Origin of the sequence: Micromonospora sp. NPDC005413, assembly GCF_040606435.1 — a bacterium.
Classification (GTDB): Bacteria; Actinomycetota; Actinomycetes; order Mycobacteriales; family Micromonosporaceae; genus Micromonospora.
This window is the reverse complement of record NZ_JBEXEV010000034.1, coordinates 1-56337: the sequence shown is the minus strand read 5'-3', so window position 1 is coordinate 56337 and position 56337 is coordinate 1. Positions and strand designations below refer to the sequence as shown.

The 56337-nt window shown below is 71.0% G+C and carries 53 protein-coding genes, 1 tRNA gene and 1 pseudogene (1 of these 55 only partly in view); 22 read left to right on the top strand and 33 right to left on the bottom strand.

Annotation, left to right across the window (positions count from 1 at the left end; translation table 11 throughout):
- Together ABZS37_RS27105 and ABZS37_RS27100 are read right to left on the bottom strand one after the other, a co-directional pair.
- A protein-coding gene (locus ABZS37_RS27105) for an ABC transporter permease subunit (protein ID WP_355173455.1) crosses the window boundary here: on the bottom strand, positions 1–25 show its 5' end (the start). Its footprint begins 1616 nt before the window's first position; only the first 25 of its 1641 coding nucleotides appear in the window; the start codon lies at positions 23–25; the stop codon falls past the left edge of the window.
- A complete protein-coding gene (locus tag ABZS37_RS27100) occupies positions 25–1275 on the bottom strand; it encodes a maltose ABC transporter substrate-binding protein (protein ID WP_355173453.1) in 1251 nt (416 codons plus the stop codon). Before ABZS37_RS27100 ends, ABZS37_RS27105 begins: the two co-directional genes overlap by 1 nt.
- 199 nt (positions 1276–1474) lie before the next feature.
- Between ABZS37_RS27100 and ABZS37_RS27095 the strand changes: the two genes are divergently transcribed.
- Positions 1475–2521 (top strand): LacI family DNA-binding transcriptional regulator, encoded by a 1047-nt coding sequence (locus ABZS37_RS27095; protein ID WP_355173451.1) that lies wholly within the window; start codon positions 1475–1477, stop codon positions 2519–2521.
- A 32-nt stretch (positions 2522–2553) separates the two neighbouring features.
- Positions 2554–4188 (top strand): glycoside hydrolase family 13 protein, encoded by a 1635-nt coding sequence (locus tag ABZS37_RS27090; protein WP_355173449.1) that lies wholly within the window; start codon positions 2554–2556, stop codon positions 4186–4188.
- A 145-nt stretch (positions 4189–4333) separates the two neighbouring features.
- Here ABZS37_RS27090 and ABZS37_RS27085 read toward each other — a convergent pair whose 3' ends face one another.
- From ABZS37_RS27085 to ABZS37_RS27060, 6 genes are all read right to left on the bottom strand, one after another.
- Positions 4334–4771 carry a hypothetical protein gene (locus ABZS37_RS27085; protein WP_355173447.1) on the bottom strand — a complete coding sequence of 146 codons (438 nt, stop codon included), beginning with the start codon at positions 4769–4771 and terminating at the stop codon, positions 4334–4336.
- Positions 4772–4852: 81 nt separating this feature from the next.
- Entirely contained in the window at positions 4853–5239 is a 387-nt protein-coding gene (locus tag ABZS37_RS27080) for a GntR family transcriptional regulator (protein ID WP_355173445.1), read from the bottom strand.
- On the bottom strand, positions 5239–6165 hold the full coding sequence (locus tag ABZS37_RS27075) for a YhjD/YihY/BrkB family envelope integrity protein (RefSeq protein ID WP_355173443.1): 927 nt from the start codon (positions 6163–6165) through the stop codon (positions 5239–5241). The genes ABZS37_RS27080 and ABZS37_RS27075 overlap by 1 nt, the downstream gene beginning before the upstream one ends.
- 76 nt (positions 6166–6241) lie before the next feature.
- A complete protein-coding gene (locus ABZS37_RS27070) occupies positions 6242–6811 on the bottom strand; it encodes a 2'-5' RNA ligase family protein (protein ID WP_355173441.1) in 570 nt (189 codons plus the stop codon).
- 25 nt (positions 6812–6836) lie between these two features.
- On the bottom strand, positions 6837–7862 hold the full coding sequence (gene trpS / locus ABZS37_RS27065) for a tryptophan--tRNA ligase (protein WP_355173439.1): 1026 nt from the start codon (positions 7860–7862) through the stop codon (positions 6837–6839).
- A 33-nt stretch (positions 7863–7895) separates the two neighbouring features.
- Positions 7896–8993 (bottom strand): hemolysin family protein, encoded by a 1098-nt coding sequence (locus tag ABZS37_RS27060; protein WP_355173437.1) that lies wholly within the window; start codon positions 8991–8993, stop codon positions 7896–7898.
- 194 nt (positions 8994–9187) lie between these two features.
- On the opposite strand from ABZS37_RS27060, the gene galE reads away from it, so the two are divergent.
- The gene (gene galE / locus ABZS37_RS27055; RefSeq protein WP_355173435.1) at positions 9188–10174 is read left to right on the top strand and encodes a UDP-glucose 4-epimerase GalE; all 987 of its coding nucleotides are present in this window, start codon (positions 9188–9190) and stop codon (positions 10172–10174) included.
- Positions 10171–11340: a galactokinase gene (galK, locus tag ABZS37_RS27050; RefSeq protein ID WP_355173433.1), complete on the top strand. Its 1170-nt coding sequence runs from the start codon at positions 10171–10173 to the stop codon at positions 11338–11340. Before galE ends, galK begins: the two co-directional genes overlap by 4 nt.
- A 279-nt stretch (positions 11341–11619) precedes the next feature.
- Here the strand turns inward: galK and ABZS37_RS27045 are convergent, their stop codons facing one another.
- The 8 genes from ABZS37_RS27045 to ABZS37_RS27010 all read right to left on the bottom strand — a co-directional run bounded on the left by ABZS37_RS27045 (position 11620) and on the right by ABZS37_RS27010 (position 19366).
- Complete coding sequence (locus tag ABZS37_RS27045; RefSeq protein WP_355173481.1) at positions 11620–12873, bottom strand: GTP-binding protein; 1254 nt, start codon at positions 12871–12873, stop codon at positions 11620–11622.
- Positions 12874–12947: 74 nt separating this feature from the next.
- Positions 12948–13859: a sulfate adenylyltransferase subunit CysD gene (gene cysD, locus ABZS37_RS27040; RefSeq protein ID WP_355173431.1), complete on the bottom strand. Its 912-nt coding sequence runs from the start codon at positions 13857–13859 to the stop codon at positions 12948–12950.
- A gap of 75 nt (positions 13860–13934) precedes the next feature.
- Entirely contained in the window at positions 13935–14765 is an 831-nt protein-coding gene (locus ABZS37_RS27035) for an inositol monophosphatase family protein (protein WP_355173429.1), read from the bottom strand.
- A 135-nt stretch (positions 14766–14900) separates the two neighbouring features.
- Positions 14901–15491, bottom strand: coding sequence for an aminoacyl-tRNA hydrolase (gene pth / locus ABZS37_RS27030; protein WP_355173427.1), 591 nt, complete (start codon positions 15489–15491; stop codon positions 14901–14903).
- Positions 15492–15585: 94 nt separating this feature from the next.
- A complete protein-coding gene (locus tag ABZS37_RS27025; RefSeq protein WP_355173425.1) occupies positions 15586–16275 on the bottom strand; it encodes a 50S ribosomal protein L25/general stress protein Ctc in 690 nt (229 codons plus the stop codon).
- A 337-nt stretch (positions 16276–16612) separates the two neighbouring features.
- Positions 16613–17593, bottom strand: a complete 981-nt coding sequence (locus tag ABZS37_RS27020) for a ribose-phosphate diphosphokinase (protein ID WP_354995502.1) — start codon at positions 17591–17593, stop codon at positions 16613–16615.
- Between the two features lie 58 nt (positions 17594–17651).
- Positions 17652–19184, bottom strand: a complete 1533-nt coding sequence (gene glmU / locus ABZS37_RS27015) for a bifunctional UDP-N-acetylglucosamine diphosphorylase/glucosamine-1-phosphate N-acetyltransferase GlmU (RefSeq protein ID WP_355173423.1) — start codon at positions 19182–19184, stop codon at positions 17652–17654.
- A gap of 110 nt (positions 19185–19294) precedes the next feature.
- Positions 19295–19366, bottom strand: a tRNA-Gln gene (locus ABZS37_RS27010).
- Between the two features lie 315 nt (positions 19367–19681).
- Between ABZS37_RS27010 and ABZS37_RS27005 the strand changes: the two genes are divergently transcribed.
- Positions 19682–20647: an acyl-CoA desaturase gene (locus tag ABZS37_RS27005; protein ID WP_354995504.1), complete on the top strand. Its 966-nt coding sequence runs from the start codon at positions 19682–19684 to the stop codon at positions 20645–20647.
- Positions 20648–20869: 222 nt separating this feature from the next.
- Positions 20870–21565, top strand: coding sequence for a TetR/AcrR family transcriptional regulator (locus tag ABZS37_RS27000; RefSeq protein ID WP_355173479.1), 696 nt, complete (start codon positions 20870–20872; stop codon positions 21563–21565).
- A 6-nt stretch (positions 21566–21571) separates the two neighbouring features.
- On the opposite strand, the gene ABZS37_RS26995 is transcribed toward ABZS37_RS27000, so the two are convergent.
- The 6 genes from ABZS37_RS26995 to ABZS37_RS26970 form a co-directional block, all read right to left on the bottom strand.
- Positions 21572–22048 carry a DUF4383 domain-containing protein gene (locus tag ABZS37_RS26995; RefSeq protein ID WP_355173421.1) on the bottom strand — a complete coding sequence of 159 codons (477 nt, stop codon included), beginning with the start codon at positions 22046–22048 and terminating at the stop codon, positions 21572–21574.
- Between the two features lie 210 nt (positions 22049–22258).
- Positions 22259–22714: a DUF4383 domain-containing protein gene (locus ABZS37_RS26990; protein WP_355173419.1), complete on the bottom strand. Its 456-nt coding sequence runs from the start codon at positions 22712–22714 to the stop codon at positions 22259–22261.
- A 101-nt stretch (positions 22715–22815) separates the two neighbouring features.
- The gene (locus ABZS37_RS26985) at positions 22816–24621 is read right to left on the bottom strand and encodes an ABC-F family ATP-binding cassette domain-containing protein (protein ID WP_355173417.1); all 1806 of its coding nucleotides are present in this window, start codon (positions 24619–24621) and stop codon (positions 22816–22818) included.
- A 120-nt stretch (positions 24622–24741) separates the two neighbouring features.
- Positions 24742–25692 (bottom strand): 4-(cytidine 5'-diphospho)-2-C-methyl-D-erythritol kinase, encoded by a 951-nt coding sequence (locus ABZS37_RS26980; protein ID WP_355173415.1) that lies wholly within the window; start codon positions 25690–25692, stop codon positions 24742–24744.
- A gap of 86 nt (positions 25693–25778) precedes the next feature.
- Positions 25779–26648, bottom strand: coding sequence for a 16S rRNA (adenine(1518)-N(6)/adenine(1519)-N(6))-dimethyltransferase RsmA (gene rsmA, locus ABZS37_RS26975; RefSeq protein ID WP_355173413.1), 870 nt, complete (start codon positions 26646–26648; stop codon positions 25779–25781).
- A gap of 46 nt (positions 26649–26694) precedes the next feature.
- Entirely contained in the window at positions 26695–27594 is a 900-nt protein-coding gene (locus ABZS37_RS26970; protein ID WP_355173411.1) for a TatD family hydrolase, read from the bottom strand.
- Positions 27595–27737: 143 nt separating this feature from the next.
- Between ABZS37_RS26970 and ABZS37_RS26965 the strand changes: the two genes are divergently transcribed.
- Complete coding sequence (locus ABZS37_RS26965; RefSeq protein ID WP_355173409.1) at positions 27738–28985, top strand: hypothetical protein; 1248 nt, start codon at positions 27738–27740, stop codon at positions 28983–28985.
- 43 nt (positions 28986–29028) lie between these two features.
- Here ABZS37_RS26965 and metG read toward each other — a convergent pair whose 3' ends face one another.
- Positions 29029–30831 carry a methionine--tRNA ligase gene (gene metG / locus ABZS37_RS26960; RefSeq protein ID WP_355173407.1) on the bottom strand — a complete coding sequence of 601 codons (1803 nt, stop codon included), beginning with the start codon at positions 30829–30831 and terminating at the stop codon, positions 29029–29031.
- 281 nt (positions 30832–31112) lie between these two features.
- On the opposite strand from metG, the gene ABZS37_RS26955 reads away from it, so the two are divergent.
- A complete protein-coding gene (locus ABZS37_RS26955; RefSeq protein WP_355173405.1) occupies positions 31113–32123 on the top strand; it encodes a hypothetical protein in 1011 nt (336 codons plus the stop codon).
- A 57-nt stretch (positions 32124–32180) separates the two neighbouring features.
- On the opposite strand, the gene rsmI is transcribed toward ABZS37_RS26955, so the two are convergent.
- Complete coding sequence (rsmI, locus tag ABZS37_RS26950) at positions 32181–33029, bottom strand: 16S rRNA (cytidine(1402)-2'-O)-methyltransferase (protein ID WP_355173403.1); 849 nt, start codon at positions 33027–33029, stop codon at positions 32181–32183.
- A 132-nt stretch (positions 33030–33161) separates the two neighbouring features.
- Here rsmI and ABZS37_RS26945 point away from each other — a divergent pair, with 132 nt between their 5' ends.
- The 3 genes from ABZS37_RS26945 to ABZS37_RS26935 all read left to right on the top strand — a co-directional run bounded on the left by ABZS37_RS26945 (position 33162) and on the right by ABZS37_RS26935 (position 37255).
- The gene (locus tag ABZS37_RS26945; RefSeq protein ID WP_355173401.1) at positions 33162–34823 is read left to right on the top strand and encodes a phospholipid carrier-dependent glycosyltransferase; all 1662 of its coding nucleotides are present in this window, start codon (positions 33162–33164) and stop codon (positions 34821–34823) included.
- Between the two features lie 366 nt (positions 34824–35189).
- Positions 35190–36473, top strand: a complete 1284-nt coding sequence (locus ABZS37_RS26940) for a VWA domain-containing protein (protein WP_355173399.1) — start codon at positions 35190–35192, stop codon at positions 36471–36473.
- Entirely contained in the window at positions 36473–37255 is a 783-nt protein-coding gene (locus ABZS37_RS26935; protein ID WP_355173397.1) for a peptidase, read from the top strand. Before ABZS37_RS26940 ends, ABZS37_RS26935 begins: the two co-directional genes overlap by 1 nt.
- 52 nt (positions 37256–37307) lie before the next feature.
- Here the strand turns inward: ABZS37_RS26935 and ABZS37_RS26930 are convergent, their stop codons facing one another.
- The gene (locus tag ABZS37_RS26930) at positions 37308–37577 is read right to left on the bottom strand and encodes a hypothetical protein (protein WP_355173395.1); all 270 of its coding nucleotides are present in this window, start codon (positions 37575–37577) and stop codon (positions 37308–37310) included.
- Between the two features lie 198 nt (positions 37578–37775).
- Here ABZS37_RS26930 and ABZS37_RS26925 point away from each other — a divergent pair, with 198 nt between their 5' ends.
- Positions 37776–38432 carry a 4'-phosphopantetheinyl transferase superfamily protein gene (locus ABZS37_RS26925; RefSeq protein ID WP_355173393.1) on the top strand — a complete coding sequence of 219 codons (657 nt, stop codon included), beginning with the start codon at positions 37776–37778 and terminating at the stop codon, positions 38430–38432.
- Between the two features lie 145 nt (positions 38433–38577).
- Entirely contained in the window at positions 38578–39537 is a 960-nt protein-coding gene (locus ABZS37_RS26920; protein ID WP_355173391.1) for a hypothetical protein, read from the top strand.
- A gap of 70 nt (positions 39538–39607) precedes the next feature.
- Here the strand turns inward: ABZS37_RS26920 and ABZS37_RS26915 are convergent, their stop codons facing one another.
- Positions 39608–40618 carry a hypothetical protein gene (locus tag ABZS37_RS26915; protein ID WP_355173389.1) on the bottom strand — a complete coding sequence of 337 codons (1011 nt, stop codon included), beginning with the start codon at positions 40616–40618 and terminating at the stop codon, positions 39608–39610.
- Positions 40619–40741: 123 nt separating this feature from the next.
- Positions 40742–43867, bottom strand: coding sequence for a BTAD domain-containing putative transcriptional regulator (locus ABZS37_RS26910; protein WP_355173387.1), 3126 nt, complete (start codon positions 43865–43867; stop codon positions 40742–40744).
- Positions 43868–44052: 185 nt separating this feature from the next.
- Here ABZS37_RS26910 and ABZS37_RS26905 point away from each other — a divergent pair, with 185 nt between their 5' ends.
- From ABZS37_RS26905 to ABZS37_RS26895, 3 genes are read left to right on the top strand one after another with little or no spacing between them, the layout of a single operon-like run.
- The gene (locus tag ABZS37_RS26905) at positions 44053–44763 is read left to right on the top strand and encodes a hypothetical protein (protein WP_355173385.1); all 711 of its coding nucleotides are present in this window, start codon (positions 44053–44055) and stop codon (positions 44761–44763) included.
- On the top strand, positions 44760–45281 hold the full coding sequence (locus ABZS37_RS26900; RefSeq protein WP_355173383.1) for a hypothetical protein: 522 nt from the start codon (positions 44760–44762) through the stop codon (positions 45279–45281). The genes ABZS37_RS26905 and ABZS37_RS26900 overlap by 4 nt, the downstream gene beginning before the upstream one ends.
- Positions 45268–45741, top strand: coding sequence for a hypothetical protein (locus tag ABZS37_RS26895; RefSeq protein WP_355173381.1), 474 nt, complete (start codon positions 45268–45270; stop codon positions 45739–45741). Before ABZS37_RS26900 ends, ABZS37_RS26895 begins: the two co-directional genes overlap by 14 nt.
- A 142-nt stretch (positions 45742–45883) precedes the next feature.
- Here ABZS37_RS26895 and ABZS37_RS26890 read toward each other — a convergent pair whose 3' ends face one another.
- The gene (locus tag ABZS37_RS26890) at positions 45884–46969 is read right to left on the bottom strand and encodes a Gfo/Idh/MocA family oxidoreductase (RefSeq protein ID WP_355173379.1); all 1086 of its coding nucleotides are present in this window, start codon (positions 46967–46969) and stop codon (positions 45884–45886) included.
- A gap of 297 nt (positions 46970–47266) precedes the next feature.
- Here ABZS37_RS26890 and ABZS37_RS26885 point away from each other — a divergent pair, with 297 nt between their 5' ends.
- The 4 genes and pseudogenes from ABZS37_RS26885 (at position 47267) to ABZS37_RS26870 (ending at position 49597) form a co-directional block, all read left to right on the top strand.
- Positions 47267–48001 (top strand): hypothetical protein, encoded by a 735-nt coding sequence (locus tag ABZS37_RS26885; protein WP_355173377.1) that lies wholly within the window; start codon positions 47267–47269, stop codon positions 47999–48001.
- A 38-nt stretch (positions 48002–48039) separates the two neighbouring features.
- The gene (locus tag ABZS37_RS26880) at positions 48040–48591 is read left to right on the top strand and encodes an LLM class flavin-dependent oxidoreductase (protein ID WP_355173375.1); all 552 of its coding nucleotides are present in this window, start codon (positions 48040–48042) and stop codon (positions 48589–48591) included.
- A 158-nt stretch (positions 48592–48749) separates the two neighbouring features.
- Positions 48750–48878: pseudogene (locus tag ABZS37_RS26875) on the top strand (IS5/IS1182 family transposase); the annotation flags it as partial.
- A gap of 182 nt (positions 48879–49060) precedes the next feature.
- On the top strand, positions 49061–49597 hold the full coding sequence (locus ABZS37_RS26870; RefSeq protein ID WP_355173373.1) for an RICIN domain-containing protein: 537 nt from the start codon (positions 49061–49063) through the stop codon (positions 49595–49597).
- Between the two features lie 164 nt (positions 49598–49761).
- Here the strand turns inward: ABZS37_RS26870 and ABZS37_RS26865 are convergent, their stop codons facing one another.
- Positions 49762–51024: an ATP-binding protein gene (locus ABZS37_RS26865; RefSeq protein WP_355173371.1), complete on the bottom strand. Its 1263-nt coding sequence runs from the start codon at positions 51022–51024 to the stop codon at positions 49762–49764.
- Positions 51025–51501: 477 nt separating this feature from the next.
- Entirely contained in the window at positions 51502–52107 is a 606-nt protein-coding gene (locus ABZS37_RS26860) for a TetR/AcrR family transcriptional regulator (protein WP_355173369.1), read from the bottom strand.
- A gap of 71 nt (positions 52108–52178) precedes the next feature.
- Here ABZS37_RS26860 and ABZS37_RS26855 point away from each other — a divergent pair, with 71 nt between their 5' ends.
- Complete coding sequence (locus tag ABZS37_RS26855) at positions 52179–53447, top strand: FAD-binding oxidoreductase (RefSeq protein WP_355173367.1); 1269 nt, start codon at positions 52179–52181, stop codon at positions 53445–53447.
- Positions 53448–53539: 92 nt separating this feature from the next.
- Positions 53540–54271: a MerR family transcriptional regulator gene (locus ABZS37_RS26850; RefSeq protein ID WP_355173365.1), complete on the top strand. Its 732-nt coding sequence runs from the start codon at positions 53540–53542 to the stop codon at positions 54269–54271.
- A gap of 46 nt (positions 54272–54317) precedes the next feature.
- On the opposite strand, the gene ABZS37_RS26845 is transcribed toward ABZS37_RS26850, so the two are convergent.
- The 3 genes from ABZS37_RS26845 to ABZS37_RS26835 all read right to left on the bottom strand — a co-directional run bounded on the left by ABZS37_RS26845 (position 54318) and on the right by ABZS37_RS26835 (position 56260).
- Positions 54318–54647: a hypothetical protein gene (locus tag ABZS37_RS26845; protein ID WP_355173363.1), complete on the bottom strand. Its 330-nt coding sequence runs from the start codon at positions 54645–54647 to the stop codon at positions 54318–54320.
- A 79-nt stretch (positions 54648–54726) separates the two neighbouring features.
- Positions 54727–55407, bottom strand: a complete 681-nt coding sequence (locus ABZS37_RS26840; RefSeq protein WP_355173361.1) for a DUF3159 domain-containing protein — start codon at positions 55405–55407, stop codon at positions 54727–54729.
- Positions 55408–55507: 100 nt separating this feature from the next.
- Complete coding sequence (locus ABZS37_RS26835; RefSeq protein ID WP_355173359.1) at positions 55508–56260, bottom strand: MerR family transcriptional regulator; 753 nt, start codon at positions 56258–56260, stop codon at positions 55508–55510.
- Between the last annotated feature and the right edge of the window lie 77 nt (positions 56261–56337).

Genomic DNA, 56337 nt, shown 5'->3' with positions numbered 1-56337 from the left:
CCGGGCCGGACAGCGGTGTGCTCATTACTTGATCGAGCCGGCGATCGTCTTGCCAGCCGCGGTGACCGTGCTGGTCGGGTCGGCGCCGCCGATGACGGCGGCCTCGGCCTTACCGAACGGGTCCCAGATCGCGGCCATGGCCGGGATGGCCGGGAGCACCTGGCCGTTCTTGCCGGCCTCGATGAACTTGGCCAGATCCGGGTCGCCGCCCTTGACCTGGTCCAGCGCGGCGGTCAGCGCCGGAGGACGCGGGTCGGCCTGGTAGAGCGCCACGGCCAGTTCCGGCTTGGCGACGTAGTTGACGACGAACTCCTGGGCGAGAGCCTTGTTCTTGCCCTTGGCGGCCACGTAGAAGGACTGCACGCCCACGAACGGCGCGGCCGCCTTGCCACCGGCGAAGCCGGGAACAGCGGAGACGTCGTACGTGATGCCGGCCTTCTTCACGTCGGCGGTCGCCCACGGCCCGGAGACCAGGAAGGCGCACTTCTTGCCGGTGAAGGTGGCGGTCGAGTTGGTGTCAGCGATCGAGCGTTTCAGCACGCCCTCGCCCTTCTCGCCGAGTGCGGCGATCTTCTTGAACGCCTCGATGGACTCCGGCTTGCCCACGCCCAGGTCCTTCGGGTCGTAGTCGCCGTTCGCGGTGGTGCCGAAGAGGTAGCCGCCGGCCGAGGCGTACAGCGGGTAGATGTGGTACGCGTCGCCCTTCTGGCCGACCTGGAGGCACAGCGTCTCGGTGACCTTCTTCTGCGCCTTGAGCTGCTTACCGGTGGCGACCAGGTCCTCGATCGTCTTCGGCGCCTCGGGGGCCAGCTCGGTGTTGCGGATCAGCGCCAGGTTCTCCTGCGCGTACGGAACTCCGTAGAGCTGGCCGTTGAAGGTGACGGCCTTGATGGCGGTCTCGTTGAACGCGCTCTTCTGCTCGGCGGCGAGCTGCACGGGATCGATGGCACCGTTCTGGACCAGGTTGCCGATCCAGTCGTGCGCGCCGATCACCACGTCGGGGCCGCCGCCCTGGCTCGACACGGTCACGAAGTTGTTCTGGAGGTCCTCGTTCGGAACGGCCTGCACCTCGACGGTGACGCCGTTCTCCTGACCAAATTTCTCGGCGAACGGCTTGAGTGCGGCGGTGCGCTTGTCGTCCGCCCAGATGACCAGTTTGCCGCCGGCGGCCCTGGGGGTTTCCTTCGCGGCCGGCTCGTCGCTGTCGCCACCACAGCCGGAGGCGGCGAGCGCCAGGGCGAAGAGGGCGACCACACCCGCGGTACGGATGCGCATCGGTACTCCTGTCGTCATGGCGGGTCCGCCGGGGGAAGGGCGGCCCGCCAGTGGGAACCTCTGGAAGTTCTTGCCAACCGGCGCCTCAATACCGCGCCGCTGCTCTCGCATGTTGCGGGGACGTTAGCAAGAAGTTGCAGATCATGGAAGGACTTGCAGAGAGCCCCGCAAGAACTTGCCGGTGGGCTAAAGTGCCGCCATGCGCGCTCGACTGTCCGACATCGCCCAGCAGGCCGAAGTCAGCGAGGCCACGGTGTCGCGGGTGCTCAACGACCGCCCCGGCGTGGCCCCGGAGACCCGGCAGGCCGTCCTCACCGCCCTCGACGTGCTCGGCTACGAGCGTCCCGCCCGGCTGCGCAAGCGCAGCGCCGGGCTGGTCGGCCTGGTCGTGCCGGAGCTGGACAACCCGATCTTCCCCGCCTTCGCCCAGGTCATCGAGTCGACGCTGGCGCAGAGCGGGTTCACGCCGGTGCTCTGCACCCAGACCGCCGGCGGCGTGACCGAGGACGAGTACGTGGAGATGCTGCTGGACCGGCAGGTCTCCGGGATCGCCTTCGTCTCCGGGCTGCACGCCGACACCGCCGCCAACCACGAGCGCTACCGGGCGCTGATCGCCCGGCCGCTGCCGGTCGTGATGGTCAACGGGTACGTGCCCGACATCGGCGCACCCTTCGTCTCCTGCGACGATCGGGAGGCCGCCGAGCTGGCCGTCGCCCATCTGGTCGCGCTCGGGCACCGACGGATCGGGCTGATCACCGGCCCGGACCGGTTCGTGCCGGTGCAGCGCAAGGTGGCCGGCTGGCGTGCCGCGATGACCCGGCTGGCCGGCGTCCCCGAGGCCGATCTGGGCCCACTGGCCGAGTTGTCGCTGTTCGGTGTGGAGGGTGGCGAGGCGGCCGCCGGCCGACTACTGGACCGCGGCGTCACCGGCATGGTGTGCGGCTCCGACCTGATGGCGCTCGGCGCGATCCGGGCGGCACGCCAACGCGGCCTCAGCGTGCCGGGTGACCTCTCCGTGGTCGGCTACGACGACTCACCGCTGATGGCCTTCACCGACCCGCCGCTGACCACCATGCGGCAGCCGGTCATCGCCATGGCGGTGGCTGCTGTCCGAGCCCTGGTGGACGAGATCAACGGGCATGGCGCCCCGCACTCGGAATATCTGTTCCGCCCGGAGCTGGTGGTGCGCGGCTCCACCGCGGTCGCCCCGAGTTCTGCGCGACTCTCTTACGCAAGATCTGCTTGACTCTTGCAGTCGCGGGCCGGCATATTGCTCGGATGATCCGCACTGCCACCCCGCCCCACACCACCGACGACGACTGGTGGCGCTCCGCGGCCGTCTACCAGGTGTACGTGCGCAGCTTCGCCGACAGCGACGGCGACGGCATCGGTGACCTCCGGGGCATTCGGCAGCGCCTGCCGTACCTGCGCGATCTTGGGGTGGACGCGCTCTGGCTGACCCCCTTCTACACCTCCCCCATGGTCGACGGCGGATACGACGTCGCCGACTACCGGGACGTCGACCCGATGTTCGGCACCCTCGCCGACTTCGACGCGATGATCACCGACGCGCACGCTCTCGGCCTGCGGATCATCGTCGACCTGGTGCCCAACCACACCTCCAGCGCACACCGCTGGTTCAGCGCCGCCCTCGCCGCCGGCCCCGGCTCGCCGGAGCGGGCACGCTACCTCTTCGCCGATGGCCAGGGCGCGCACGGCGAGCTGCCCCCCAACGACTGGGAGAGCATCTTCGGCGGCCCGGCGTGGACCCGCATCGCTGACGGCCAGTGGTACCTGCACCTGTTCGACCCGGCCCAGCCGGACCTGAACTGGCGCCAGCCGGAGGTCCGCGCCGAGTTCGAGGACGTGTTGCGGTTCTGGCTGGACCGGGGCGTGGACGGTTTCCGCATCGACGTGGCCCACGGCATGATCAAGGCCGAAGGGCTGCCGGACGTCGGCTTCAGCACGATGACCACCGGCCAGCGCCAGGTCGAACTGCTCGGCAAGGGCCGGCTGCCCTACTTCGACCAGGACGAGGTGCACGAGATCTACCGCGCCTGGCGGCCCATCCTGGACAGCTACCCGGGCGCTCGGATGGCGGTCGCCGAGGCGTGGGCCGAGACCCCGCAGCGCCTGGCCCGCTACATCGGCCCGGACGAGCTGCACCAGGCGTTCAGCTTCGACTTCCTCGACGCCACCTGGTCGGCCGACTCGTTCCGCAAGGTGATCGACACGGCATTGGCCGAGTCGGCCGTGGTCGGCGCGCCCACCACCTGGGTGCTGTCCAACCACGACAAGCAGCGGCACGTCACCCGCTACGGCGACGGTGCCGAAGGGCTGCGCAGGGCCCGCGCCGCCAGCCTGCTGATGCTCGCCCTGCCCGGCTGCGCCTACCTCTACCAGGGTGAGGAGCTGGGCCTGCCCGAGGTGCTCGATCTCCCTGACGAGATGCGCCAGGACCCGGCGTTCCTGCGCACCGGCGAGAGCCGGGACGGCTGCCGGGTGCCCATCCCGTGGAGCGGCGAACTGGCCCCGTACGGCTTCGGGCCGGCTGGTAGCGAGTTGAGCTGGCTACCGGCTCCGGCGACCTGGCGGGCCCTGTCCGTCACCGCGCAGACCGGCGTGGCCGGCTCGACGCTGGAGCTGTACCGGGCTGCGCTGCGGATCCGCCACGAGCACCCGGCGCTGGCCATCGACGCCGACGGGGTCACCTGGCTGGAGAGCGGGCCGGGCGTGTTGGCCTTCTCCCGCACCGCCGGCGAAACCGTGCTGACCTGCGTGGTCAACCTCAGCGGTGCGCCGGTCCTGATCGACGGGTACGGCCAGCCGGTCGTCGCCAGCGACGCGCTCACCGGGCAGGGCTCCGGCCACCTGCTGCCCGTCGACGCGGCTGCCTGGTTGGAACGGCGCTGAGCGGGTAACTCGTTCTCGACCTGGTCGTTCGTTGTGCCCCGCGCCGACGGGCGACTGGGCTACCGGCCCCTTGTGGTGGGGGGTGAGGTGGCGCCGGCGCCTCGTGGAGTCCGCTCCGCGCGGCGCCGGTGTCCGTCTCCGCCAGTCACTTCGCCGTGAGCAGCGCCGCGATCCGGGTGAAGCCCGCGCGCACCTCGGCCTCGTCCGGCGGCTCGGCGGGCTCACCGTGGCCCGCCTCGTCGGCGGCGGCATCCAGGTCCTCGTCGATCACGTCCTCGAAGTCCCCGTACAGGTCGGCCCCCTCGACCTGACGGGCCTCGTCCTCGGCGGCGACCTGCGCGGCGGCGATCTCGCTGCGGATCTCGTCGGCCGACAGCGCCGGCAGCAGCGGCTCCACCACGGCCATCAGCTGCTCCTCGGCCACCACCGCCTCGGCCAGCGCCAACGCGTGCGGCCGCTCGTACGGCCCACAGACCACCGGCTCCCACTCGTCGAGGTCACCGAGCGGACCGAAGGTGATGATCCACGGCAGACCGAGGAGCGGTGAGTCCGCCGGCAGGTCCAGTGTCATGAGTGCGCCCACCGGCTCATCATGGGCCGCGAACGCGAGCGCCGACGCCTTTCGCCTCAGTTGCCGCCCGTCCGGCGTACGGTCGGCGGCCGATCAGCCGGGCCGGACGGCGTCCAGGGCGGCGCGGACCAGGGCGAGCGCGGTGGCCGGCGGGACACCGAGCCGCGCAGCCTCGGCCGCGTAGCCGGCCGCTGCCCGCTGCAGCCGGTCGACGGCGTCGTCCCGGCCGGGAGCGACGAAGGTGCCGTTGCGCCCCCGGGTCTCCAGCAACCCGGCAACCTCCAACTCCCGGTACGCCCGCGCCACCGTGTTGGCGGCCAGCCGCAGGTCCGCGGCGAGCTGCCGGACGGTGGGCAGTCGACTGCCCACCGGCAACCGGCCGTCGCCGATCAGCTCGGCGAGCTGCCCGCGCACCTGCTCGTACGGGGGCACCGACGAGTCCGGGTCGACCGAGATCAGCACCTGCACACCTTCCGTCATCAGCCCGCACCGCCCGGCGTACCGGGATCGGTGCCCTCGTCGACATCCCTCGGCGGGACGGTGGCTGCCGCCAGATCCACCACCCGCCCGTTCGTGCTGGTCGCGAGGAGCGCCGCGCCAAACAGCACCAACTGGTTGAGCAGGTAGAGGTAGAGCAGCAGACCGACGGCGCCTGCCACCACCGTGTACGCCGGGTTCCGCTCGGTACGCACCACGTAGTACCGCCCCACCGTGTTGAGCAGCGTGATGCCGATCGCGACCAGCACCACCACCGGGCGCAACCGGGACCGGCTCATCCGCAACCGGGGCACCGCGACCAGCAGCGCGGCCGCAAGCACCGCGTTGATCAGCACGCTGAGTATCGCGCTGATCGTGGTCAGACCGACCGAGCCGGTGCTGCGCAGCAGGAAACGCAGCAACGACTCCAACGCGTCCACTGCCGCGACCGAGACGCCGAGCAGCACGAAGACACCGATCATCACACCCAGGTCGACCAGCCGGCGCATCACCAGGTTGCCCGGCTGCTGGTTGAGCTGATACATCAACCGCTGCGAGGATCGGATGGCCTCAACCCACCCGATCCCGGTGAAGACCAGGATGACCAGGCCGACCACACCGACCGTGCCGCTGGAGTTGGCGATCTGCTCAGCGTCCAGGAATGGCAGGTTCCCCTCAAGGAAGTTGGCTGCCGCGGCGCTGACCTCGTCGTTGTCCTCAAGGATCGCGCCGAAGATGGCGTACGCGACCAGGGCGAGGGCGAACACCGCGAAGAAGCCGTAGTAGGCGATCGCGGCGGCCAGCCGCCCCGCCAGCACCTCGGCGTACAGCGCGCCGGCCCGCCACACGTGATCGAAGAGCCTCGACCGGTGGCGCGCGGCGCTCACCCAGCGGTCGATGCCCGCCTCGATACGGCCGATCACGTTCACGCGATCATCCTCGCCGATCTCCCACTGCTGTGGTGGCAACCGGCTCCCGATGCTCGCCGGTCGGCGCGTCGCCGGCTCAGTCGCCGAGGCGGAAGTCCCGACGCGGCTGCCACCGGGCCTGCCCGCTGTGCGAGAAGAGGGTGAACGCGTCGACCTCGAACATCGCGGAGAAGTCGGCCAGATCCTCGTACACCTTGTCCAGGGTTTCTGGTGCCACGTCCTGCGCCACGGTGACGTGCGGATGGTACGGGAAGCGGACCTCGCGATGTAGGCCCGGTGCCGCGGCGATCGCGGCGGCCAGCAGCTCACACTCGCTGATCCCGGCGGCCACCGCGACGAACACCACCTGGGTGACCGGGCGGAACGTGCCGGTGCCCCGCAGGTGCAGCGCGAACGGCAGGTGCGCGGCGGCGACGGCGGCCAGGTGCCGCTCGACGGCGGGCAGGTCGGCCGTCCGGATCTCGGTGGGCCCGAGCAATGTCACGTGCGCTGGCACCGCGAGCGGGTCGCCCGCCTCGACCCGCCGCCGGGTGAGCTGCGCACCCCACGGCTCGGGGATGTCCACGGCGATGCCGATCTGGATCGTGTCGCCGGTTGGCGGCACCCCGCCACTGCGATCCACGCTTCGTGCCGCCACTCCGGCCACCGACCCGTCCCCCTGCCCCGCGGCGCTACTCGCCGCGCACGGGCGGGAAGAAACCGACCCGCTCGTACACGGACCGCAGGGTCGTCGCGGCCACCGCGCGGGCCTTCTCCGCGCCGGCGGCGAGCAGCTTGTCCAGCTGCGCCGGATCGTCGAGGTAGGCGCGGGTGCGCTCCTGGATCGGGCGGACGAAGTCCGCCACGACCTCGGCCAGCTCCTTCTTCAGGTCGCCGTAGCCGCGGCCCGCGTATGCGGCCACCAGCTCGTCGATGCTGCGGCCGCTGAGCGCCGAGTGGATGGTCAGCAGGTTGGACACACCCGGCTTGGTCGCGGCGTCGAAGACGATCTCCCGACCGGTGTCGGTCACCGCCGACCGGATCTTCTTCGCGGACCGGGCGGGATCTTCCAGCAGGTCGATGATGCCGGCCGGGGAGGACGACGACTTGGACATCTTCGCGGTCGGGTCCTGCAGGTCGGTGATCTTCGCGGTGTCCTTGACGATGTGCGGCGAGGGCACCGTGAACGTCGGGCCGAACAGCGAGTTGAACCGCTGGGCCAGATCCCGGGAGAGCTCCAGGTGCTGGCGCTGGTCCTCACCGACCGGCACCGCGTTGGCCTGGTAGAGCAGGATGTCGGCGGCCTGCAGGACCGGGTAGGTGAACAACCCGACGCTGGCCCGCTCGTTGCCCTGCTTCTGCGACTTGTCCTTGAACTGGGTCATCCGGCTGGCCTCGCCGAAGCCGGTGATGCAGCCGAGCACCCAGGCCAGCTGCGGGTGCTCGGGCACCTGCGACTGCACGAACAGGGTGCTGCGGTCCGGGTCGAGCCCGACCGCGAAGAGCTGGGCGGCGGCCACACGGGTCCGCTGGCGCAGCAGCGCCGGGTCGTGCCCCGCGGTGATGGCGTGCAGGTCCACCACGCAGTAGAACGCGTCGTGGGTGTCCTGTAGGGCCACCCAGTGCCGCACCGCGCCCAGATAGTTGCCGAGGTGGAACGAGTCGGCCGTCGGCTGGATGCCGGAGAAGACGCGGGGGCGGGCGGGAACGTCGGACATGGCGATAATTCTGTCAGCAAGCAGCCGGGTCCGTCATGACGGGCCGGCGGGTCGGCTGCGGCCCGCCGGTGTCGGGGCGCTGACCTCGCGTGGTTCGCCCGCGCCGAGGCGCGTCGACGGGGCCCCGACCCGACGGAGCTGCCCCGCGTTGTGCTCTCGGCGCTGCTCGGGCACCCGCACGGCGGAGACCGCGAGCCGGGCCACCCGGCGGCCGTCCAACGCCAGCACCCGCAGCAGCCAGCCGTCGCCCGGCAGGTCGGCCGTTTCGGGCGCGTCGGCGTCGACCGGTTCACCGGGCACCGGCACCTCGTCACCGGTCACCGGGAGTCGGCCCAGCTCGGCCATCACGAACCCGCCGACCGTCTCGTACGGCCCGGCGGGCAGTGCCACCCCGGTCCGTTCGGCGAAGTCAGCCAGGTTGAGGCGGCCGTCCACCACGGCGGGCAGGCCGGCGTGCACCGGGTCCGGAGTGGCGTCGTACTCGTCGTGGATCTCGCCGATCAACTCCTCGATCAGGTCCTCCAGGGTGACGATCCCGGCGGTGCCGCCGTACTCGTCGACCACCACCGCCAGGTGCTGGCCCTCTCGGCGCATCTCGGTCAGCGCGGGCAGCACCCGTTTGCTGCCGGGGAGCCGCTTCACCTCCCGGGCCAATTCGCCGACGGTGGCGCACGGATCGGCGTCCGGTCGCAGCAGCACGTCGCGGAGGTGCACGAAGCCGACCACGTCGTCGTGGGTGCCGTCGGTGACCGGGTAACGGGTGTGCGTTTCCGCCCGGACCAGCCGGGCGGCCTCGGCGATGGTCAGCCGTGCCGGGAGGAAGACCACCTCGGTGCGCGGCATCATCACCTCGCGGATCAGGCTGGCACCGGCGACCAGGACCTCGTGGATGATCCGCCGTTCGTCCGGGTCGAGCACCGTGTTCGCCGCGACCAGGTCCCGCAGGTCGGCCTCGGAGATGCGCTCCCGACCGGCTGCCGGACCGGCCCCGAGCAGATCGGTGACGAGTCGGCTGACGCCATCTGCGGCGCGGACCAGCACCCGGGCGACGGCCCGGGCGAGCGGGCCGGGGTCGCGGCGGGGTCGCACCCGCACGCGTCGCCGGAGCCCGGTACGGGCCGCTTCCCGCATGACAGAGATGGTAGACACCGTTCGCCCACCCCACTGGGAACCGCGCGGGGCGGACCGCACATGTTCGGCTCTGTTTAAACGTGAGAGATTATGATGGAATGGGATGACGGTGGCGTCGGCGAGGGTGCCGGACGCCGCCTTAGGGTGATCACCGAAGGGCCACGTCCCGGGCGGGCCAGGCAGGAGGCAACGACATGAAACTGCTCGTCACCGGGGGCGCCGGCTTCATCGGCAGCGTAGTGACCCGAATGCTGCTCGACGCGGGCCACCAGGTGGTCGTCCTGGACGACCTGCGCACCGGCCACCGCGAGGCGCTCGCCCCGGACGCGACCCACGTCGAGGCGTCCATCCACGACGCCGCCCGCATCATCACCCCGGACGCCGGCTTCGACGGGGTGCTGCACTTCGCCGCCCTGATCGCCGCCGGCGAGTCGATGGTCAAGCCGGAGCTCTACTGGCAGACCAACACCGTCGGCACGCTCGCCCTGATCGACGCGGTCCGGGCCGCCGGAGTGCCACGAATGGTCTTCTCCTCCACCGCCGCCGTCTACGGCAACCCCACCGAGCTGCCCATCACGGAGACCGCTGTCAAGGCGCCCACCAACACGTACGGCGCGACCAAGCTCGCCGTCGACATGGCGCTCACCTCCGAGGCGATCGCCCACGGGCTGGCGGCCGTGTCGCTGCGCTACTTCAACGTCGCGGGCGCCCACCTCAACGGCGACGTCGCGCTCGGTGAACGCCACGACCCGGAGACGCACCTGATCCCGATCGCGCTGGAGGTCGCCGCCGGGCGGCGGGAGAAGCTCCAGCTCTTCGGCGACGACTACCCCACCGTGGACGGCACCTGCGTCCGCGACTACATCCACGTCGCCGACCTGGCCCGGGCCCACCTGTTGGCGCTGGACGCGGCCACGGCGGGCCAGCACCGGATCTACAACCTGGGCAACGGCAACGGCTTCACCAACCGCCAGGTCGTCGACGTGGTCCGCGAGGTCACCGGGCACCAACTGCCCGTCGAGGTGGCGCCGCGCCGCGAGGGCGACCCGGCCGAGCTGGTCGCCTCCTCCGCGCTGGCCCGCGACGAGCTGGGCTGGGTGCCGCAGAAGCCGACCCTGCACGACATGGTCGGCGACGCCTGGGCCTTCTACCGCACCCACATCCTGGAGCAGCAAGCATGACCCACCCCACCGGTGACGTCGCCGAACGGGCTGCTGCCGGCTTCACCGCGCAGTTCGGCGGCCAGGCCGCCGGTCGCTGGGCGGCTCCCGGCCGGGTCAACCTGATCGGCGAGCACACCGACTACAACGACGGGTTCGTGCTGCCCTTCGCGCTGCCGATGCGTACCGTCGTCGCGGCTGACCGGCAGGACGGGGAGCACTGGACGGTCTGGTCCGAGCTCTCCGGCGAGACGATCGCCTTCGGCGCGGACGACGTCGCCGAGCCGGGTCGGGTCACCGGCTGGGGCGCGTACGTCGCCGGGGTGGTCTGGGCGCTACGCGAGGCCGGCCATCCGGTGCCGGGCGCCCGGCTGGCGATCGCCTCCGACGTGCCGCTGGGCTCCGGGCTCTCCTCGTCGGCCGCGCTGGAGTCGGCCGTGCTGGCCGCCCTGCTCGACCTCGGTGGGCTTGAGCTGGCCGCCGAGCGGCAGCCTGGGTTGGCGCAGCGGGCGGAGAACGTCTACGTGGGCGCGCCGACCGGCATCATGGACCAGTCCGCGGTGATCCGCTGTCGCGCCGGGCACGCTCTCTTCCTGGATTGCCGCGACGAGTCGGTCGAGCAGATTCCGTTCGACCTGGACGCCGCCGGGCTGGCTGTGCTGGTCATCGACAGCCGGGCGCCGCACCGGCACGCCGACGGTGAGTACGCTGCCCGCCGCCGCTCCTGTGAGGCGGCTGCGGAGGCGCTCGGAGTCCCCGCCCTGCGGGACGTGGGCGTCGATCAGCTCGACGCCGCGCTGGCTCAGCTCGACGACGAGGAGACCCGGCGACGGGTTCGGCACGTGGTCACCGAGGACCAGCGCGTACTGGACACGGTGGCGCTGCTGCGCGCCGCCCGGGTCCGCGACATCGGCCCGCTGCTCACCGCCTCGCACGTCTCGATGCGCGACGACTTCGAGATCACCGTGCCGGAGATCGACACTGCGGTCGAGGCGGCCCTGGCGGCCGGTGCGCTGGGTGCCCGAATGACCGGCGGTGGCTTCGGCGGCTGCGTCCTCGCTCTGGTCGAGGCCGACCGCGCCGACGCGGTCGCCGCCGCCGTCACGGCCGCGTACGCCGAACGCGGTTTCACCGCCCCCGGCACCGTGACTGTTCTCCCGGCCCCCGGTGCCACCCGCCTGAACTGACCCCCACCCCGGCCACTGGGGGGATGGTGCTTGTTCATGCAGGTCAAGGCCGGTGCGTCCGGGCGGCCGTCGGCGAGGCATGGGCCTGAGCACCGGACATCCCCTCCGGCGGTGAGGGGTGTTCGGGTCTTCCTTTGCTCTGCTTCAACGGAGGCAACACCCGGTGTCCGAATATCGGACGCGCGGTGTTGCGTGGGTTGAAGCAGAGCAAAGGAAGCGATGTATAGGTGCCGACCCCCATCCGACATCCGGGTCAGGCACCCGGCGTCCGAACTCCGGTCAGCTGGCTTCGACGATCATGGCGGCGCCCACCGTGCGGTTGGTGGCTTCGTCGATGATGACGAAGCCTCCGGTGGTGCGGTTACGGCGGTACTCGTCGGCCAGCAGCGGCACGGTGGTGCGTAGCCGTACCCGGCCGATCTCGTTGAGCCGCAGCTCGTCGGCCGACTCGTCGCGGTGCAGCGAGTTGACGTCCAACCGGTAGTGCAGCCCGCGCACGATCGCCCGCGCGGACCGGGTGGTGTGCTTGATCGCGTACCGGCCGCCGACCCGCAGCGGGGCCGTCTCGTCCATCCAGCAGACCATCGCCTCGATGTCCTGGGCCACTGCCGGTGCGTTGTTCGGACGGCAGATCAGATCGCCCCGGGAGATGTCGATCTCGTCGGCCAGTCGTACCGTCACCGACATCGGCGGGAACGCCTCCGCGACCGGCCCGTCGGCGGTCTCCACGGCGGCGATTTTGCTGGTGAAGCCCGACGGCAGCACCATCACCTCGTCACCCGGCTTCAAAACACCGGAGGCGACCTGGCCGGCGTAACCGCGGTAGTCGGTGACCGTGGTGGACTGGGGACGAATCACGTACTGCACCGGGAACCGGACGTCGACCAGGTTACGGTCGCTGGCGATGTGCACCCGCTCCAGGTGGTGCAGCAACGACGGGCCCTCGTACCAGGGCATGTTCTCCGACCGGGCGACGATGTTGTCGCCGCGCAACGCGGAGATCGGCACCACGGTCAGGTCCGGCACGTCGAGCTTCGCGGCGAACGCGGTGAACTCGTCGGCGATCCGCTCGTAGACCTCCTGCGACCAGTCCACCAGGTCCATCTTGTTCACGCAGAGGACCAGGTGCGGCACCCGCAGCAGGGAGCACAGGAACGCGTGCCGGCGGGACTGCTCGACCAGACCCTTACGCGCATCCACCAGGATCAGCGCCAGGTCGGCGGTGGACGCTCCGGTGACCATGTTGCGGGTGTACTGGATGTGCCCCGGGGTGTCGGCGATGATGAACTTGCGCCGAGGGGTGGCGAAGTACCGGTACGCCACGTCGATGGTGATGCCCTGCTCCCGCTCGGCACGCAGACCGTCGGTGAGCAACGCCAGGTTGGTGTATTCGTCACCGCGGGCCGCGCTGACCGCCTCCACCGCGGCCAACTGATCGGTGAACAGCGACTTGGTGTCGTAGAGCAGCCGACCGATCAGGGTCGACTTCCCGTCGTCCACGCTGCCGGCGGTGGCGAACCGCAGCAGGTCCATCGCCCGGGCCTCCGGCCCGGCCCCGGCAACAGCCCGGGCCTCCGCATTCGCGGATGCCACGATCTCGGTGCTCATCAGAAGTAGCCCTCCCGCTTACGGTCCTCCATGGCAGCCTCACTGACCCGGTCGTCACCACGAGTCGCGCCACGCTCGGTGATCCGGGTCGCCGCCACCTCCTCGATGACCTTCTCCACGGTGTCCGCATCGGAACGGACCGCCGCGGTGCAGGAGGCGTCGCCCACGGTGCGATAGCGCACCTGGGCCTTGAACCGCTCCTCGCCCGCGCGGGGGCGGAAGAACTCGTTGACCGCGTAGAACATGCCGTCCCGCTCGATCACCTCGCGCTCGTGCGCGTAGTAGATCGAGGGCAGCGGGAGGCGTTCCCGGGCGATGTAGTGCCAGACGTCCAGCTCGGTCCAGTTGGACAGCGGGAAGATCCGGATCGACTCGCCCGGGTGATGCCGGCCGTTGTAGAGCGACCACAGCTCCGGACGCTGGTTCTTCGGGTCCCACTGGCCGAACTCGTCGCGGAAGCTGAACACCCGCTCCTTCGCCCGAGCCTTCTCCTCGTCCCGGCGAGCGCCACCGAACAGGGCGTCGAAGCGGTGCTTCTCCACCGCGTCCAGCAGCACCGGCGTCTGGATCCGGTTGCGCATCCCGTCACCGGACTCCCGGACCATGCCGCTCGCCAGGGCCTCGGGCACGCTCGCCACCACAAGCTGCAACCCCAGCTCGGCGACCCGCTGGTCGCGGTATTCGAGGACCTCGGGAAAGTTGTGCCCGGTGTCGATGTGCATGACGGGGAAGGGGATGTTGGCCGGGGCGAACGCCTTCTGCGCCAGCCGCAGCATGACGATCGAATCCTTGCCGCCGGAGAAGAGCAGCACCGGGCGTTCCATCTCGGCGACGACCTCGCGCATCACGAAGATGCTCTCCGCCTCCAGGGCGTCCAGGTGGGAGACCCGGTATGCCGCGGGGGTGGTCATGACACCGGCTCGATTCGCTCGCTCATCCGATTTCCAGACCTTTCCGGTCGGGCATGTCAAGAAAGTGGGCTCAGGCTACCCGGAATGTCTCTGCAGCGCTGCAAGCAACCGGGTGGCGAGATCCTTGCGACAGACCAACAGGTCGGGCAGGCGCGGATCCGCCTCGTTGTATTTCAGCTCAGAACCGTCGATCCGGGAAGCGTGCAGTCCGGTGGCCGTCGCCACAGCCACCGGGGCCGCCGAGTCCCACTCGTACTGCCCACCGGCGTGGATGTACGCGTCCACCTCACCGGTGACCACGGCGGCGATCTTCGCTCCGGCCGAGCCCATCGGCACCAGGTGTGCCCCGACGTCCTCGGCCAGGTCGGTCAGGAAGACAGGAGGCCGGCTCCGGCTCGCCGCCAGGCGGATCTTCCGCTCGCCGGCCGTCGCCGCCTCCACCGTCATCGGCGGGTACGCCGGCGGGTAGTCCGTGCCCAGCACCCGCTGCTGGGCCGGCAGCCCCACCGCCCCGGCAACCAGCCCGTGCGGGCTCGGCGCGTCACGCGCCCAGAGCGCCACGTGCACCGCCCAGTCCGAGCGGCCCTCCTCGGAGAACTCCCGGGTGCCGTCCAACGGGTCGATGATCCACACCCGGTCCGCGGTCAACCGTGGCACCGCTGCGGTGTTCACCTCCGCGGCCCAGGCCAACCGCGACCCCTCGTCCTCCTCGGAGAGCACCGCGTCGCCCGGCCGCCACTTCGCCAACTCCGTGCGGATCAGGTCGTGCGACACCTTGTCCCCGGCCGACTTCAACGCGCCGGTGTCCGCGAAACCCATCTCCGTGCGCAGGTCGAGCAACGCCTGCCCGGCCCGGGACGCCAACCATCGGGCGAACGCGCCATCGATCATCGGAGGACTGCTCATCTGCCCGCTCCTGTCGCCTCGCCGCGACCCGCGCACGCACGGACCGATTCGCCGCGGCCCGCGTCACCGGTCGTGGCACGCCGAAAGGCGCAGACTACCGGCCCGCCATTTCCGATCCGGTACGCCCCGCCCGGCTCAGGCGCCGTGGTAGAGGTTCTGCGTGGGCTCCACACCCTTGACGATCACCGACTCCACCACGTCGGCGGCCCGGTCCACCAGGAAATCCAGCTCCTTGCGCTCCGCCGCGCCAAAATCCGACAGCACGTAATCCGCCGGATCCTGCCGACCCGGCGGCCGGCCGACGCCGAACCGCACCCGGGCGTAGTCCTTCGTGCCCAACGACTTCGACATCGAACGCAGGCCGTTGTGCCCACCCTCGCCGCCGCCGAACTTCACCCGTACCTGGCCGAACTCGATGTCCAACTCGTCGTGCACCGCAATCACCTGCGCCGCCGGCACCTTGTAGAACTGCGCAAGCGCCGCCACCGGCCCGCCGGAGAGGTTCATGAACGTCAGTGGCTTCACCAGCACCAGCTTCGGCCCACCGAACCCCAGTCGCGCCTCGGCCACCTCGGCCACCGCCCGCTTGTGCCGCCCGAACCGCGCGCTCACCCGCCCGGCCAGCAGATCGGCCACCATGAACCCGACGTTGTGCCGGTTCCCGGCGTACTCCCGACCCGGGTTGCCCAGGCCGACCACCAGCCACGGCCCCGCCTCGTCCGTCACGACCCGTCCCTTCCGACGTCCGTTCCACCGACTCCCGATACGCCGACAGGCGCCCCCGAACCCTCGGGGACGCCTGCCGCACAGTACGAACCGATCAGGCCTCGGTGCGCGCCTCGGTGGTCTCGGTGCCCTCGGCGGCGTCCGCGCCCTCGGAACCCTCGGTGGTCTCGCCGACCTCGGCCTCGGCCTCGTCGGTGGCAGCCTCGACCTCGGGCAGCGTCGCCTCAAGCTGCTCGGCGGTGGGGGCGGCGGTCACCGACGCGACGGTCAGCTCCGAGTCGACAGCCAGCTCGACGCCAGCCGGCAGCTCGACGTCGCCGGCGGTCACCAGGGTGCCCGCCTCCAGGCCCTCGATCGACGCCTCGAGGTGGTCCGGAACCTTGGTGGCGTCCGCGGTCACCGAGAGGGTGTCGTGGTCGTGCACGATCAGGGTGTCCTTCGCGGCCTCGCCGGTCAGCTGCACCGGGACCTCGACGGTGACCTTCTCGCCCCGACGGACCAGGATCAGGTCGACGTGCTCGAAGGAGTCCCGGATCGGGTCACGCTGGATCGCCTTCGGCAGCGCGAGCACCTGGGTGCCGTCGGTGATGTCGATCGCGAAGAGCTGGTTGGCACCGCCCTTGCGGATCGCCGCGGCGAACTCCCGCGACGGCAGCGCGATGTGCTTGGGCGCTTCGCCGTGGCCGTACAGCACGGCGGGCACCTTGCCGGCCCGGCGGGTACGGCGGGCACCACCCTTGCCGAACTCGGTACGGGGCTCGGCGCTGATCTTTACCTCGGACACGGGGAAACTCCTGATGCTTTTCGCTGCGGCGGGCTTGTCGTCTGGCGGTGCTGGGGCGAGGGGCTCGCTTGGGGCTCATGCGTCATGAACGACTGCCCGGAGCACCGCGTCGATGACGGTGCCTCCGTGCGGCGCTTTTCAGCGGCCCGCCGGGCACCCTCGCCGTGGCAACCGCACTAGTCTACCCGAGCTGTTTCCAGGGTTGCCGGCAGTCCCCGCTCACGACTCCAGACCGGCGCGTCGGTGGCGCTCCCACCAGCGTGCCGGCCCCGTTTCCACCAGTTTGGCAGCCCCGCTCCCACTGGCGGCGGAAACGGGGCTCACCGCAGCGCGAGGCTCAGCTCAGGCCACCGAAGAGGGTGGTCACCGAGCCGTCGTCGAAGACCTCCCGGATCGCCCGCGCCAGCAGCGGCGCGATCGACAGCACGGTCAGCTTGTCCAGCTGCTTCTCCGGGGGCAGAGGCAACGTGTTGGTCACCACGATCTCGCTGATCGAGCTGTTCTTCAGCCGCTCGGTCGCCGGGTCCGACAGCAGCGCGTGGGTGGACGCGACCACGATCTCCGCCGCGCCCGACTCCTTGAGGATGTCGGCGGCCTTGCTGATCGTGCCACCGGTGTCGATCATGTCGTCGACGATCAGGCAGACCCGGCCCTCCACCTCGCCGACCACCCGGTTCGCCACGACCTGGTTCGGCTTCATCGGGTCGCGGGTCTTGTGGATGAACGCCAACGGGCAGCCGCCCAGCCGGTCGGTCCACCGCTCGGCCACCCGCACCCGGCCCGAATCTGGTGCCACCACGGTCATCGGTCGGCCGGCGTACTTGCGCTCCACGTACTCGGCCAGGATGTCCATCGCGAAGAGGTGATCCACCGGGCCGTCGAAGAAGCCCTGAATCTGCGCGGTGTGCAGATCGACGGTGAGGATGCGGTTCGCGCCAGCGGTCTTCAACAGGTCCGCCACCAGGCGGGCCGAGATCGGCTCCCGACCCCGGTGCTTCTTGTCCTGCCGCGCGTACGGGTAGAACGGCAGCACCACGGTGATCCGCTTGGCGGACCCCCGCTTCAGCGCGTCCACCATGATCAGGGTCTCCATGACCCAGGTGTTCACCCCATGCGTGACGGACTGCACCACGAAGGCGTCCGAACCACGCACCGAGTCCTTGAACCGTACGAAGATCTCGCCGTTGGCGAACTCGTACGCGTCGGCCGGGGTCGGCGCCACGCCGAGCACCTCACCGATCTCCTTGGCCAACTCCGGAAAGCCACGTCCGGAAAAGAGCATCAGGCTTTTGCGGTTTTCGGCGACGATGCTGCCCATGGGCCCGTCTGCTCCAGTTTTGTCGGCGGTACCCGACCCGGTGGTGGTGAGTCGGGGACTATTCGGTTGCAGTATCTCCCGTGCCGGATGCGCCGCCCACCGTCTCGGTCGCCCCGTGCATTGCCTCACTGTCGCTTGCGGCGCCGGTCACCTCCGACGCACCCTGCGCGTCGCGAGCCCGCTGCGCGGCCTCCGCCGCGGCCGTGCCGGCACGCCGCTTCACCACCCAGCCCTCGATGTTGCGCTGACGCGCCCGAGCGACACCCATCGCGCCCGGCGGGACGTCGTCCACGATCACCGAACCAGCAGCCGTGTACGCGCCATCGCCCACCTCGACCGGCGCCACGAACATGTTGTCCGCACCGGTACGCGCGTGGCTGCCGATCACGGTCCGGTGCTTGTTGACGCCGTCGTAGTTCACGAAGACCGACGCCGCGCCGATGTTGCTCTGCTCACCGATGGTGGCGTCGCCCACGTACGTCAGGTGCGGCACCTTGGAGCCGGCACCGATCTGCGAATTCTTCACCTCGACGAACGTGCCGACCTTCGCCTTCTCGGCCAGCCGCGCGGCTGGCCGCAGGTACGCGTACGGCCCGACGGTGGCGCCCGCGCCCACCTCGGCGCCGACAGCGTGGCTGCGGACCACTGACGCGCCGGGACCGACAACCGTGTCGATCAGCGTGACGTCCGGACCGATCAACGCGCCCGTGCCGACCACCGTGCCACCGCACAGTTGGGTGTTCTGGTCGATTACCGCGTCGCGGTCCAGCGCGACCGTCACGTCGATCCAGGTGGTCGCCGGGTCGAGCAGGCTCACCCCGGTGCGCATCCACGCCTCGTTGACCCGGTCGCGCAGCAGCCGGCGCAGGGTCGCCAGCTCTACCCGGTCGTTGCAGCCCAACGTCTCCACGTGATCGACGGCCACGTGCACCGCGACCGGCTCACCGGCCGAGCGGAGCAGCCCGAAGACGTCGGTCAGGTATTCCTCGCCCTGATCGTTGTCGGTGGAGAGCTTGCCCAGCGCCTCGCGCAGCCGCACGGCGTCGAACGCGTAGATGCCGGCGTTGATCTCGCGGATCGCGCGCTGCGTCGCGTCGGCGTCACGCTCCTCGACGATCTGCTCCAGCCGACCGTCGGCGTCCCGGACGATCCGCCCGAGGCCGGTCGGCTCGGGCACCTCGGCGGCCAGTACGGTGGCCGCCGCGCCGGCCTCCTCGTGTGCGGTCACCAGCGCGCCCACCGTCTCGGGCCGCAGCAGTGGCACGTCTCCGTTGATCACCACGACCGTGCCGGCGCCGTCCGGGACGGCGTCCAGCGCGATCCGCACGGCGTGCCCGGTGCCGAGTTGCTCGGCCTGGAGCACGGGCGTGGCGTCCGGCGCGACCTCGGTCAGGTGCGCCCTGACCTGGTCGGCGCCGTGCCCCACCACGACGACGGTGCGGTCCGCGGCCAGCGGCGCGGCGGCGCTCAGCACGTGACCGAGCAGCGTCCGACCGAGCAGGGGGTGCAGCACCTTGGGCAGTGTCGACTTCATCCGCTTGCCCTCACCGGCGGCGAGCACGACGACGGTACGAAGGTGGGGCTGGGGCACGACGTGGCTCCCGTCGGGGCGGTGGACACTCTCGCGGTCATGCTAACCGCGGGGCCCGGCACGTTCCCCTCTTACCCCCACTGGAACCTAAAACGGACGTAGTTGGGCAGCTCGGCCGCCAGGGTTCGAACCTGAAATACGGGTACCAAAGACCCGGGTGTTGCCAATTACACCACGGCCGATCAGCGACGCGAGCACGTCGCAGCAGGGATGGGGCATCCCGCGGTACACCTTAGCGCCCCGGCCGCCGGACGCCATCGCTCATTCCGCCGCACCCCGCGCGACTCGCGACCCGGGAGCCCTCGTCGAGCAGCCCGCAGGCCCCGCATCCGTCGCCGCGAGTCACCTCACCTGCCCGCCACGAAGGGCACCTGACCTGCGCTTGCGAACAGTTACGCGAGGGTCATTCGAAACTTCCCCGTGCGATCTACGGAGCCGTAAGTTACGGTGACGTAGGCGTAAGTTAGTGATCGTTTCCATCCCCCCTGCGAGGTCCCATGTCCACTGCTGTGGTCGAACCCAACACCGCCGCCTCCGGCCCCAAACCACTCACCGACGGCAGCCAGTCCCCCGGAATCCTGGCCGCCCTCTGGGCTTTCGTCGTGATCCCCTTCGTCGCCCTGCTGGTCGCCGTGCCGGTGGCATGGGGCGGCTGGCTCGGCTGGACCGATGTGATCATCGGCCTGGTCTGGTACGTCGTCTCCGGGCTCGGCATCACCGTCGGCTTCCACCGCTACTTCACGCACGGCTCGTTCAAGGCCAAGCGGTGGCTGCGGGTGACGCTGGCTGTCGCGGGTTCGCTGGCGGTGCAGGGCGAGATCATCCAGTGGGTGGCCGACCACCGACGGCACCACGCGTTCTCCGACCTGGAGGGTGACCCGCACTCGCCGTGGCGCTTCGGCACCAACTTCTGGGCCCTGACCCGCGGGCTGTTCCACGCGCACGTGGGCTGGCTGTTCCGCCGGGAGCTGTCCAACCGGGAGCGTTTCGCACCGGACCTCATCGCCGACCGCGACATCAGCCGGGTCGACCGGCTCTTCCCCGCCCTGGTGGGCATCTCGCTGCTCGGTCCGGCACTGATCGGCGGCCTGGTGACCTTGTCCTGGCAGGGCGCGCTGACCGCGTTCTTCTGGGCCGGGCTGGTCCGGATCGGCCTGTTGCACCACGTCACCTGGGCGATCAACTCGGTCTGCCACGTCTACGGCGAGCGTCCGTTCGCGATGCGCCAGGGCGACCGCGCGTCGAACTTCTGGCCGCTGGCGATCCTGTCGTTCGGCGAGAGCTGGCACAACCTGCACCACGCCGACCCCACCAGCGCCCGGCACGGCGTGCTGCGGGGTCAGGTGGACATCTCCGCCCGGGTGATCTGGCTGTTCGAGAAGTTCGGTGCGGCGACGCAGGTGCGCTGGCCGAAGCCGGAGCGCCTCGCCGCCAAGCTGGTGAAGCCGGTCGCACCCCGGTAAACCGGGCGGTGCACCGGGAGGCCGCCTGGCAGGATGGCCGGGTGGCCGAGCGACGCGGGGGGACCGGACAGCTCGGCGGCCGAGGAGCCGAGCCCGATCCGGGCCGGTCGGGCGGCGCGGCAGGGCGGTCGGACCGCCCGCCAGTGAGGCGACGACGTGAACGGGCACAGCGGAGGCACCATCCCACGGCAGGGCGTCACCGAGCGCCAGCAAGGCGGCGACATGCCCGAGGTCAGTGACGGTGACAGTGTTGGCGGCCGACGGACGACCCCGCCGGCCCCAGCACCCAAACCCAAGCCCGCCTCTCGTGTGCGGATGTCGGCGGCCCAGCGACGGGAGCAGTTGATCGCCACCGGTCGGCAGCTCTTCGCCGAGCGCGGTTTCGACGCCACCTCCATCGAGGAGGTGGCGTCCCGCGCCAAGGTCTCCAAGCCGGTGGTGTACGAGCACTTCGGCGGCAAGGAGGGGCTCTACGCGGTGGTGGTGGACCGGGAGGTCCGGGCCCTGCTGGACCGGATCACCACGGCGCTGACTGCCGGGCATCCGCGGGAGCTGCTGGAGCAGGCGGCGATGGCCCTTCTGGGCTACATCGAGGAGGAGACCAGTGGTTTCCGGGTGCTGGTCCGCGAATCGCCACTGATGTCCGCCACGGGCACCTTCAGCAGCATCATGAACGACGTGGCACACCAGGTCGAGCACATCCTGGGCGCCGAGTTCAAGAGCCGCGGGTACGACCCGAAGCTGGCCGAGCTGTACTCACAGGCGCTGGTGGGCATGGTGGCGCTGACCGGCAGTTGGTGGATGGAGGCGCGCAAGCCGCGCAAGGAGACGGTGGCGGCGCATCTCGTCAACCTCGCCTGGAACGGGTTGTCGCACCTGGAGGCGAAGCCGACTTTGATCACCGCTCGGCGTCGCTGACGCCGGTCAGCGGCGGTGCGCGTCGGCCACCGGGTGTTTGCGGAGCTCCCGCTCCGCCTCGGCGTGTTCCGCAGGCCCGACCTTGTCGTAGAGGCCGGTGCCGAGCAGGATCAGGCCGAACAGCATCGACACGACCACGGTCGACATCGAGAAGTTGAGGAAGTTCGCCCCGGTCTGCAGCACGGACATCATCAGAATGCTGGTGACCAGGAACACCACGCCGGCCGTGAGGTTGATGTAGTGGCCGAGGTTGGTTCGCCGCGAAGCCCCGATGATCAGGACGACTCCGAAGATCACCGAGGCGAGCGAGAAGGCCAGGTTGGTGCGTAGCCCGAGGGCCCAGGTGCTGCTCCGGTCAAAGAGCGGGTTGCCGATCGTCTCGGCGACGCCCCAGACGCCGAAGACCAGGATGTAGACGCCGATCAGACCGGTGAGGACCCGGTAGATCGGCCGTGCCGGATGGTTCACCGGAAAGTGCGGCATACCCCTGACCCCCTGAGTTGACCGTTTCAGGAGGATTGTCGCCCAGGGCAGAGCCGACTGTCCGAAGAACCACGATGCCGGAAGGGTCCGCCGAAAGGCTGGACCAGGTCAGGTTTTCGCCGGAGCCCGAGCTGCGCAGGGATCAAGCCTGACCGCCCGGAGCAGCTCGGGCTCCGGCGAAAACCCACGGCAGCAACCAGAGAAGAAGCGTCAGAGCACCAAGCGAGCCTTCTGGAACGCCTCCGCCTCGTCCTCCGACCCGACCTTGCCGTACATGCCGACCATGAGCAGCACCAGGGCGGCCGTCATCACCACGACCACAGTGGTGATGCTGAAGTTGAAGATGTTGGCGTCGGTCCGGATGAACGCGAGACCGGCCAGGCTGACCACCATCAGGGCGTACGCCATCCACTGGTTGATCGCCACGTCGATGTTGCGGCCGAGCGCGGTGCCGGCCAGCACGATGATCCCGAGCAGCACGCTGAGCAGCGAGAAGCCGAGGTTGGTGCCCTGACCGAGGACCCGGGTGTCGTCCTGGGCGAGGATCTCGTTGCCGGCGCTCGTGATGATGCCGAGCGCACCGAAGACCACCAGGTACAGACCGGTCAGCCCGCCGATCGCCCGGTAGATCGGCCGCGCGGGGTGGTTGACGGGGGTGTGGGCCATGTCTGTGTCTCCAACGCCGTGGGGTGAGGTGTCGCCGACGATTGTCTCGCATGTGGCGGTGTGACGCCGCACACGGCCCCCGGCCGGCGCGCCTGGCCCGGTCAGCTCTCTGGCAGGTCCTCGGCGAGGGTCATCCAGCTCTCCTCGATCCGCTCCCGCTCGGCGCGCAGATCCTTGAGCTGGGTGTCCAACTCGGCGACCCGGGCGTAGTCGGTGGCGTCCGCCGCGAGCTGATCGAGCAGCACAACCTCGCGCTGGTCGAGCTTGGCGAGCTGGCGTTCCAGCCGGGTCAGGTCCTTGCGGGCCTGGCGGACCTCGGCGGCCGACATGCCGCTCGCGGTCGGGCCGGTGGGCGCGGCGGTCGGGTTGGCCCCGACCCGGACGGTGCCGGCCCGCTCCGCGGTCCGGGCAAGGTACTCGTCGACACCACCCGGCAGGTGCACGAGCCGGCCGTCGCCGAACATCCCGTACGCCGTGTCGGTGACCCGCTCGATCAGGTAGCGGTCGTGGCTCGCCACGATGATCGTGCCGGGCCACGAGTCGAGCAGGTCCTCCAGCGCGGCGAGGGTGTCGGTGTCCAGGTCGTTGGTGGGCTCGTCGAAGAGCAGCACGTTGGGCTCGCCGGCGAGCAGCCGCAGCATCTGCAACCGGCGACGCTCACCGCCGGAAAGATCACTGACCGGGGTCCAGAGTCGGCGGTCGTCGAAGCCGAACACCTCGGCGAGCTGCGCGGCGGAGACCTCACGGTCGCCGAGCTGCACCCGGCGGGCGACCTCCTCGACGGCTTCGAGCACCCGCAGGTGCCCGGGCAGCTCGGCGAGCTCCTGTGAGAGGAACGCGGGCCGCACGGTGGAGCCGGTGCCGAGGCGGCCACCGTCGGGGCGGGTGATGCCGGCGAGCATCCGCAGCAGCGTGGTCTTGCCGGCGCCGTTGGCACCGAGGATGGCGATCCGGTCACCGGGGCCGACCAGCCAGGTGACGTCGCGCAGGATCTCCTTGGGGCCGGCGTGCAGCTCGACGTTCTCCAGGTCGTACACCTGCTTGCCGAGGCGGGAGGTGGCCATCCGCTGCAGGGACATGGTGTCGCGCGCCGGCGGCACGTCGGCGATCAACGCGTTCGCGGCGTCGATGCGGAACTGGGGCTTGGAGGTCCGGGCGGGCGGCCCACGGCGCAGCCAGGCGATCTCCTTGCGGAGCAGGTTCTGCCGGCGGGCCTCGGTGGCGGCGGCGACGCGCTCGCGCTCGGCACGGGCGAGGATCCAGGCGGCGAAGCCACCCTCGTAGACGCGGACGGTCTGGTCGGCGACCTCCCAGGTGTCCGTGCAGACCGCGTCCAGGAACCACCGATCGTGGGTGACCACGACCAGGGAACCCTTGCGGCCGACCAGGTGCCGCGCCAGCCAGTCGACACCGCCGACGTCGAGGTGGTTGGTGGGCTCGTCGAGGATGAGCAGGTCGGAGTCGCGGACGAGCAGCGCGGCGAGCGCCACTCGGCGCCGTTCGCCACCGGACATCGGGCCGACCGGCTGGTCGAGGCCGAGGTGCGGCATGCCGAGGCCGTCGAGGATGGCGCGCACCCCGGCGTCGCCGGCCCACTCGTGCTCCGCGCCCATGCCCTCGTCGAGCCAGGCGGTGCCGAGCACGACGTCCCGGACGGTGGCGTCGGGGGCGAGCGTGAGCTGCTGCGGCAGCCAGAGCACGCGCAGGTCGCGGCGGTGGGTCACCCGGCCGTCGTCGGGGTCCTCCTGCTTGGTGAGCAGCCGCAGCAGGGTGGACTTGCCGGCACCGTTGAGGCCGACCACGCCGATCCGGTCGGCGTCGTCCAGGCCGAGCGAGACGTCCGTGAGCAGCCGCCCGGCGGCGCCGTACCCCTTGGACACCCGGTCCAGATTGACGATGTTCGCCACGTTCCACCCTTCATGATCAAGGCGTCCCGGTGCCGGCGGGCACCTGGACGCCTGACCCAAGGGTACGCGGACGCCCCGGCCTCCCGCGCCGCGCGCCCGCAGGCCGGGTGGGAGGTGACGTCAGCCGACGCGGGCGCCGACGACCGGGCCGTGCGCGACCCGCGCCTCCCGGCACACGTCCGCCATGGTCAGGTCGGTGGCGATCCGCTCGGCGTCGGCCGCGTCCGCCGCGAGAAAGACGCAGGTCGGGCCAGAGCCGGAAACGATGCCGGCGAGCGCACCGGCGGCCTCGCCGGCCTTGAGGGTGTCGGCCAGCGCCGGGCGCATGGCCAGCGCGGCGTCCTGAAGATCGTTGCCGAGAGTACGGGCGAGCACCCGGGGGTCGCGCTGGCGCAGGGCCCCGAGCAGCGCGTCGGTGCTGCCCAGCGGGGCACCGGCGGTGCCGGCGTCGCGGAGCCGATCCAACTCGCGGTACGCGGCCGGGGTGGCGAGGCCGACGTCGGCGATCGCCACCACCCAGTGCCAGGAGGTGGAGCGGGCCAGCACGGGGCTGACGGCCTCGCCTCGGCCGGTGCCCAGCGCGGTGCCACCGTAGATCAGGAACGGCACGTCGGAGCCGAGGTCGGCGGCGATCCCGGCCAGTTCGTCGCGGGACAGCCCGGTGCCCCAGAGCGCGTCGCAGGCCACCAACGCGGCGGCCGCGTCGGCGCTGCCGCCGGCCAGCCCACCAGCGAGCGGGATCTGCTTTCGCAGGTGCAGTCGGGCGTGCGGCAGCACGCCCGCGTACCCGGCGAGAGCGTGCGCCGCGCGGATCACCAGGTTGGAGTCGTCCAACGCCAACTCGCCGGTGCCCTCGCCCTCCATGGTCAGGGCGAGGGTGTCGCCCCGGCGGGCGGTCAGCTCGTCGTAGATCGAGATGGCGTGGTAGACGGTGTTCAGCTCGTGGTAGCCGTCACGGCGCAGCGGACCCACCCCGAGGTGCAGATTGACCTTCGCGGGCACCCGGACCTTCACCGGCCCGATGGCCCCGCGTCGCTCGTCCTCGTCGTCCGGTCGCCAGGCCTCGGTCACAGGGTGATGTCCCGCACGCGCAGGCGAATGTCGAACGGCTTGGCCACGATCAGCTCCTCAGCGTCCTCGGCGGGCACGGCGTCAGCCTACTTCGCGGCCGGCGTACCGGCCGGAGCCGACGCGGCGATGGCGGCGAACTGCTCGACGGTGAGCGACTCCCCCCGGGCGCCGGGGTCGACGCCGGCCGCGATGAGCGCGGCGGCGGCCCGGTCCGCGCCACCGGCCCAGCCGGCCAGCGCGGCGCGCAGCGTCTTGCGTCGCTGCGCGAACGCCGCGTCCACCACGGCGAAGACCCGTTGCCGGGGTACGTCGGTACGGGGTGGTTCGTGGCAGGTGAAGGCGACGAGGCCGGAGTCGACGTTGGGCACCGGCCAGAACACGTTCGGCGGCACCCGGCCGGCGCTCCGGGCCTGGGCGTACCAGGCGAGCTTGACCGACGGGATGCCGTACACCTTGGAGCCGGGACCGGCGACGAGCCGGTCGGCGACCTCCTTCTGCACCATCACCAGGCCGTGCCGCAGGGTGGGCAGCTTGGCGAGCAGCTGCAGCACCACGGGCACGGCCACGTTGTAGGGCAGGTTCGCCACCAGCGCGGTCGGCGGGGGTTCGGCCAGTTCGGCGGCGTCGATGCGCAGCGCGTCGGCGCGGTGCACGGTGAGCCGGCCGGCGTCCGCCCCGGCGTGCAGGGCGACGGTCTCCGGCAGCGCGCCGGCGAGCACCGGGTCGATCTCCACGGCATGCACGTGCCCGGCGACCGGCAGCAGCCCCAGAGTCAGCGAGCCGAGTCCGGGGCCGACCTCCAGGACCACGTCGTCCGGGGTCAGGCCGGCGGCCGTGACGATCCGGCGCACGGTGTTCGGGTCGTGCACGAAGTTCTGGCCCAGCTTCTTGGTGGGCGCGACGCCCAGCCGGGCGGCGAGTTCCCGGATCTCCGCCGGGCCGAGGAGACCGGTCATGGCTGGAAGCGTAACGACATCGTCGGGGCCGACCGCCGGGCCGGGCTCACCACGGGCCGAAGACCCGGTCGCCGGTTGCGGAGATGGCCGCGCACAGCTCGTCGAGGTCGGTGCCGGTGGTCGCGGCGAGCGAGCGGACGGTGAGCGGGATCAGGTACGACGCGTTCGGCCGGCCCCGGTGCGGCATCGGGGTCAGATAGGGGGCGTCGGTCTCCACCAGGATCTGGTCCACGGGGGTGAGCGCGGCAGCCTCGCGCAGCGCGGTGGCGCTGCCGAACGTGACGGTGCCGGCGAAGCTGAGCAGGTAGCCGCGGCGGACGCACTCACGGGCGAAGTCGGCGTCACCGGAGAAACAATGCAGCACGACAGTGTCCGGGGAGCCCTCGTCGTCGAGGATCCGCAGCACGTCGGCGTGCGCGTCCCGGTCGTGGATGACCAGCGCCTTGCCGTACCGCTTGGCGATGGCGATGTGCGCCCGGAAGCTCGCCTCCTGCGCGGCACGCCCCTCGTCGCCGGTGCGGAAGAAGTCCATTCCGGTCTCGCCGATCCCCCGGACCCGGTCGCGGGCGGCGAGAGACTCGATCTCCCGCAGCGCCTCGTCGAGGTCGGTCAGCCGGGGCGCCTCGTTGGGGTGCAGCGCCACGGTGGCCAGCACGGCGGGATGCCGGTCGGCGGTGTCCGCGCCCCACCGCGAGGAGGCGACGTCCACCCCCACCTGGACCAGGCGGTCCACACCCACCTTGGTGGCCAGCGCGATCGTCACGGCAACCGGGTCGTCGGCCGACCCGCCGCCGGGCACACCGGCCTCACTGACCGTGATGTCCAGGTGCGTGTGGCTGTCCAGCACCGGCCGGGGCAACGGCTCAGGGGCGGGCGGAAACTCTCCGGCCCGCCGGGCGGCACGCTCTCGACGGGATTCAGTGGGCTCGCTCATCAGCGACAGCATCACACACCGGGCTTGTCCATCCGCCCGCCACCCGACGTTCACCTCGACTACGCCGCGCGACTCTACCGTCGCGGCGTGAGTGGACCGAGTGCGCCACCGGGCCGTGACGGCCCGCATCTCACCGAGCAGAGGGAGGTGACGGCATGAACGTCACCCCCCAGGTCGGCGGCACCGCCGGCGAACGTACCGGGCTGCGTGTGGCGTTCGGGGGCGGCGTCTACCCGGCCGAGGAGATCGCCCGAGGCGCCGCCTACGAACTGTTCAGCACCGACGAGGTGGCCGGCTTCGAGTGGGCGCCCCGACCGGGCAGCGCCCTGCCGTGGCGCCGGTTCGTGCACGTCACCGAGGTGACCGCGGTGCACGGGGCGACGGAGCCGGTCGACGAGCCGGAGACGCCGCTGATGATGCCCGCGCACCGCGAGCGGGGTTGGGCGTACCTGCACCAGCTCAGCCAGCAGCCAGCGGCGGCGAGTGACCCGATGCTGGCCGTGGCGCGTGCGTCGGCGGTGGTCCGGCGGGGCACCCGGATGGTGAAGGTGCTCTCCGCCCAGCAGGTCGCCGGCTACGTACGGGGTTGGTTGCCGCACGGCTTCTGCTACCGCGAGCACGATGTGGCGCATCTGCGTACGCCGGTGACGACGACGGTGCTGCGCTCCGACGGTGAGGTCGGCCGCGACGGCCCGGAGGTGGCGTACGCGCTGCGCTGGCGGGCGTCCGACCCGGGCGACTACGACGTGCCGGTGGGCGAGGCACACCGTGGCCTGACCTCGCTGGCGTCCCGGGATCGGGTCGGTCCACCGGTGCTGGGCACTGGCTTCGTGCCGAGCAACGGTCAGCTCATCCCGGAGTTCATCACCCGGGACTTCGCCGACCTGCCGATGCCGGCGAACGCCGCCCTGATCGCCTACCCGGCGGAGGGGGTGGAGGTGGTGCTCTACACCTACCAGGCCGAGCAGCGCGGGTGGCTGCGGATGGTAGGCCCGCAGTGGCGGCATCTGCTGGCCTCGGTGCCGGGCCTCTCCCCGGACCAGGAGTACGTGCCGAACGGGGACGCGCCGCGCTCCACCCAACTGGTCGGCGTACACGGCGACAACGAGTACGAAGCGGTGGCCGACCTGCCGGGCGGGTTCCGGGTGCTGGCGATGACGCGGGCGGCTCGGTACCCGGTGGATGCGGTGGCCCGCCGGCTCCGGTTCGCCCAGTGGCGGGGCGTGCCGTGCCTGGTGCTGCGGGAGGAGGCCGGTTGGCTGCGGATGCGACTGCGCTACCCGGACCCGGACGCGGTGGTCGCCACCGGCGCGCAGTGCCACGAACGTGGCGTCTACGAGGCCTGGGCTCCGGGCGCCGAGGTGACCGACGACCAGGTGATGGACACCCGGTACGCGATGTGACGACGCGCGGCGGTAGGGCGCCCTGCCGCCGCGCGTCGTGCGCTCATTCGGCCAGCCGGGCCAGTTCCTCGTCGACGATCGACGGGTCGAGCTTGCGGAACACCGGCTTCGGCGTCGCCAGCGGCCGACCCGCCTCGATCGACACCGACTCCCAGCGCGTGCCGACCGTGTAGTCCCCGGTGAGCACCGGGTACGACGGACCGCCGTCCAGGTCGTCGACCTGCTCGATGACCGGCATCGGCGCGTGCACGCCGGTGCCGCCGAGCAACTCGTGCACCTGCTGCGCGGAGTGCGGCAGGAACGGGGTGAGCATCGTGTTGGCGTCGCTGATCACCTGGAGGGCGACGTGCAGGATGGTGCCCATCCGGGGCTTGTCGGCCTCGTCCTTGAGCTTCCACGGCGCCTGCTCGGAGAGGTACTTGTTGGCCTCGGCAACCACCTTCATGGCCTCCCCGATCGCCTGCTTCTGCCGGTGCCGGCCGATCAGGTCACCGACCGTGGTGAAACCGGCCCGGGCCACCGCGAGCAGCGCCTCGTCGGCCTCGGTGAGGCCGGCCGGGTCGACCGGCGGGATCGTCCCGAAGTTCTTCGCCGCCATCGAGACGGACCGGTTGACCAGGTTGCCCCAGCCGGCGACCAGCTCGTCGTTGTTGCGGCGGAGGAATTCGGCCCAGGTGAAGTCGGTGTCGTTGCTCTCCGGGCCGGCGGCGGCGATGAAGTAGCGCAGCGCGTCGGCGTCGTAGCGCTCCAGGAAGTCCCGGACGTAGATGACCACCTTGCGGGACGAGGAGAACTTGCGTCCCTCCATGGTCAGGTACTCGCTGGAGACCACCTCGGTAGGCAGGTTGAGCCGACCCAGCTCGCCCGGCTCACCGTCCCGGGAGCCCTCGCCGGAGTAGCCGGAGAGCAGCGCCGGCCAGATCACCGAGTGGAAGACGATGTTGTCCTTGCCCATGAAGTAGTAGGACCGGGCGTCCTTACCCTCGCCGTCGGCGGACCAGTACTTGCGCCAGGCCTCCGGGTCGCCGGTGCGGCGGGCCCACTCGATCGAGGCGGACAGGTAGCCGATCACCGCGTCGAACCAGACGTAGATCCGCTTGTCGGGCCGGTCGCGCCAGCCGTCCAGCGGGATGGGTACGCCCCACTCCAGGTCGCGGGTGATCGCCCGGGGCTGGAGGTCGTCGAGCAGGTTGCGGGAGAACCGCAGCACGTTGGGCCGCCACCCCTCCCGGGTGTCCAGCCACTGCCGCAGCACGTCGGCCAGGGCGGGCAGGTCCAGGAAGAAGTGCTCGGTCTCGACGAACTTCGGGGTCTCCCCGTTGATCCGTGACTTCGGATCGATCAGGTCGATCGGGTCGAGCTGGTTGCCGCAGTTGTCGCACTGGTCGCCGCGGGCGCTGTCGTACCCGCAGATCGGGCAGGTGCCCTCGATGTAGCGGTCGGGCAGGGTGCGCCCGGTGGACGGGGAGATCGCGCCCATGGTGGTCTTCGGCACGATGTAGCCGTTGCGGTGCATCCCCTCGAACAGCTCCTGCACCACGGCGTAGTGGTTGCGGGTGGTGGTGCGGGTGAACAGGTCGTAGGAGAGGCCGAGGCCGTGCAGGTCCTCGACGATCACCCTGTTGTACCGGTCGGCCAGCTCGCGCGGGGTCACCCCGTCGGCGTCGGCCTGCACCTGGATCGGGGTGCCGTGCTCGTCGGTGCCGGAGACCATGAGCACGTCGTGGCCGGCCATCCGCATGTACCGGGCGAAGACGTCGGAGGGAACGCCGAAACCGGAGACGTGGCCGATATGGCGGGGGCCGTTGGCGTACGGCCAGGCCACTGCCGCGAGAACGTGACTCATGAGCAGCAAGCCTAGTGACCCGTCCGGGGCGTCCGCGAACCAATAGGGGGTGCCGGGCCGGCGGACCGGGCCAACCACCCCGCCCATTGGTCCGATTTGTCGCCGACACGCGGCTCAGCTGCCCGTTCCGCCTCCACGACCGGTGTGCAATGAACGTCGTGACTGGCAGACGAGCGGCACGGGGCCACGAGGACCGTCCCACCGGGCCGGCGGTCGGCGATGACCCCGGGCCCGGATCCGCCGCGCCCCGGAATGCCGGGATCGCACCCCAGCCGCGATTGGTGCCCAACGCCGACCCGGGTTCCGCACGACCGAGTCCCACGCCAGGGCCCGCCGCCGCTCGGCCAGCGGAGCAGCAGTCCGCGCCGCCGGGGCGGGCGGCCACGCCGCGGCGGGACGGCTCCGCGGAACTCGCCGCCACCCCGGCCCGGCCCACGCCAGCCGCGCCGACGCCCACCCCGGCCCGTCCGACCCCGGCGGCACCCGTACCCAGCCCGGCCCGGCCCGGCGCACCGGGCCCGACGGTCGGCTCGGCACCCGCCGCCGCGGAAACCGTCGAGGTGGAGCCGACCACCGGGGCGCCGGTGGACGCGGTGCCGCGTCGAGTGCCGGTCCGGCAGCAGAGTCGCCGGAACCGGGGCCGCCAGCCCGACGGCGACACGCCGGACGACGACGGTGCCTTCTGGGCACCGATCGAGCAGGTGCACTGGGACGGCACCCCGGTCCGGGAGGACCCGGCGCCGGAGCGGGACCGCAACTCCCGCCCGGCGGGGCGTCGGGCACCGAGCCGTACGGCCCGACCGCCTGAACCGCTGCCCGGGCTCGCCGCGCTGGTGGCGCTGAGCCTGGTCGTGGCCTTCTTCGCCTGGGTCAGCGCAGGCCCGTTCTGGCTCGCGGTCGGGCACGCCCGGATCGGCGCGGTGGTGATCGACGACTGCACCGGCGGCGGGCTCAACCAGCGGTGCCGGGGGATCTTCACGGCGGAGGACGGGCGGTTCATGGTGCACGGCGTGCGGGTCAGCGGGGTGCCCGCCGGAGGCGACGCGCCCGGTACGGCGCTACCGGCGCGGATGACCGGTCCGGACGGCGGCACCGCGTACGCCGACACCGGCGTGGGCCGGCACCTGCGCTGGCTGCCCGGCCTGCTGGTGGTGCTGGGCTGCACCGCCGGCATCGTCCGGTGGACCGGGTCGGCCCGGTTGCCCGGCCGCCGGCACCGCCGCTGGGCGGTGGCCGCCGCCATCGCCGGCCCGGTGCTGATCACCGTCGGTTTCCTGGCCGCCGCCTGGTGAGCCCGTTGCCTGGTGAGCCCGTTGCCTGGTGAGCCCCACCACCGCCGGGAGCCTCGGTCAGCTGTGCACGATCGTGTAGACGTCCCGGCGGCGCAGTGCGTACTCCGTGGCGACCTCGGTGATGGCGTCCCGGCGGGACCGGCCGGCGGCCTCCCGCTCGGCGACCGCCGCCCGCAGGGTGTCGTCGTCGGGGCGTTCCAGGGCGGTCACCGGCGCCCCGCCCACCACGAGGGTGATCTCTCCGCGCGGGTTCCCGTCGGCGGCCCACCGGGCCAACTCGCCGAGGGGGCGGCGGAGCACCTCCTCGTAGGTCTTGGTGAGCTCGCGGCAGAGCGCGGCAGGTCGGTCCGCGCCGAACGTGTCGGCCAGGTCGGTGAGCGCCGCACCGATCCGGTGCGGGGCCTCGAAGAAGACCAGGGTGCGTTCCTCGGCGGCGAGCGCGCGCAGCCGGGATCGGCGGGCACCGGGGGTGCGGGGCAGGAAGCCCTCGAAGCAGAACCGGTCGCAGGGCAGCCCGGAGACAGCCAGTGCGGTGGTGACCGCGCTCGGCCCGGGAGCGACGGTGACCGGCGCCCCGACCTCCAATGCGGCCCGGACCAGCCGGTAGCCAGGGTCGGAGACGCTCGGCATCCCTCCGTCGGTGACCAGCGCCACCACGTACCCGCCGAGGATGACCTCGACCAGCTCGGGGGTGCGCCGCTCCTCGTTGCCCTCGAAGTAGGAGACGATGCGACCGCCGACGGTGATGTCGAGATCGCGGGCCAGCCGGGTGAGCCGGCGAGTGTCCTCGGCAGCCACCACGTCGGCACTGCTCAGCACCTCCCGAAATCGGGCCGAGGCGTCGGCGGGGTTGCCGAGCGGGGCACCGAGCAGGATCAGGCGCCCAGCTTCGGACATTTCACCCACGAAATCGTCTCCTTCATCGACAGCGAATACCGGTATCAGAGACGACGGGCGCCACTGGACACGTTGGCAGCCTACGATCGCCGGGTGACGAGTGCGTCGACAGCGCAGAGCCCGAGCGCCGACCCTGCAAAAATGGTCGACGTGACGGGCGAGCCCAGCCCCGACCAGGAGCCGACCGCACCGCGCGCCGGTGGCGGCGGTGTGTCCGCCGTGGTCCGGCGACGGTTCGCCACCGTCGACACCCAACTGGACCGGTTCTCCTGGATAGCCACCGCCGTGGTGGTCGCCATCGCGGCGATTCTGCGCTTCGTCGGGCTGTCCAGCCCGAAGGGCAAGATCTTCGACGAGACGTACTACGCCAAGGACGCCTACGGGCTGATCGCCCGCGGCGTCGAGTGGAACTACAAGGACAACGGCCCGTCGTACGTGGTGCACCCACCACTGGGCAAGTGGCTGATCGGCCTCGGCGAGTGGGCCTTCGGATATCAGGACGCGGATTCGAAGGTCTCCGTCCCCGGGCACCTGATCACCACCGCGCCGGAGTTCGGCTGGCGGTTCTCGGCGGCCGTGATCGGCACCCTGTCGGTGTTGCTGCTGGTCCGCATCGGTCGACGGATGTTCCGCTCGACAGTGCTCGGCTGCGCGGCCGGTCTGCTGCTCGCCCTGGACGGCTTCCACCTGGTGCTGTCCCGCGCGGCGCTGCTCGACATCTTCCTGCTCTTCTTCGTGCTGGCCGCGTTCGGCGCGTTGGTGCTCGATCGGGACGCCCGCCGCCGTCGCTGGGCGCGGGCGCTGGACGACGGGCTCGACCCGAGCCAGCCGGGCCGTGCCGGCCGACCGCCGACCGGGTGGCGCACCTGGCCGTGGTGGCGGTTGGCAGCCGGGGTGCTGCTCGGTTGCGCCTGCGCGGTGAAGTGGAGCGCACTGTACTTCGTACCGGTCTTCGCGCTGCTGGTGCTCTTCTGGGAGGTCGGCGTCCGCCGCTCGGCGGGGGTCCGCCGGCCCTGGCGCGACACCCTGCTCGACGAACTGCCCTGGCTGGTGCTCGCCGGCGTGCTCATGGTCGGCACCTACATCGCCACCTGGTCGGGCTGGCTGCTCACCGACGACGGCTACTACCGGCTCGCGTCGAACTACCCGAGCGCCCCGCTCAGTGACCGCCCGGTGATCGGCCCGCTGATCAACCTTTTCGAGTACCACCGGGCGGCGTACGGCTTCCACTCCACGCTCGACGAGCCGCACAAATACCAGTCGTTTCCGTGGCAGTGGTTGCTGCTCGGTCGCCCGGTGGCGTTCCACTGGTCCGGCGACGGCGCCTGCGGTGCGCCGAGCTGCGCCTCCGAGATCCTGCTGCTCGGCACTCCGCTGCTCTGGTGGTCGTTCCTGCCCGCCCTGGTGGCGCTGGCCTGGCTGGGTGTGGCCCGCCGGGACTGGCGGGCCGGCGCGATCCTGCTGAGCGTGGCGGCCGGGCTGCTGCCCTGGTTCTGGTTCGCCCTCGACGGTCGGACGATGTTCTCGTTCTACACCGCTCCGGCGCTGCCGTTCCTGGTCCTGGCCGTGGTGTACGTACTGGGCGCGCTGATCGCCCCCACCGGGGGTGACGTGGGTGAGATGGCGCCTCTGGTGCCCGGCGACCCGGGTTACGAACGCCGGCTGGTGGGCAGCATCGCGGCTGGGGCGTACGTGCTGCTGGTGGCGCTCTGCTTCGCGTACTTCTATCCGATCTTCGTCGGCAAGCTGATTCCGTACTCGGACTGGCTGTCCCGAATGTGGCTCGACGGTCGGTGGATATAAGCACCGACAGGCGACGCGCCGCACAGCGCGACGGAAACGGGCCCGCACGCTTGAAGCGTGCGGGCCCGTTTGACAAAGACGCGCGCCCCGATCGCCTGCCACGGGGGAAGCGGGCGATTGGGGCGCGCATGAAGAGCTTAACCACCGCGCACCACCGGCACAACGGGTCGACTTGGGTCAGATTTCCGACGAATGCTGGCCGGACCGACGCCTCCCCTCCAACAGTTGACCGAGGGTGACCCGCCGTGGACCCAGAGCGCGGAAACGGCCGGTCAGAGGCGGTCGCCGACCTGGTTTCAGGCCCCCGGAGTGGAACCCCGGCCACCCAAACGATCATCCAAAGTGGATCTCACTACACTGCGGGCCGTGATCAACTTCAAACGATCGACGGCTGTCCTTCTCGGACTGCTGGCGACCACCGCACTGGCCGGGCCCGCCCCGGCCCAGGCCGACGAGGAGCCGGTGGCCGAGCCGCCCCGGGTCGAGCTGGTGCTCGACGTCAGCGGCTCGATGCGCGCCGCCGACATCGACGGACGCAGCCGAATCGCAGTCGCCCAGCAGGCCTTCAACGAGGTGGTGGACGCACTGCCGGGGGAAACCCAGCTCGGCATCCGGGTGCTCGGCGCGACCTACCGCGGCAAGGACAAGAAGGTCGGCTGCCAGGACACGCAGCAGATCGTGCCGGTCGGTCCGGTGGACCGGTCCGCGGCCAAGGCCGCGGTGGCGACGCTGCGGCCGACCGGGTTCACACCGGTCGGCCTCGCACTGCGCTCCGCCGCACAGGATCTGGGCAGCGGGGCCACCACCCGGCGGATCGTGCTGATCACCGACGGCGAGGACACCTGCGCCCCGCCGGACCCGTGCGAGGTCGCCCGTGAGCTGGCCGCCCAGGGCACCAGCCTGGTCGTCGACACCCTCGGCCTGGCACCCGACGAGAAGGTCCGCCGGCAGCTGCTCTGCATCGCCAGCGCGACCGGCGGCACCTACACCGCCGCGCAGAGCGCCGAGGAGCTGACCGACCGGATCAAACAGCTCGTCGAGCGGGCCGGCGACACGCACACCCGCGCCCCGACCGTCGTCGGCGGCGCGAGCGCCTGTGACTCGGCGCCGCTGCTCGCCCCCGGCGTCTACGCCGACCGGGAGGCGTTCTCCGAGCACCGCTACTACCGGGTGCCGGTACGCCCCGGGCAGGAGCTGCGGGCCTCGGTGAGCATGGCGCTGGACCGACCCATGAACCGCGACTACGGGGTGCTGCTGCGGGCCACCACGGCGGACGGCCGGGAACTGGTGCGAGGCGCGGACGCCGGCAGCGGGCGGGCCGATGTGCTCTCCGCCGGGCTGCGCTGGTCGGCCACCGCCGACGACGAGGATGCCGCGAAAGCTGAGGAAACCTCCGCACCGGTCATCGAACCCACCACCGTCTGCCTGGTGGTGAGCAACTCGTTCGCCCCGCGCCCCGGCACCGCGGCGACCCCGGGAATGCCGGTGGAGTTGACCGTCGACGTGGTCGCCGCCGCGCCCGCACCGGACGGACCGGACCTCGGCCGGGGCTGGGTGCTGCTCGCCCTGCTCACCGTTGCCGGGCTGATCACCGGTCTGCTCGCCGGCCTGCTCACCCGCTGGTGGGTCGCCACCTGGAGGGAGAACTGATGCATACCGCACTGTTCCGGTCGCTGGCCGCGCTACTCGCCGCAGGCGGGGCCGCGCTACTCCCCGCCGCGGCCGTCGCCGCCCCGACCCCCTCCCCGGGTGCCACGCCGGTGAACCGGGCCGGCACGTCGTTCCTCACCGCCACACCGATCACCGCCGGACAACCGGTACGGGTGGACGCCTCGATCGGCGACCACCTCTACTGGTCGTTCCCGGCGACGGCCGGTCAGGTGCACGAGATCAACGCCACCGTCACCTTCCCGAAGGGCCGCAGCGGCGCCTCCACCTGGACGGTCGACGTCTTCGACGGGTTGCGCCGGCGCCAGGCGTGCACCGCGGGGGCGCAGACCCCGACGGTGGACGCGCAGGCGTCGAGCGTGGCGCTGGGCTGCACACTGCGCGAGGTGCGGCCGTGGGCGGAGCCCTGGTCGGCCGATCCACTGCCCGGCGCGTACGTCATCCGGCTCTCCGTGATCGACCTGCCCGAGCCGGATCTGGGTGCGCCGGTCGACGTGGACCTGCTGGTCGGCACCATCGCGGACCGGGGCGCCTCAGCTGACGACGGTGAGTTGGCCGCACCGCTGGTGCCGAACACCAAGGCGGGCACGGTGCTCAACGCCGTACCCCCGGTGGACCCGGAGGCCGCAGACGAGGGTGACTCGCCCGCGGACTGGCTGCCGGATCTCGGCTCGCGCTGGGTCTGGACCGGCATCGGCGGCGTGCTCGCCGCAGTGGCTGGCGTGGTCGGCTTCGCGGTGACCCGGCGGCCTCGGCGTCGCTGAACTCCGCCCGGCCCCGCCGGTGGCCCCGCCCGGCGGCGGGGCCACCGGCGGTTCAGCTACGCCGAGTGCCGCGCGGCAACCAGCCGATGAACCGGTCCTGGAGCGACATCACCGGGGCGGCGCGCAGGTCCTCCGTGGCGGCGGCGAGACAGGAGCCCAGATAGACGCTGAGCATCGCCCGGTCACCCCCGTACTCCGCCAGCAGCCGGCTGCGCTTCGTCGCGCACGGCCACTCGTCACCGCAGGAGCCGCAGCTCCAGCAGGGGGTTTTCGGGACGTGATCGTCAGCCCGCACCCCCGGCCGTTCCGCACCATCGGTCATCGCACGTCCTTCCAGATGTCCAAGGGACTGGCGGCTGCCGTGCCGGCCAGTGTTTGATGGTGGTCCCCCCGGAGCCATCAGAGAGGCGCGACGCGTCCCTCCGGTGTTACATCTTTGCGGTACTTTCTCCGGTCGTGAGAGTCGGAAAGTTGACGCTTGACGAGATGCTCCATTTCTACCGATCGGTAGGACGCACCGATGCGTGACCTGCTGCCGTCTACGGTCGCGGTGGCCGTCGCCGGGCCGGACGACTGGACCGGCGAGCTGCTCCCCGCCGAGCAGGCGTGCCTCGGCGAGCGGGCCGTGCAGACCCGTCGGCGGGACTTCACCGCCGGAAGAGCCTGCGCCCGCAGGGCTTTGACCGATCTCGGTCTGCCACCGACCGCCGTGCCCGCCGCCGCCGACCGTGCGCCAGTCTGGCCGTCCGGGGTGGTCGGCACCATCACCCACACCACCGGCTACTGCGCCGCCGCGGCGGCGCACACCACCGACATCAGGTCCGTCGGGATGGACGCGGAGCAGCACCGCGAGGTCGATCCGGGAGTACGCAGACTCGTGCTGCTGCCCGAGGAGGAGGCGAGCTGCGCCCGGTTGCCCGCTGGCGTCTCCTGGCCGATCGTGCTGTTCAGTGCCAAGGAGACGGTCTACAAGGTCTGGTATCCGGTCGTCGGGAGCTGGTTGGACTTCCACGACGCCCGGCTCGAACTTGATCCGGACGCCGGCACGTTCACGGCCCGGATCGCGCAGGCCCGGGTGGACGCGGCAACGGTCGACGACCCACCAGCATCGGTCAGCGGTCGGTTCGTGGTCGTCGACGGGCTGGTCCGCACCGCCGCCGTGCTCACGCTGCGCTAACCTCGCACGCCGTCCACACTGGCCAATCTGTCGCCTCCCACACGTCAACCGTGGGACGGGTCCGGCGGGGAGATCACCTCGTCGGCGACGCACGGTAGCGTCGGCGGGTTCCCGAACCACGTGTACCGAGGCGTCAAGGAGTACGGTGACCCACCCCCAGCCCCCCTTCGGGCCGCAGGACGCCCAGCAGCCGAGCCCGGAGCCGCCGACCCAACCGTTCCCGGCGACACCGCAGCCGCAGTCCGCCGCTGACCCGACGGTCCCGCAAGCCCCCGTGCCGCCCAACCCGTGGTCGGCACCGGCGAGCCCACAGCCGCCACCGTTCTCTGGCGGCGCGTACCCGCAGCAGCCGCCGTTCTCTGGCGGCGCGTACCCGCAGGCCGACGGCGGCCCGTACCCGCCGGCCGGTGGTGGGTACCCGCCGCCCGGCGGTGAGTACCCGCCGCCGCCCGGCGGGCCGGGCTACCCGCCCATCATGCCGCCGCCCGCGCCAGCGAAGAACTCCAAGAAGACCGTGATCATCGTCGCGGTGACCGCGGCCGTCCTCGCCCTGCTGTGCTGCGCGGGCGGCATCACGGCGGTGGTCATCGGCGCGAACCGTGCCGCGGACGAGGTGTCCGAGGCCCTACCCACCCCGGACGTGACCCGGGGCGTCGGGCGGCCGCCAGTCCCCACCCCATCGTCGGCTCGGCCGTCCACCGACGGCGAAACCCAGAACATGTCGGTCGGGGACACCATGGTCATCGACAACAGCCGCGGCACCATCGAGATCACCGTGACGAAGTTCAGCACATCCACCACAGCCTGCAGGGCGAACGGTTTCAAGCCCAGCAAGGGTCTGTACGTGATCGCCGATGTGAACGTGAGCGTCACCATGGGCACCGCCTCGACGAACCCGCTGTACTTCCGATGGATCGCCGCCGACGGCACCACGACCAGCGCGATCTCCGGAACCCTCTCCGGCTGCGGCACAGCCCTGCCGTCCGGCAGTGGCCTGACCAGCGGCACCACGCGCACCGGCAACCTCGTGTTCAACGTGGCCGACACCAACGGCGTCCTGGAGTACCGGCACGAATTCAGAACAGCCGGTACCTGGAAGCCGTAAACGCCCGGGTGGGGCTGGCCCAACCGTGCCAGCCCCACCCGTGCCCGTCCTCACCATCGCGGGCCGGGGGTCAGCAGCCCGTCCAGCGCACCGGGGTGACACGCTCCGCGTTGCGGAACCCGACGATGGTGCCCCGGTCGGAGACGGACCGGGCGCCGATGCCCACCCCGTCGCCGCCGCCCGGCAGCACCCGTGAGGTGCCACCGCGCACGACCCGGTCGCCACCCACGACCACACCCTTGGCGTTGACGTCCTCCAGCCATTCCAGCCGCTGGTCGAGCGTCGTGTACGAGCCGTCCCGGAGGTCCCACCGCACCTTGAGCGGGTTGGCGCCGCCCAGGTTGACCCGGCCGACCGCCCAGTGGCCTGCGGCCGCGTTGACCACGGTCGACTGAGCGCCCGGAGCGGTGAGTGCGTCGATCCGACCGTTCGGCCGGCGGACCCAACTGGTCCAGCTCCCAAAGTCCCCGGCAGCACCGACGATGGTCCCGTTGGCCGTGATTCCACTCGGCATGGCGTTGGCCGGGGTGTCGAGCACCTCGACCGTGCCCGGCCGGGCGGCCGGCCAGAGCAGCGCGACGTACTCCCCGGTGGCGATGTCCGAGCCGTAGCCGACGATGTCGCCGGCGTTGTTGATGGCGGAGACGAAGATGCCGCTGGACGGCACCACCGGCAACTGCTCGAGCCGGCCGTCGTGGTACCTCCACGGCTGGCCGATGCCGTTGTCCGCCCAGCCGTTGCCGATCACGACGCCGTCGGCGTTGACGTCGACGGCGTCAACCATGCGCGCTGACTCGGTCTCGGTGAGCCGCTGCCCGTCCCAGACCAGCAGCAGGTACTGGTTGCCGCTGTCACCGATCCGCAGGGCGCCACCGGCGACGAAGCGGCCCGTCGGGTCGATGGCGCTCGCATCGGCACGGTAGGTGTCGGCCGGGTACGGCAGCGTGCTGATCCTGCAGGCGCCGTTGCCTGCCCCGCTGGGCGCCGCGGTCGCCGATGCGGAGGCAGCGACGCCGAGAGAGGTGGCCAACAGTCCGGCGGCGGCGCCGGCGAACATCCTGCGTCGAGCGGTGTGAGTCATCTGTGCCCCCCGTGTGGGCCCGGGTGATCCCGGACATCGAGTGATATCGGCTTCACTCGTGAGCAGGCTCCACGGTTGCGCTGTGTCAGGGAGGCGACAGAGGCAGGGGCCAGGCAGGCCGCGTTACCGGGGCGGCTGCGGAGCCGAGCAGCCCGGAAACGCATACCCGGTCTCGGCCGCCAGCCGCGCCGCCCGGTCGTCCCACCGCACTGCCTCGGCCACGTCTGCGGACTCCTCGGCGACACGGGCGAGGATCCGGGACGCCCGGATCTCGACTGGCCGGTATCCCGAGCGGGCCGCCAGGGCCAGTGCCGCCCGCCCGTGCCGCCCGGCGGCCTCCGGGTCACCCCCGGCCAGCTCGGCGGCGGCGAGGCCGGCCAGGGCGGTCGCCTCGCACCAGCAGAACCTGGTACGCCGGGCCAGGTCGAGCGCCCGGCGGTGCTGCTCGGCCGCGTCGCCCGGGTGTCCCAGCGCCAGCAGCACCCGCCCCAGCGCGTCCGCCGCCCACGCCTCGGTTCCCTCGTCGCCGATCTCCCGGGTCAGAGCCACCGCCCGTTCGGCGTCGGCACGGGCCAACTCCGCTCGATCCGTGTCGCACCAGAGCACGGCGCGGCCGGCCAGGGCGGTCGCCTCGCCGTAGCGGTAGCCGAGGTCCTGGTTGGCCACGAGCGCGCGGGCGTAGAGGTCATCCGCGCCGCAACGGTCGCCCCGATCCCGGCGCACATTGGCCAGGTCGACCAGGAGCACGGCCACGTTGTAGTGCGCGCCAGACCGCTCACCGCGTTGCAGCGCGGCTCGGAAGTGGGCGTCCGCCTCCGTGAACGCGCCGAGCTGCCAGTGGGAGAAGCCGAGGTTGGCCAGGGACATCGCCTCACCGCCGTCGTTGCCCGATCGGCGGCTGAGCGCCAATGAGAGGCGGGCACAGTTGATCGCCTCCTGCGGGTCACCGAGTCGCTGGTGCACCGCGCTGAGGTTGTTGAGAATTCCCGTCCGTCCCTCCTCCCAGCTGTCCACGTCGGTGCACCGCAGCCCGTCGAGCAGATGCTCACGAGCCTCCTCGTACCGCCCGCTGTTGACCTGCACGAGCGCGATGCTCTGGTGCATCGCGGCCTGGGCGCGGGCGTCGCCCTCGGCCTGAGCCGCGGCCAGCGCGACCGTCGCCGCGGTCAGCCACTCCTCGCGCCGACCCCGCTGGTGGAAGTAGGCGCGCAGCGCGTCGGTGAGGTGCCAGGCGTACGGGCGGGGGCCACACCGGGCGGCCTGCTCCACCGCCGCCGTGAGGTTCGCCAGCTCGGCGTCCAGCCAGGTCAGGGCCGCGTCGTTGTCGGTGAAGGGATCCACCGCGACCCGCCGCGGTAGCCGCACGAAGTGCGGGATGATCCGGCGGCCCGCGACGTCGGCGGTGTCCAGGTAGTGGTCGAAAAGCCGCCTCCGAGCCCTCTCCTGGGCGGTCTCGTCCTCCTCCCCGGTGAGGCGGTCCACGGCGTAGCTGCGCAGCAGGTCGTGGAAGCGGTAGCGCTCCCCCGGGTGTCGTTCGAGCAGGTGCGCCGCGGCCAGGGCCCGTAGGCGCTGGGTGGCGGTGGTCACCGGCACGCCGGCGACCGCGCCCGCCGGGCCGGCGGTGATGCTCGGCCCGGGTACCAGACCGAGGCGGCGGAACAGCTCCCGCTGGGGTTCCGACAACACTCGGTACGAGAGGGCGAACGCCTTCGTCACCGCACTCTCCTCGGCACCGTCGACGGTCAGCCCCGCCAACCTGTCCCCGTCGGTCAGCTCGCGGACCAGACCGGGGATGTCCGGTTTGCCCGCCGCCGCCTGCACGTTGGCCGCAGCAATGCGGAGTGCCAGCGGCAGGTGGCCGCAGAGCCGGGTCAGCTCGGCGGCCGCAACCGGATCGGTCCGCACGGCCGCCTCACCCAGCAGTGTCGCCAGCAGGCGCATCGAGGCCACCGGGGTGAGCACGTCCAACGGGAGCGGCCGGGCGTCGGCGCGGACCACCAGCTCACCGAGGCGGTGCCGGCTGGTGACGAGCACGGTGCCGGAGGACGGGATCAGCGGCAGCACCTGGTCGGCGTGGCGAGCATTGTCCAGCACCAGCAGCACGTTCCGGCCGGCCATCAGGGAGCGGAACAGCGCCGCTCGGCCGTCCGACCCGTCCGGCACCGCCCTCGGGTCGACCCCGAGCCCCGTCAGCAGGTGCAGGAGCGCCGTTTCCGCCGGCATCGGCTCCCGGTCGGCGTCGAAACCACGCAGGTCCAGGTGGAGCTGCCCGTCCGGAAACGCAGCGCTGACGCGGTGCGCCCAGTGCAGCGCGAGGGCGGTTTTGCCCACCCCGGCGGTGCCGCTGATCACCCAGATCCGGGTACGACCGGCCGGCTCGGTCAACCCGACGTCAAGCTGGGCCAACTCGCCGTCCCGGCCGGTGAGGGTCGTGCTGCTGTGGGGCAGCCCGGCGGGGCGGACCGGTGGGCCGCCGGCTCCTTTGCCCGGTCCGGGGACGTCGGCGGGTGGCCCCAGCGTCGGGTCGGCGCGCAGGATCCGCTCCTCGAGGCGGCGCAGCGCCGGGGGCGGGTCGATGCCGAGCTCGTCGGCGAGCCGATCGCGTACCTGCCGGTAGGTGGTCAGCGCCCGGTCGGCGCGGCCCTCCCGGTACAGGGCGAGCATGAGCTGACCGACCAGCCGCTGGCGGCCGGGTTGCCGGACGACCGCGTCGGTCAACTCGTCGGCGACCTGCCGGGAACGCCCCCGTCGCAGCAACACCTCGGCCCGCTCCTCGACTGCCGTCCAGCGGGCCTCGCGCAGGCCGGCGCACAGCCGGTGCCGCACCTGCTCGTCGGCCACGTCGGCGAGCGGTTCCCCGCGCCAGAGCGCCAGTGCCTGATCGAACAGACCCACGGCGTCGTCGTCGCCGGTCGCCCGGGCCTGGGCGATCAGTGCGGTGAACCGGTGCGCGTCGACCGTCAGTGGGTCGACCCGTAGCAGGTAGCCGGGCTCGCGGCCGATCAGCTCCACCGGCGCCTCCGCACGCCGTAACGCGGTGCGCAGCCGTGAGACCAGCGCCTGCACGGTGCCCCGGGCACTACGGGGCGGTGCCTGATCCCAGACCAGGTCGATCAGCCGGTCCACCGCCACCACTCGGTCCGGCTCCAGCAGCAGCGCTGCGAGGACAAGTCGGGGCTGGCGCCCACCGAGGTCGACCCGGACACCGTGCGTCCACGCCTCGACCGGGCCCAACACGCGGAACTCCATCGACCCACCTCCCCCGCCAGCGAGTATGACGGTCCGCAGTGGACTGCCTGCAAGCCGGCTGCAAGCTGCCTGCATCCACGTCCGTTGATCATCGCTCCCACCCCGACCCGACGGTCCTGCGGCCGTCCGGTCGGGGCACGCGGTCGACACCGACCGCGCGTCACCTCAAAGAGGGAGATCGGCGAGTGGAGAAACTCAGGCGGCCCGGCCTACGCCGGCTGGGCCTGACGGCGGCGGGCGCGGTCGCGGTGGCCGCGCTCGTGGCGGCCGTAGGCGTCGGTCGGGCCGACCCCGGCGTGCGCTACGACACACACCCCGAGGCGCTGGCCTTCGGCAAGGAGATGTACGACTTCCAGACCGTCGAGCAGATGACGGCCACCTCACAACTGGTGGTCTTCGGCACGGTCACGTCGGTGCAGCCCGGCCGGCTGGCCAGCACCGACGAGGACCCGGCCGCGGTTGGTGGCGACATCCGGCTGCGGACGGTGACCATCGCCCGGTCCGACATCCTGCACAACCCGAAGAACCTGATCATCCCGGCGTCCATCACGCTGGAGGAGGAGGGCTGGGACGAGGAAGGTCGCGGCTACGTCTCCAACAACGTGGCGTGGAGCGAGGTGGGCGACACCGGTTACTTCTTCCTGCGTCGCGCCGCCGGTGTCAGCGACCCGTACACCTACCAGCTCGCCAGCTCCGACGGGCGGGCGTTGGTGGTCGACGGCGCACTCCGGCCCAGCAACGTGGAGACCGAGCTCGCCACGTCGATCACCACGATGGGGTCCTCGTTCCTGAACAACACGGTCGTCGCGGCGAGCGGGCAGGTCGCCGCGGGCACGTTGACCGAGTCAATCCCGACCGCGGACCTGCCGCTGCCTCCCGAGGAGAGTGGGGAATGAAGCGTACGACGACTGTCCTCGGTGCCACGCTGATCGCTGTGGTGGCGTTCGCACCACCGGCCATGGCGGGGCACGGCGGTAAGGCCAACAGCGGTAAGCCCGACAACAAGGAACAGGCGGTGGAGTCGAACTCGTTGACGAACGCCGGCAAGGCTGCCGTCTCGCACGGCCGGGCGCAGCTGGACCGTTCGCAGATCACCACGTCGACCGGCGGCTCGGACATCCACGTCTACGACAAGTCGTACTCCAGTTCCTGGTACGGCCAGACGACCTGCACCGACAGCAACTGGTGGAACGGGCTGTGCGACCACTACGACGTCAAGTTCAACACCCGGACCATGAGCGGCAAGTCCACGGGCTACTGGCAGAGCCTCGGCTGTCACGAACTCGGGCACACCGGCTCGCTGGGCCACCGCTCGAAGGCCGCCGACACGGACAACAACTCCTGTATGCGCAGCGAAATCTGGCCCAAGAACTTCGACACTCATGACATCAACGCGATCAATGACAACGTCTGACCGTCGTCTGCTGCTCTCCGGTGGGGCCGTGGCCGCAGTGGCCGCGGTCGCACTGGGCGGCTGGTGGCTGTCCCGGCCAGACCTGCCCTCGGACTGGTCAGGCCGGAGCCAGTTCTGCGCCGAGGCGCAGACCTTCGCACTGGCCAACCAGGGCGGGCTCACCGGTGACCAGCGGGTCGAGGCGATGACCGCCCTGATTCGCTCCGCACCATCCGCGCTTGCCCCGGATCTGGAGCGGCTCGCCGGTGCACTGGGGAGTCACGACGAGCCGGCCACCGCGCACGACCACGGCACGGCTACGCACGAGCACGACGCGGGTACGGCTACGCACGAGCACGAACCCGTGTCCGGCGCGAATGTCTCCCCGGCGGACGCGGAGGCGGTGGAGGCGAGCGGACGCCGCGCGGGTGAGTTCATCGAACGCACCTGCGGGGTCAATCTGCCCAACGTCCGCACCTGACCGACAAGGGATTGCCGGGGAGCGTAAGACAGTCCGCGCGCAACGGGGGCGGCCGACCCGGACCACGCGTCCGGGTCGGCCGGGCGGACAACCGGCGGGTACGCGCCGGTCGAGTCGGGAACGGCACGATCAGCACGGAGGACTACCGCGCCCAGGCCTCCTCGGCGGCGACGACCGGCTGCCCGCTGCGTACCGATTCTTCGATGGCAAGGCTGATCAGGTGGTCCTGGCAGGCTTCCGCGAGGGGATACGGCGCCGGGCCTTCCTCCCGCGACCAGGCGCCGGCGCGGACCATGATGTCGGCCACGGCGATGTCGTCGTCGGACATTCCGCTGCCGACGAACGGATTGCGATAGACCACCCTGCCGTCGAAGCTGATGTGCTTCAGATCGAGCCCTTCGAGGTTGAGGTCGATGCCCGTCTGCCGCCGCACCAGGGGCGACTCCACCGGCGTGGTCGGGTCGACCAGACGGACGACGCGATCGTCCACCAACTCGCCGAGCGAGCCCCGCACCACCAACCGGCGGGCACGCAGCGGATTCCACCACTGGTTGTCGGTGAAGTCGTACAGCCCCATCCGCCCGCCGAAGTCGATGGTCGCGAGGATGGTGGAGAGCTGCTGCGGGGCGGCGTCGCCGCTCCAGCCGGCAGGCGACAGCGGGTTGGCCAGCGGCGCGACGAAGGCGCGGGCGCTGACCTCGGCGGTCTCGTAACCGATGCCGAGCAGGCCACGGATCAGCGAGACCGCGTGGTACAGGTGCGTCGAGGAGATCTGCACGGAGGTGGGCTCGCCGAGCACCCCGGCGCGGATCAGCTCCAGACGGGCCGCGTGCCCGGGCATCAGCAGGTACTGCTCGGCGACCTGCACCAACCCGCTGCCTCCGACGTCGGCCCAGAGCGAACGCAGCCCCGCCAGGTCGGGGGCGGGCGGCGTCTCGGCGAGCACCGGTACGCCGGCCGCGACCAGCTCCCGCGTCGCGTCGGGGGTCACGGGCCAGGGCACCGACACGATGACGAAGTCCGGTCGCTCGTGGGCGAGCAGTTCGGCCGTCGTGCGGAAGGTCCGCACGCCCCATTCGGCCGCCACCGCGGCACCACGCGATTCGGTACGCGTGACCACTCCGGTCACCCGCAGCCGCTCCGGCAGGAGCCGAGCCAGGCGGAGGAAGAACTCACCCCGCCAGCCACTGCCGACGATGCCGAACCGGGTCTGGGCGGTGACTGTCATCCGGGCTCCTCGCGTCGAGATCCCGGATGCTAGCCCGTACTCGTCGCGGCGGCTGGTGAAGCTCCGCCTCCTCGACCCGACCATCCTGATGGGATCCGCGCAGCGGACACGGCCGTGGGTGTGGGTGTGGGTGTGGGTGTGGGTGTGGGTGTGGCACTGTCCGACCTGACGGACACTCTGCGGGAGCACGGCCTGATCCCGGTGACCACCGAACGCCTCGCCTGAGCCGGCCCTCCGGTCGACCGTCCTTCGCACAGGGTCCCGCCTCTGCGTTCTCCATCCGAGAGGAGCCCGATCGTGCGGAGCGACGAACACCCCGCCGAGCAGGTGGTCGGCGCCGACCGGATCACCCGCCGCCGGCGGATCGGCGCAGCGGCGGCAGCGGTCGCCCTCGTCGTCGCGCTGGGTGCCGGTATCCATCTCAGCCGCCGCGCACCCGACCAGGTCCAGCCGCAGGCGACGGCCACGACCACGGCAGCGGCCCAGGTGGCGGCCGTGGGGTGGAACGCCGCGGCCGTCGCCCGAGACGGCACCACCATCACCGTGTACGCCACCCCGGGCGACACCCCGTGCGGGGAGCTCGCGCAGCCGCAGGCCACGATCACCGAGCAGACGGACGCCGAGGTGGTCGTGGCAGTGAGCGGTCGTGTCGTGACTGCCGTCGACTGCGCGACCAGCGGCAGACGGGTCGCCGACCGCGACCTGCCGGACCTGGCCTCCGACCCGAGGTGGAGTCCCCACCCGAGTCAATGCGACGAGGGTCTGTGCCAGGGCTACAACGGTCCGGACGGCCTGGCGCTGTCCACGAGTGCCAGCAGCCGTACCGCCGAAGGGGGTGGCAGCCCTCCCGCGGTCGCCACCGTCACGGTCGGCTCGCGGAGAGGCACCATCACCGGGAGCGCGGACAGCTCCTGGCAGGTGCGGTGGGAGGTCGGGGATCTCGCGTACTCGTTGCGGCTGATTCCCGGCGAGGGCGCGGTACTCAGCCTCAAGGAGTTCCGCGCGGTCCTCGCCAGTCTGACGTGGGGCTGACGTTCACAGGCCGGGCACCCACTGATCAGCCTCGACCCGTGCGGATTGGCGTGAACGTACCGAACTTCGCCCCGGGTACCGACCCTGACGCGCTGCGACAGTGGGCGCAGACGGTCGAGGGTCTCGGCTTCGACCTGCTGATGGTCTCCGACCACATCGCGGTGACCCCGGACGTCGCCGAGCAGTATCCGGCGCCGTTCTACGAGCCGTTCACCACGCTGTCCTGGCTGGCCGGGGTGACCCGCCGGGTCCGGCTGGGCACCACGGTGCTCATCGTCCCGTACCGGCACCCGCTGCTCACCGCCCGGATGGCGGCGAACCTCAACCGGCTCAGCGGCGGCCGGCTCGTCCTCGGCGTCGGCGTCGGCTGGGCCCAGCAGGAGTTCGAGGCGCTCGGCGTGCCGTACCGGCGGCGCGGCGCGCTGACCGACGAGTACCTGCACGCCATGCGTGACGCCTGGCGCGACACCGACGACTACGACACGGAACCCATCCCGATCTGGTTGGCGGCAACAGCGACGTCGGAATGCGTCGCGCCGTACGACTCGGCAACGCGTGGCACCCGCTACGGTTCCCGCCGGGATGGCTGACGGAGGCGGCCGGACGACTCCAGGCCATCGCCGACGAACTGGGTCGCCTGGCACCCCCGATGACGCCGCGCATCGCGCTCAGCGAGACCCGCGAACCGGTCACCACGCCGGACCGGCTCGCCGGTGTCGGCACCATCGAGCAGGTCCTCGCCGACATCGCTGACAAGGGCTACAACTCCAAGGGCATCCGGGCAGACCTGCGCCGGCGAGGCATCGGGCACACCATCCCTGAACGCGTTGACCAGCAGGCCAACCGCCGCCGACGCGGCAACCGAGGCGGCCGGCCACCGGTGTTCGACAAGCAGCTATTAGCTAGTCGGCGTCGGGCGACCCCTGCTGGTACCTGCCAGGGATCCGGCCAGGAACGTGAGAAAAGCTCAAGAGTTCCTCAAGTTTACGGCTGACACCGACCTGACCTGCATTTACGTGCAAGGGTCATCGAAATATCGAAATTGGAGGATTGAGGCACATGAAGAATACGTTCAGGCGAGTAATCGCCCAGGTGGCGTTGACGGTGGTGACACTCGGTGCAGCGCTGGTGGTCACGGCGGCGCCCGCCCAGGCTCAGTTCGTGCAGGTCTATGCCAGCGACTCGAATCTCAGCAACTACGGCGCACCCGAAAGCCATATCGTGGCTCTGGGCCGAGACGGCAATTTCGGTGATGTCCGGCAGGACGGCCCGGATATCGGTTACGGGGAGTGGGTGGTGTGGGACAATCCCCCCAATGGGCACACGATCCGGGAGTACCGGGAACCCTACCGCTGCCTCGACAGCAACCGTGCCGGTGACCTCTACGCGATGCGCTGCAACAACGGCGACTATCAGCGGTGGCACTTCGACTTCCTGGGCACGAAGCGTAACATACACGGTCATACCTACAACGCGTACAAGATCGTCAACAAGGCCACCGGCCTTTGCCTGGACGCCAACCACCTCACCGGTTACACCCTCGGCTGCAACAGCGGGGACTGGCAGATCTGGTCCCTAATCGACATCAACAACTGATGACACGAGTTCGGTGCTGAAAAAGCAATTCAGGTGACCGGTGCGTGCCTGTCAGAGGCAGCCGACAACTGCAGTGGGTTGGCCGGTTTTCCCGTTCGAATTGAGCGCCTGGTGCCCGCATGGCGCCAGGCGCTCAACCGTCGCGCTGGCGGCGAGCGCCCCGGTTAGTCTGTTCGTGGGCCGGCAACCTGCCACAACGCACTGACCGGCAACGCGCGGAGCCTATCGCCGAACGGCAGTGTCGAGGTCCCGGTGTAGAGGACGATGCCGGCGATGAAGTCGTCGCCGAGGCGGTCGGCGAGTCGGCGTAGTCCGCGGAAATCGTCGGATCCGACGGTTGTGGCTGCCTTGACCTCAATCCCGACCACATGACCGGATCTGTTCTCGAGCACCGCGTCGACCTCGTACCTACTCTGGTCGCGGTAGTGGGAGAGGTCGGCAGACTGCTCCGACCAGGTGAGCTGGCGCGACAGTTCGGACAAGACAAATGATTCGAGCAATGCGCCGAACGACGCGCCCGGCCGGAGCAGTGCGCGGGCGTCGGTCGCGATCTCGTTGGCGGCAATGCCCGAGTCGACAAAGATCAGTTTCGGCGCAGCAGTTGAACGGGTGCCAAGATTTCGGGACCAACCGGGGATCCGCTTAATGAGGAAGATCTCTTCCAGTGCCTGGAAGTATCGTGCGATCGTCGGGCGGCTCAGTCCGAGGGCGGATTCGAGGGCGTTGGCGGCGATGATGGTCGCGGATCTGGCGGCGAGTAAACGTACCAGCTTGCGCAGCTCGCCCTTGTGCTGGATGTCGGACAGTTGTCGCACATCGCGATCGATGAGCGCTTGGACATACGCGTCAAAGAACCGTTGGCGGCGCCGCGGGTCGACGCGGTTCGTGGCCTCGGGCAGGCCGCCTCGCACGATCCTGGCCGCGTAGTCGGCGCGGGTCACGTCCGACTCGTGTCGCAGTTCGGGGCCGAGCGCGAAGACGGCGTCGACGAATCCGTCCGGCTCACCGTCGAGTTCACCTTGTGAGAACGGCCAGAGCTCGACGGTTTCCATCCGGCCGGGCAACGCGTCCGGGGCAGCCACCATGCCGAACAGCCGCGATGAGCCGGTGAGCAGATAGCGGCCGGGACGAACGTCCTCGTCGACGGCCGCCTTGATGGCCAGCAGCAGTTCCGGAGCGCGCTGGATCTCGTCGATCACTAGCCGTTCGGAGGAGTCCACGAAACCAACCGGGTCGGCGATCGCCGCAGCCCGGTCCGGCGCCCGGTCGAGATCGCGGCGCTCGGCGAGCCGGTCGCCCGCGACGATACGAACCAGGGTGCTCTTGCCTGTTTGGCGTGCTCCGTTGATCAGCACGACGCGGGTGTCAGCGAGTGCTGCGTCGGCCTGCGCGGCGGCGTGGCGGGGGATCAAGTGCGGTGTGGGCACGAGTCATGATAACCGGCCGGGTTACGATCTGCGGGCAGGTCCGCTTTCGATCTGCGGCACGGTAATGTTCGGTACGCGGGCCTGTGGCGTTCGATATGCGGCGGCACAATGATCGACGAGAAACATCGCCGGACCGCCACCTGGCTCGGCCGCACTGACTTGCCGCCGTCTTGGTCAACTGGCGGTGAGCACTCTGAGAGGGCGGTTCGCTAGCCTTTGCCCATTGTGGGCTTGACTCAGGATCTGAATGCGAGCGATGGTCGTAACCGGTGAGGTCCCCGCCGCGTCGGGCCGATCATGGGCGAGCGAGCGGCGTATCCGAGCGACCTGACCGACTGTCATCGTCATCGCCGCGATCATCTGGTGGCGCCACCCGACAGACAGGACCGGCACGCACCGCGGACCGTAGTCAAACGCCACGTCACACTCGCTGGTGACGTGGCGTTCACCGGCCGGAGCTCGGGGGGCAGCCGGGTCTCAGCGAAGAGCCGCGGTGGCCTGGGCGACCAGCCAGCGTTCCGATTGCTCGTAGGTCCAGCCGTTGTCGTCGAGCAGGGTGAAATAGCCGGAGTATCCGAAGTAGAACCAGAGGATGTCGGTCGCCTCCGCGCGGGTCATCCCCGCCCGGAGCCCGCCGATGTCGCCTAGTCGGGCGGCGACGGCTTCGATGGCATCCCGGTAGCGTTTCGTGGCTACCCGCAGGCCGTCGGCGACCTCGGGGTTGTGTGGCGCGGTCGAGAGCATCAGCCGCATGATGTCGCCGTATGTCTCGCGCATGGACCGGGTCACGGCTGCCACGTCTCGCAGGATCTCGTCCGGGTCGGTGAGGGTCTCCTGTCGGGAGAGGGTCTGTGCCACGATCGGCGCTTGGCTCCACAGGTCGACAAGCGTCCGGATCAGCCCCTGCTTCCCACCGGTCACCGCGTAGACCGTGGCTGGCGCGACTCGGGCCTCCACGGCGATGTCCTCGACTTTTGTCGCGAAGTATCCGTGTCGGGCGAAGAGCAGGCGTGCCGCCTCGATGATGGCGGTGCGGGTGGCGGCAGCGTACTCGGCCCGGCGGCTTCTCGGCGGTTCGGTCATGGTCACGTGAGCATAGCCTCCGCCACTCATCAGAGTTTGGCTCTGATGAGTGGGTGGGTACTCTGGTCGGCATGGGTGACATGTTGACGGCCGGAATGGAATACGAAGCAGTTCGGACGATCTGGAACGGCGCGGTGTCCAGTCGTCCGCTCGCCGTTCTTCGATGCGCCAGCACGGCTGAGGTTCAGACTGGGGTGCGGGCCGCCCGGGAGAAGGGGCTCCCGCTGTCGGTGCGCGGTGGCGGGCACGACTGGGCCGGTCGCGCGCTGGTCGACCAGGGCCTGACGCTCGACCTGAGCCCGATGCGCCAGGTGAGCGTCGACCCGGCCACCGCGGTCGCCACCGTGGCGGGCGGCGCCACCTCGGCCGACGTGGCTGCGGCCGCGCAACGGGCCGGCCTGGTCGCGGTGACCGGGACGGCTGGTTCGGTCGGGATGGCCGGCCTGACGCTCGGCGGTGGTTACGGGCCGCTGAGCGGCCGGTTCGGCCTCGCCGCCGACAACCTGCTCTCGGCCGACGTGGTACTCGCCGACGGCACGCTGGTCACCGCCGACGACGAGCACCACCCCGACCTGCTCTGGGCGCTGCGCGGTGGTGGCGGCAACTTCGGCGTGGTCACCACGATGCGAATCCAGCTGCACGCGGTGCCGGCGATCCTGGCCGGGATGATCATGTTCCGGTTCGACGTTCTGCCGGACCTGGAGGAGTCGCTGCTGCGGGGACCGGACGAGCTGACCGTGCAGGCCGGCTTCATCACCGCCCCGACGGGTGAGCCGGCGCTCTTCGCCGCACCGACCTGGTGCGGCGAGCCCGAGGCCGGGACCCGGGTGCTGCAACAGCTCACCGAACTGGGCGAGCCGCTGATGGCGCAGGTCGGCCCGACCACGATGACCGACCAACTCGCTCAGATCGACGCGATGTTCCCGGCCGGCCGCCACGTCGAGATCGGGTCGCGCACGGTCACCGGACTCGACCGTACGGTCCAGGAGGTCCTGCTCGACGCCGCAGGTGCCAAGACCTCACCGCTCTCAGCGATCTCGCTGCACAGCCTCCACGGGGCAGCCGCCCGCGTCCCCGCCGACGCGACCGCGTTCCGCAATCGGACGCCGCATCTGATGGTCGAGACCATCGCGGTCTGGGAGCCGGGGGACCTCGCTGAAGATCAACACCGGGCCTGGGTACGGAAATCCGACCGGCTGCCGGGCGGCTATCCCAACCTGCTCGGCCCAGAGGACACCGAACGCACCGCCGCCGCCTTCGGGCCGAATGCCGAGCGCCTGCTCACCGCCAAGAAGCGGTACGACCCCGACCTGGTGTTCCACGCCCCGGGAAGGCTCTGACAGCCGACATCCGCAGGTAGGAACCGCAGTCCGCACACCGGGGACGGTGGGCGCCACGGCGCCGAAGGAGTGCCGTCGGATGGAGGTACGCAGTGGCCTGGAGCACTCGAGAGATCGCTCAACTCGCCGGCACCACGCTGCGGGCGGTGCGCCATTATCACGACATCGACCTGTTGGCGGAACCACACCGGCGTACCAACGGCTACAAGCAGTACGGGGTGGCTCACCTCGTCCGGATCCTGCGCATCAGGCGCCTGACGGAGCTGGGGTTCTCGCTGTCCCAGATCGCGACCATGCAGGACACCGACGATCAGCCCGTGGAGGCCCTGCGCACCCTCGACGCCGAACTCGCGGCCACCATCGAACGGCTCCAACGGGCGCGCCTCGAACTCGGCGTCATCCTGCGCCAGCCCACACCGGCGGAACTGCCACCCGGCTTCGTAACACCCGGTGTCGTGTCGACGATGCCGCACGCCGACCGTTCGTTCATCGTCGTGCTGACCCGGGTGCTCGGCGCCGACACCATGCGGGCCTGGGCGGACATGCTGCGCAAGCCCGTCACCGACCCGGTCGCCGAGCGGTTCAACGCGCTTCCCCCCGACGCCGACGAGCAGACCCGCGCGGCCGTGGCCCGGGACTTGGCCCCCTACGTACGCACTCTGCACGCGGAGAACCCGGAAGCGAAGATCACGAACGCCGGCACCCGGTACAGCGCGCGCTACGTCCAGCAGGCCGTCAGCAATGCCTTGGCAGAGCTATACAACCCCGCACAGCTGGACGTCCTCAGGCGCACCAACCGCCTGCTGTCCGAACCGCACCACTGATTGTCCGGGGCCGCTGGTGGCGGGGACCTCGGCCGCACCGCGAAGTTCAGCGGTCGCCCGACACCTGGTCGTGCTGCTGACTGCGGTCACGGGCGAAGCGTTGCAGGATCCGGACGTACAGCATGGCCATGCAGCCGCTGAGAGTGGCGATGACGATCGCTGCCGGGACACGTCCGGCGGCGACGATGTCCGCCACGACGAGCATCGACGCCATGAACGCGACGACGCCGAGCGCGGCGTAGACCCTGTCCTGCACTTCCGTCCAGCGTCGCATTGCGCCGCCGGCCGGTCGGTCGGTGCCGCGGGTATCGATGAACAGTGCGATCAGCAGGACGGGAACCACCTGCATCGCCATTTCGTAGATGGCCATCTTCATGCCTTTCCAGCTCGTTGGTCGCCGCGCCAGGCGATGCATCGGTGCCGCCGAAGGTGGGTGCCGGCGGGCGGGCATCCCGTCATGGGTTGGTCCGGATGAGGCGTCCGGTGCTGCGGCGGAAGGCCCACACGATGACCAGCGCGGCCAGCACGGTGAGCGGGGTGCCCATGACGACCCGGGCGAGGCCCAGCCCACCGGTGCTGTCGGTCAGATAGAGCCACTGCTGGACGGCGAACCGCGAGCCGAACACCGACGCCGCGGCGAGGGTCGCGACGTCGTGGGCCACGCGTACGGCCCGGACGGACCGCCACGCGTGCCTTCCGCCGTGCAGGGCGTTCCAGATGACACCGGTCAGCGGCCGACGAGCCAGCACCGAGCCGAACGTGACGATGAACCCGGCAAGCGAGGCCCAGATCCCGATCACGAAGAAGTCCCGCGCGGAGCCGGTCCACGCGACGATCCCGGCGGCCACTGCCACGCCGAGCAGGCTGCCGACCGCGGAGATGAGACGCTCGCCGCGCAGCAACCGGACCATGAGCAACGCCAGCCCGGTCGCGACAGCGACACCGACAGCCACCGCCAGTGGCAGGAACGCGTCCACCGTCACGAACACGATCACCGGAACTGTCGAATAGACGAAACCGGCCACTCCGCCCATCTGGTGCAGCATGGTGGGCGCGGTGTTCTGGGCAGTGTCGTCGGGACGGGTGGACGCGTGGCGCCGCTCCGGCGTCACGTCTGGTTCGACCTCGTTCGGCATCAGACAATTAGCCGGTATGCCGCAGCGGCACACTCAAGCTCGTACGACATGGTGTGGCCGGCCTCATGCCAGTACGACCGGCCGTCTCGTGCAGGCGGGCTCACCCCACTGGTTCGTCCCGGTCGAGGATGACGTCGACGCGCTGCAGGACGTCGATCTGTGCCGGGTTGTGCAACTCGACGACCGCCCGGAGGAAGACCAACCAGTTGCGCGGCCCATGGCCCGCCGCGCCCTGCTCCGCCAACTCCCCCAGACGTGGGTGCCTCTTCCGGTCGCGGTCGACGTCGGAGGCGAGCCGCTCGGCCAGGCCCTGCCGGGCCTCCTCGCTCGCGTCCTCGCTCAACGCATCGAGATCCTTCCCGGCCGGGGTGGGGGTCGAGGTGTACGTCTCCCGCAGGCTGTCCAGCACCTGCGGATCCAAGACCCGTGAGCAGACGAGGAGGAACGCCCGCTCGTCGTCGGACAGGTCGCCGGCGAGGTCGCCGAAGGCCGGCGGCAGGTCGGCGCGCTCGGGTTGTCGCAGGATTCCGGCCAGTTCCTCGCGGATCCGCTGTTGGCGCTTGATACTGGCGGCCAGTTCGGCGTCGAGGGCGCGGAACGTCTGCTCCGCGCCCTCGACCGAACTGTCCATCGCGGCGATGTCGGCCAGCGGCACACCCAGGTCTACCAGGCGTCGGATCCGCAACAGCCGGACGAGATGCCTTGTCTGGTACTGCTTGTAGCCGTTGACCGCCCGCTCCGGCTCCTCCAGCAGCCCGATCCGGTGGTAGTGCCGCACGGTCTTCAGCGTGGTGCCGGCGATCTCGGCCGGCTCACGCGTGCTCCAGCCGGCCCCCGTTCCGCATGCTGCCATCGCACACTGTGCCCCGGGGGCACAGTCGACGTCAGCCGCGTCGGCAGCTCTTGTCGCCGGCCGGCATGGTGCCGTCG

Excerpts from the sequence above, each read along its gene's own strand:
- ABZS37_RS27100 (WP_355173453.1), bottom strand. The coding sequence starts at position 1,275 with ATGCGCATCCGTACCGCGGGTGTGGTCGCCCTCTTCGCCCTGGCGCTC.
- ABZS37_RS27095 (WP_355173451.1), top strand. The coding sequence starts at position 1,475 with ATGCGCGCTCGACTGTCCGACATCGCCCAGCAGGCCGAAGTCAGCGAG.
- ABZS37_RS27090 (WP_355173449.1), top strand. The coding sequence starts at position 2,554 with ATGATCCGCACTGCCACCCCGCCCCACACCACCGACGACGACTGGTGG.
- ABZS37_RS27080 (WP_355173445.1), bottom strand. The coding sequence starts at position 5,239 with ATGACGGAAGGTGTGCAGGTGCTGATCTCGGTCGACCCGGACTCGTCG.
- trpS (WP_355173439.1), bottom strand. The coding sequence starts at position 7,862 with ATGTCCGACGTTCCCGCCCGCCCCCGCGTCTTCTCCGGCATCCAGCCG.
- ABZS37_RS27060 (WP_355173437.1), bottom strand. The coding sequence starts at position 8,993 with ATGCGGGAAGCGGCCCGTACCGGGCTCCGGCGACGCGTGCGGGTGCGA.
- galE (WP_355173435.1), top strand. The coding sequence starts at position 9,188 with ATGAAACTGCTCGTCACCGGGGGCGCCGGCTTCATCGGCAGCGTAGTG.
- galK (WP_355173433.1), top strand. The coding sequence starts at position 10,171 with ATGACCCACCCCACCGGTGACGTCGCCGAACGGGCTGCTGCCGGCTTC.
- ABZS37_RS27045 (WP_355173481.1), bottom strand. The coding sequence starts at position 12,873 with ATGGACCTGCTGCGGTTCGCCACCGCCGGCAGCGTGGACGACGGGAAG.
- cysD (WP_355173431.1), bottom strand. The coding sequence starts at position 13,859 with ATGACCACCCCCGCGGCATACCGGGTCTCCCACCTGGACGCCCTGGAG.
- ABZS37_RS27035 (WP_355173429.1), bottom strand. The coding sequence starts at position 14,765 with ATGAGCAGTCCTCCGATGATCGATGGCGCGTTCGCCCGATGGTTGGCG.
- ABZS37_RS27020 (WP_354995502.1), bottom strand. The coding sequence starts at position 17,593 with ATGGGCAGCATCGTCGCCGAAAACCGCAAAAGCCTGATGCTCTTTTCC.
- ABZS37_RS27005 (WP_354995504.1), top strand. The coding sequence starts at position 19,682 with ATGTCCACTGCTGTGGTCGAACCCAACACCGCCGCCTCCGGCCCCAAA.
- ABZS37_RS27000 (WP_355173479.1), top strand. The coding sequence starts at position 20,870 with ATGCCCGAGGTCAGTGACGGTGACAGTGTTGGCGGCCGACGGACGACC.
- ABZS37_RS26995 (WP_355173421.1), bottom strand. The coding sequence starts at position 22,048 with ATGCCGCACTTTCCGGTGAACCATCCGGCACGGCCGATCTACCGGGTC.
- ABZS37_RS26990 (WP_355173419.1), bottom strand. The coding sequence starts at position 22,714 with ATGGCCCACACCCCCGTCAACCACCCCGCGCGGCCGATCTACCGGGCG.
- rsmA (WP_355173413.1), bottom strand. The coding sequence starts at position 26,648 with ATGACCGGTCTCCTCGGCCCGGCGGAGATCCGGGAACTCGCCGCCCGG.
- ABZS37_RS26970 (WP_355173411.1), bottom strand. The coding sequence starts at position 27,594 with ATGCTGTCGCTGATGAGCGAGCCCACTGAATCCCGTCGAGAGCGTGCC.
- ABZS37_RS26965 (WP_355173409.1), top strand. The coding sequence starts at position 27,738 with ATGAACGTCACCCCCCAGGTCGGCGGCACCGCCGGCGAACGTACCGGG.
- metG (WP_355173407.1), bottom strand. The coding sequence starts at position 30,831 with ATGAGTCACGTTCTCGCGGCAGTGGCCTGGCCGTACGCCAACGGCCCC.
- ABZS37_RS26945 (WP_355173401.1), top strand. The coding sequence starts at position 33,162 with ATGGTCGACGTGACGGGCGAGCCCAGCCCCGACCAGGAGCCGACCGCA.
- ABZS37_RS26935 (WP_355173397.1), top strand. The coding sequence starts at position 36,473 with ATGCATACCGCACTGTTCCGGTCGCTGGCCGCGCTACTCGCCGCAGGC.
- ABZS37_RS26930 (WP_355173395.1), bottom strand. The coding sequence starts at position 37,577 with ATGACCGATGGTGCGGAACGGCCGGGGGTGCGGGCTGACGATCACGTC.
- ABZS37_RS26925 (WP_355173393.1), top strand. The coding sequence starts at position 37,776 with ATGCGTGACCTGCTGCCGTCTACGGTCGCGGTGGCCGTCGCCGGGCCG.
- ABZS37_RS26915 (WP_355173389.1), bottom strand. The coding sequence starts at position 40,618 with ATGACTCACACCGCTCGACGCAGGATGTTCGCCGGCGCCGCCGCCGGA.
- ABZS37_RS26910 (WP_355173387.1), bottom strand. The coding sequence starts at position 43,867 with ATGGAGTTCCGCGTGTTGGGCCCGGTCGAGGCGTGGACGCACGGTGTC.
- ABZS37_RS26900 (WP_355173383.1), top strand. The coding sequence starts at position 44,760 with ATGAAGCGTACGACGACTGTCCTCGGTGCCACGCTGATCGCTGTGGTG.
- ABZS37_RS26895 (WP_355173381.1), top strand. The coding sequence starts at position 45,268 with ATGACAACGTCTGACCGTCGTCTGCTGCTCTCCGGTGGGGCCGTGGCC.
- ABZS37_RS26890 (WP_355173379.1), bottom strand. The coding sequence starts at position 46,969 with ATGACAGTCACCGCCCAGACCCGGTTCGGCATCGTCGGCAGTGGCTGG.
- ABZS37_RS26870 (WP_355173373.1), top strand. The coding sequence starts at position 49,061 with ATGAAGAATACGTTCAGGCGAGTAATCGCCCAGGTGGCGTTGACGGTG.
- ABZS37_RS26860 (WP_355173369.1), bottom strand. The coding sequence starts at position 52,107 with ATGACCGAACCGCCGAGAAGCCGCCGGGCCGAGTACGCTGCCGCCACC.
- ABZS37_RS26855 (WP_355173367.1), top strand. The coding sequence starts at position 52,179 with ATGGGTGACATGTTGACGGCCGGAATGGAATACGAAGCAGTTCGGACG.
- ABZS37_RS26845 (WP_355173363.1), bottom strand. The coding sequence starts at position 54,647 with ATGAAGATGGCCATCTACGAAATGGCGATGCAGGTGGTTCCCGTCCTG.
- ABZS37_RS26840 (WP_355173361.1), bottom strand. The coding sequence starts at position 55,407 with ATGCCGAACGAGGTCGAACCAGACGTGACGCCGGAGCGGCGCCACGCG.
- ABZS37_RS26835 (WP_355173359.1), bottom strand. The coding sequence starts at position 56,260 with ATGGCAGCATGCGGAACGGGGGCCGGCTGGAGCACGCGTGAGCCGGCC.